This is a genomic window from Streptomyces sp. STR69 (genome assembly GCF_024519455.1).
Lineage (GTDB): Bacteria > Actinomycetota > Actinomycetes > Streptomycetales > Streptomycetaceae > Streptomyces.
On the sequence record NZ_JALJRY010000010.1, the window covers coordinates 226,032 to 283,702 of the forward strand.

The 57,671-nt window shown below is 70.2% G+C and carries 45 protein-coding genes and 3 pseudogenes (2 of these 48 cut by a window edge); 26 read left to right on the plus strand and 22 right to left on the minus strand.

Features of this window, described 5'->3' with window-relative positions:
- The 4 genes from OC490_RS20675 to OC490_RS20690 all read left to right on the plus strand — a co-directional run.
- Positions 1-783: the 3' portion of a DUF1989 domain-containing protein gene (locus OC490_RS20675; RefSeq protein ID WP_262059444.1), read on the plus strand. The gene continues 102 nt to the left of window position 1, outside the view; 783 of the gene's 885 nt are visible here — the last part of the coding sequence; the start codon falls outside the window, past its left edge; it ends in the stop codon at positions 781-783.
- A gap of 57 nt (positions 784-840) precedes the next feature.
- Positions 841-1,416 carry a sigma-70 family RNA polymerase sigma factor gene (locus tag OC490_RS20680; RefSeq protein WP_315986688.1) on the plus strand — a complete coding sequence of 192 codons (576 nt, stop codon included), beginning with the start codon at positions 841-843 and terminating at the stop codon, positions 1,414-1,416.
- Positions 1,413-2,054 (plus strand): hypothetical protein, encoded by a 642-nt coding sequence (locus OC490_RS20685; protein ID WP_262059446.1) that lies wholly within the window; start codon positions 1,413-1,415, stop codon positions 2,052-2,054. The genes OC490_RS20680 and OC490_RS20685 overlap by 4 nt, the downstream gene beginning before the upstream one ends.
- Positions 2,055-2,344: 290 nt before the next feature.
- The gene (locus tag OC490_RS20690) at positions 2,345-3,586 is read left to right on the plus strand and encodes a serine hydrolase domain-containing protein (protein ID WP_262059447.1); all 1,242 of its coding nucleotides are present in this window, start codon (positions 2,345-2,347) and stop codon (positions 3,584-3,586) included.
- An 82-nt stretch (positions 3,587-3,668) separates the two neighbouring features.
- Here OC490_RS20690 and OC490_RS20695 read toward each other — a convergent pair whose 3' ends face one another.
- Complete coding sequence (locus OC490_RS20695; RefSeq protein ID WP_262059448.1) at positions 3,669-3,842, minus strand: hypothetical protein; 174 nt, start codon at positions 3,840-3,842, stop codon at positions 3,669-3,671.
- A gap of 126 nt (positions 3,843-3,968) precedes the next feature.
- Positions 3,969-4,958, minus strand: coding sequence for an endonuclease/exonuclease/phosphatase family protein (locus OC490_RS20700; RefSeq protein ID WP_262059527.1), 990 nt, complete (start codon positions 4,956-4,958; stop codon positions 3,969-3,971).
- 168 nt (positions 4,959-5,126) lie between these two features.
- On the opposite strand from OC490_RS20700, the gene OC490_RS20705 reads away from it, so the two are divergent.
- The 4 genes from OC490_RS20705 (at position 5,127) to OC490_RS20720 (ending at position 10,569) form a co-directional block, all read left to right on the plus strand.
- Positions 5,127-5,810: a response regulator transcription factor gene (locus OC490_RS20705; protein WP_262059449.1), complete on the plus strand. Its 684-nt coding sequence runs from the start codon at positions 5,127-5,129 to the stop codon at positions 5,808-5,810.
- Positions 5,803-6,906: a sensor histidine kinase gene (locus OC490_RS20710; protein ID WP_262059450.1), complete on the plus strand. Its 1,104-nt coding sequence runs from the start codon at positions 5,803-5,805 to the stop codon at positions 6,904-6,906. Before OC490_RS20705 ends, OC490_RS20710 begins: the two co-directional genes overlap by 8 nt.
- 71 nt (positions 6,907-6,977) lie before the next feature.
- The gene (locus OC490_RS20715; RefSeq protein WP_262059451.1) at positions 6,978-10,004 is read left to right on the plus strand and encodes a hypothetical protein; all 3,027 of its coding nucleotides are present in this window, start codon (positions 6,978-6,980) and stop codon (positions 10,002-10,004) included.
- Positions 10,005-10,071: 67 nt separating this feature from the next.
- Positions 10,072-10,569 carry a hypothetical protein gene (locus OC490_RS20720; RefSeq protein WP_262059452.1) on the plus strand — a complete coding sequence of 166 codons (498 nt, stop codon included), beginning with the start codon at positions 10,072-10,074 and terminating at the stop codon, positions 10,567-10,569.
- A gap of 40 nt (positions 10,570-10,609) precedes the next feature.
- Here OC490_RS20720 and OC490_RS20725 read toward each other — a convergent pair whose 3' ends face one another.
- From OC490_RS20725 to OC490_RS20740, 4 genes are all read right to left on the minus strand, one after another.
- Entirely contained in the window at positions 10,610-13,267 is a 2,658-nt protein-coding gene (locus OC490_RS20725) for a WD40/YVTN/BNR-like repeat-containing protein (protein ID WP_262059453.1), read from the minus strand.
- Positions 13,268-13,369: 102 nt separating this feature from the next.
- Complete coding sequence (locus OC490_RS20730) at positions 13,370-14,578, minus strand: MFS transporter (RefSeq protein WP_262059454.1); 1,209 nt, start codon at positions 14,576-14,578, stop codon at positions 13,370-13,372.
- Positions 14,579-14,622: 44 nt separating this feature from the next.
- Positions 14,623-16,299: a transglycosylase domain-containing protein gene (locus OC490_RS20735; protein WP_262059455.1), complete on the minus strand. Its 1,677-nt coding sequence runs from the start codon at positions 16,297-16,299 to the stop codon at positions 14,623-14,625.
- Positions 16,296-17,417, minus strand: coding sequence for a sigma factor-like helix-turn-helix DNA-binding protein (locus OC490_RS20740; protein WP_262059456.1), 1,122 nt, complete (start codon positions 17,415-17,417; stop codon positions 16,296-16,298). Before OC490_RS20740 ends, OC490_RS20735 begins: the two co-directional genes overlap by 4 nt.
- A 136-nt stretch (positions 17,418-17,553) precedes the next feature.
- Between OC490_RS20740 and OC490_RS20745 the strand changes: the two genes are divergently transcribed.
- Positions 17,554-18,069 (plus strand): SigE family RNA polymerase sigma factor, encoded by a 516-nt coding sequence (locus OC490_RS20745; protein ID WP_262059457.1) that lies wholly within the window; start codon positions 17,554-17,556, stop codon positions 18,067-18,069.
- A complete protein-coding gene (locus OC490_RS20750) occupies positions 18,059-18,754 on the plus strand; it encodes a hypothetical protein (RefSeq protein WP_262059458.1) in 696 nt (231 codons plus the stop codon). The genes OC490_RS20745 and OC490_RS20750 overlap by 11 nt, the downstream gene beginning before the upstream one ends.
- Positions 18,755-18,806: 52 nt before the next feature.
- Here OC490_RS20750 and OC490_RS20755 read toward each other — a convergent pair whose 3' ends face one another.
- Positions 18,807-19,658: an alpha/beta fold hydrolase gene (locus tag OC490_RS20755; protein ID WP_262059459.1), complete on the minus strand. Its 852-nt coding sequence runs from the start codon at positions 19,656-19,658 to the stop codon at positions 18,807-18,809.
- 194 nt (positions 19,659-19,852) lie between these two features.
- Here OC490_RS20755 and OC490_RS20760 point away from each other — a divergent pair, with 194 nt between their 5' ends.
- A complete protein-coding gene (locus tag OC490_RS20760; protein WP_262059460.1) occupies positions 19,853-20,440 on the plus strand; it encodes a hypothetical protein in 588 nt (195 codons plus the stop codon).
- Here the strand turns inward: OC490_RS20760 and OC490_RS20765 are convergent.
- The 3 genes from OC490_RS20765 to OC490_RS20775 form a co-directional block, all read right to left on the minus strand.
- On the minus strand, positions 20,428-21,405 hold the full coding sequence (locus OC490_RS20765; RefSeq protein WP_262059461.1) for a TolB family protein: 978 nt from the start codon (positions 21,403-21,405) through the stop codon (positions 20,428-20,430). The genes OC490_RS20760 and OC490_RS20765 overlap by 13 nt on opposite strands.
- A 238-nt stretch (positions 21,406-21,643) precedes the next feature.
- Positions 21,644-22,423, minus strand: coding sequence for an SDR family NAD(P)-dependent oxidoreductase (locus OC490_RS20770; RefSeq protein WP_262059462.1), 780 nt, complete (start codon positions 22,421-22,423; stop codon positions 21,644-21,646).
- A 200-nt stretch (positions 22,424-22,623) separates the two neighbouring features.
- Complete coding sequence (locus OC490_RS20775; RefSeq protein WP_262059463.1) at positions 22,624-23,661, minus strand: Rieske (2Fe-2S) protein; 1,038 nt, start codon at positions 23,659-23,661, stop codon at positions 22,624-22,626.
- Between the two features lie 253 nt (positions 23,662-23,914).
- On the opposite strand from OC490_RS20775, the gene OC490_RS20780 reads away from it, so the two are divergent.
- From OC490_RS20780 to OC490_RS20790, 3 genes and pseudogenes are all read left to right on the plus strand, one after another.
- Positions 23,915-24,574, plus strand: a complete 660-nt coding sequence (locus OC490_RS20780) for an MSMEG_1061 family FMN-dependent PPOX-type flavoprotein (RefSeq protein WP_262059464.1) — start codon at positions 23,915-23,917, stop codon at positions 24,572-24,574.
- A gap of 206 nt (positions 24,575-24,780) precedes the next feature.
- Positions 24,781-25,161, plus strand: a pseudogene (locus OC490_RS20785) (ATP-binding cassette domain-containing protein); the annotation flags it as partial.
- Between the two features lie 28 nt (positions 25,162-25,189).
- Positions 25,190-25,717, plus strand: a pseudogene (locus OC490_RS20790) (aldo/keto reductase); the annotation flags it as partial.
- Between the two features lie 18 nt (positions 25,718-25,735).
- Here OC490_RS20790 and OC490_RS20795 read toward each other — a convergent pair.
- Together OC490_RS20795 and OC490_RS20800 are read right to left on the minus strand one after the other, a co-directional pair.
- Entirely contained in the window at positions 25,736-27,484 is a 1,749-nt protein-coding gene (locus OC490_RS20795) for a DUF4132 domain-containing protein (RefSeq protein WP_262059465.1), read from the minus strand.
- A gap of 201 nt (positions 27,485-27,685) precedes the next feature.
- Positions 27,686-27,795, minus strand: a pseudogene (locus OC490_RS20800) (IS5/IS1182 family transposase); the annotation flags it as partial.
- A gap of 270 nt (positions 27,796-28,065) precedes the next feature.
- Between OC490_RS20800 and OC490_RS20805 the strand changes: the two are divergent.
- Complete coding sequence (locus OC490_RS20805; protein ID WP_262059466.1) at positions 28,066-28,653, plus strand: GNAT family N-acetyltransferase; 588 nt, start codon at positions 28,066-28,068, stop codon at positions 28,651-28,653.
- A 152-nt stretch (positions 28,654-28,805) separates the two neighbouring features.
- Here the strand turns inward: OC490_RS20805 and OC490_RS20810 are convergent, their stop codons facing one another.
- The 7 genes from OC490_RS20810 to OC490_RS20840 all read right to left on the minus strand — a co-directional run bounded on the left by OC490_RS20810 (position 28,806) and on the right by OC490_RS20840 (position 36,115).
- Complete coding sequence (locus OC490_RS20810; RefSeq protein WP_262059467.1) at positions 28,806-30,338, minus strand: hypothetical protein; 1,533 nt, start codon at positions 30,336-30,338, stop codon at positions 28,806-28,808.
- 169 nt (positions 30,339-30,507) lie between these two features.
- The gene (locus OC490_RS20815) at positions 30,508-31,497 is read right to left on the minus strand and encodes a hypothetical protein (protein WP_262059468.1); all 990 of its coding nucleotides are present in this window, start codon (positions 31,495-31,497) and stop codon (positions 30,508-30,510) included.
- A 22-nt stretch (positions 31,498-31,519) separates the two neighbouring features.
- Positions 31,520-32,812, minus strand: a complete 1,293-nt coding sequence (locus tag OC490_RS20820; RefSeq protein ID WP_262059469.1) for a hypothetical protein — start codon at positions 32,810-32,812, stop codon at positions 31,520-31,522.
- Positions 32,809-33,171: a hypothetical protein gene (locus OC490_RS20825; RefSeq protein ID WP_262059470.1), complete on the minus strand. Its 363-nt coding sequence runs from the start codon at positions 33,169-33,171 to the stop codon at positions 32,809-32,811. The genes OC490_RS20820 and OC490_RS20825 overlap by 4 nt, the downstream gene beginning before the upstream one ends.
- A gap of 1,470 nt (positions 33,172-34,641) precedes the next feature.
- The gene (locus OC490_RS20830; protein WP_262059471.1) at positions 34,642-35,133 is read right to left on the minus strand and encodes a DUF4188 domain-containing protein; all 492 of its coding nucleotides are present in this window, start codon (positions 35,131-35,133) and stop codon (positions 34,642-34,644) included.
- A 34-nt stretch (positions 35,134-35,167) separates the two neighbouring features.
- Positions 35,168-35,377 carry a 2TM domain-containing protein gene (locus tag OC490_RS20835; RefSeq protein WP_262059472.1) on the minus strand — a complete coding sequence of 70 codons (210 nt, stop codon included), beginning with the start codon at positions 35,375-35,377 and terminating at the stop codon, positions 35,168-35,170.
- A gap of 15 nt (positions 35,378-35,392) precedes the next feature.
- The gene (locus tag OC490_RS20840; RefSeq protein ID WP_262059473.1) at positions 35,393-36,115 is read right to left on the minus strand and encodes an alpha/beta fold hydrolase; all 723 of its coding nucleotides are present in this window, start codon (positions 36,113-36,115) and stop codon (positions 35,393-35,395) included.
- A gap of 182 nt (positions 36,116-36,297) precedes the next feature.
- Here OC490_RS20840 and OC490_RS20845 point away from each other — a divergent pair, with 182 nt between their 5' ends.
- The 8 genes from OC490_RS20845 (at position 36,298) to OC490_RS20885 (ending at position 50,889) form a co-directional block, all read left to right on the plus strand.
- A complete protein-coding gene (locus tag OC490_RS20845; protein ID WP_315986689.1) occupies positions 36,298-38,865 on the plus strand; it encodes an FAD-dependent oxidoreductase in 2,568 nt (855 codons plus the stop codon).
- A gap of 196 nt (positions 38,866-39,061) precedes the next feature.
- A complete protein-coding gene (locus tag OC490_RS20855) occupies positions 39,062-42,226 on the plus strand; it encodes an ATP-binding protein (RefSeq protein ID WP_262059474.1) in 3,165 nt (1,054 codons plus the stop codon).
- A complete protein-coding gene (locus OC490_RS20860; RefSeq protein WP_262059475.1) occupies positions 42,223-43,419 on the plus strand; it encodes a PLP-dependent aminotransferase family protein in 1,197 nt (398 codons plus the stop codon). Before OC490_RS20855 ends, OC490_RS20860 begins: the two co-directional genes overlap by 4 nt.
- Positions 43,420-43,471: 52 nt before the next feature.
- Positions 43,472-44,827 (plus strand): MFS transporter, encoded by a 1,356-nt coding sequence (locus tag OC490_RS20865; RefSeq protein WP_410098777.1) that lies wholly within the window; start codon positions 43,472-43,474, stop codon positions 44,825-44,827.
- 125 nt (positions 44,828-44,952) lie between these two features.
- The gene (locus OC490_RS20870; protein ID WP_262059477.1) at positions 44,953-45,750 is read left to right on the plus strand and encodes an alpha/beta fold hydrolase; all 798 of its coding nucleotides are present in this window, start codon (positions 44,953-44,955) and stop codon (positions 45,748-45,750) included.
- Between the two features lie 35 nt (positions 45,751-45,785).
- Positions 45,786-47,969: an MMPL family transporter gene (locus OC490_RS20875; protein WP_262059478.1), complete on the plus strand. Its 2,184-nt coding sequence runs from the start codon at positions 45,786-45,788 to the stop codon at positions 47,967-47,969.
- A gap of 116 nt (positions 47,970-48,085) precedes the next feature.
- Positions 48,086-49,243, plus strand: coding sequence for an MFS transporter (locus OC490_RS20880; protein ID WP_262059479.1), 1,158 nt, complete (start codon positions 48,086-48,088; stop codon positions 49,241-49,243).
- Positions 49,244-49,266: 23 nt separating this feature from the next.
- Positions 49,267-50,889, plus strand: a complete 1,623-nt coding sequence (locus OC490_RS20885) for an FAD-dependent oxidoreductase (RefSeq protein WP_262059480.1) — start codon at positions 49,267-49,269, stop codon at positions 50,887-50,889.
- A 139-nt stretch (positions 50,890-51,028) separates the two neighbouring features.
- On the opposite strand, the gene OC490_RS20890 is transcribed toward OC490_RS20885, so the two are convergent.
- The 3 genes from OC490_RS20890 to OC490_RS20900 form a co-directional block, all read right to left on the minus strand.
- Positions 51,029-52,147 carry a LacI family DNA-binding transcriptional regulator gene (locus OC490_RS20890; RefSeq protein ID WP_262059481.1) on the minus strand — a complete coding sequence of 373 codons (1,119 nt, stop codon included), beginning with the start codon at positions 52,145-52,147 and terminating at the stop codon, positions 51,029-51,031.
- A 153-nt stretch (positions 52,148-52,300) separates the two neighbouring features.
- A complete protein-coding gene (locus OC490_RS20895; protein ID WP_262059482.1) occupies positions 52,301-54,769 on the minus strand; it encodes a glycoside hydrolase family 2 TIM barrel-domain containing protein in 2,469 nt (822 codons plus the stop codon).
- A 547-nt stretch (positions 54,770-55,316) separates the two neighbouring features.
- Positions 55,317-56,018 carry a TetR/AcrR family transcriptional regulator gene (locus tag OC490_RS20900; protein ID WP_262059483.1) on the minus strand — a complete coding sequence of 234 codons (702 nt, stop codon included), beginning with the start codon at positions 56,016-56,018 and terminating at the stop codon, positions 55,317-55,319.
- 166 nt (positions 56,019-56,184) lie between these two features.
- Between OC490_RS20900 and OC490_RS20905 the strand changes: the two genes are divergently transcribed.
- The 3 genes from OC490_RS20905 to OC490_RS20915 all read left to right on the plus strand — a co-directional run.
- A complete protein-coding gene (locus OC490_RS20905) occupies positions 56,185-56,886 on the plus strand; it encodes an SDR family NAD(P)-dependent oxidoreductase (RefSeq protein ID WP_262059484.1) in 702 nt (233 codons plus the stop codon).
- A 467-nt stretch (positions 56,887-57,353) separates the two neighbouring features.
- Positions 57,354-57,668 (plus strand): hypothetical protein, encoded by a 315-nt coding sequence (locus OC490_RS20910; protein ID WP_262059485.1) that lies wholly within the window; start codon positions 57,354-57,356, stop codon positions 57,666-57,668.
- On the plus strand, positions 57,665-57,671 hold part of the coding region annotated (locus tag OC490_RS20915; protein WP_262059486.1) for an SDR family NAD(P)-dependent oxidoreductase (this coding region is incomplete at its 3' end). The annotated region continues 267 nt past the right edge of the window; 7 of 274 annotated nt are visible. The genes OC490_RS20910 and OC490_RS20915, both read left to right, overlap by 4 nt.

Sequence of the window (57,671 nt, forward strand, 5' to 3'; positions counted from 1 at the left end):
GCCTTCTACGACCGTTTCGCCGGGGTGCGTCACGAACTCGTGGACTCCTTCGAGATCCCGATCCGCTCCGGCCGCGCCTGGACCGTCCCGCAGGGACACCTGTGCCGGATCGTCACCGTCGAGGGCCCCCAGGTCGGCGACCTCAACGTGTGGAACCTGCACGACCCGCGCGAACGCATGTGGGCCGCCCGCACCCGCCAGTTGCAGCGCGCGCACATCTCCACCTACGACCGGATCTGGTCCACCCTGCCGTTCCTGCGCCCCCTGCTCACCGTCACCGCCGACACCCTCGCGGACTACGGGGTGGACGGCGACGGCGGACGCGTCCACGATCTGCTGGGCACCCGGTGCGACCCGTACGTCAACCGGATGCTCACCGGTGAGGACTTCGACTTCCACTGCCACTCGAACCTGGTCCGGGCCGTCCTGCCGTACGGGCTCACCGAGTTCGACGTGCACGACGTGCTCAACGTGTTCCAGTGCACCGGCCTGAACGACGCCGACCAGTACTTCATGAAGGACTGCCCGGCCCGCGTGGGCGACCACTTCGAGTTCTTCGCCGAGACCGACCTGCTGTGCGCGCTGTCGACCTGCCCCGGCGGCGATCTGTCCGTCCCCCTCTGGGGCCCGGACGCCCGCGACCCCCTGGACGTCTGCCGCCCGCTCGGCATCGAGGTGTACCGGCCCGACGCCGCGCTCCTGGCCGGCTGGACCCCGCCGGCCAGGGCCGCCTACGGCAATCTGCACGGGATGCGGCGCCCCGAGTTCCGTGCGGGGGAATGATCCGGTCCGGCGGTGAAAGGAACCGGCCGGAGCCGGACAGGACAGGTCGTGGAATCCATGACGGAACAGGAGACGCGCCGGATGCGGCGGGCGCGTTTCGAAGGGCTGGCCCAGGTGGTGGTCGAACCGCTGCACCGGTATCTGCTGCGGCGGGCGAGCACCGAGACGGCCGAGGACGTCCTCTCGGAGACGCTGCTGGTGCTGTGGCGCCGTATCGACGACGTCCCCGGGCTCGGCGACGATTCCGTGTCCACGCCGGACCCCGACGACGTACTGCCCTGGTGCTACGGGGTGGCTCGGGGTTGCCTGGCGAACGCCCGCCGGGCCGACGCGCGCAGGCTCCGTCTGGTGGAGCGGCTGATCAGGACCCAGCGGCGGGCTCCCGAGGAAGCCGCCGAGCACGGCGAGCTGCATGCCGCGCTCGCCTCCCTCGGGGCGGCGGACCGTGAGGTGGTGCGGCTGTGGGCGTGGGAGGGGCTGGCGCCGCGGCAGATCGCGGAGGCGACCGGGTCGACTCCCAACGCGGTGAGCATCCGGCTCCACCGGGCGAAGGCGAGACTCGCCGCCCAACTGGGGCGAAAGAATGACGGACGGCCCGGACACAAGAGCGATGAAGGAAGGAGCGGTCAGTGAACGACGACGAGTTGCTGGCCCGGCTGAAGGCCGCGGACCCGGCACTGACCAGTAGTGCTCCGCCGCCCGACATCGATCAGCTTGTGGAGGCCACGTTGAACACCGTCACACCTACGGCCACAGCCCCTGTCAGCGCCGGTGCGCCCGCGGTACGGCCCCGCCGGCACCTCCTCGGACTCGCGGCGGCCGTCGGGCTCCTCTTGCTCGGCGGCGGCATCGGGGTCGGGGTGATGGCGAACGGCGGCGGCGGCGGTGGTACGGCGAACGCGGGTGGCAACCAGGCGAAGCACAGCGGCAGTTCGGCCCCCGCCGGGGCCCTGAGGCTCACCGCCGAGGGCGGCTCCGCCAAGTGCGTGGCGCCCACCCCCGACACCCTGCGCGGATACCCGACGCTCTTCCTCGGCACGGTCACGTCCGTCAAGGGCACCGTGGTCACCTTCCGCGTCGACCACTGGCTGAAGGGCGGCACCGCCCGCACGGTCGTCCTCGACAGCGACACCAGCCGGCCGGAGGCGCTCACGTTCTCGAACGGCGACCGCTACATCGTGGCCGCCAAGGACGGCGTAGTCCCCGTGTGCGGCGCGAACGGCGTCACGGCCGACGACATCGCCAAGTTCCGCCAGGCGTACGGGAAATGACCCCCGGCCCCGGCTACCGCAGCGCGCTCGCGCGCCGGTGGCCGGGGTCACCGGGTCCCGGTCGCTCAGCCCGCGACCGGGCGAACCGGGCCTTGAGGGCGGGGCCGGGGAGGGGTGGGCGGGGGTGCGGACCCGCCCCGGCCCCCGTCGGCGGGCGGGTGCCCTTCGGTGTGACGAACGTCCGTCCGATCGAGTGGACTCCTGGGGACGCGCAACGCAGGAGGACCCTCCGCCGGACTCCGGATGGTGGCGTGGCCACCTCAACCCCCAACCGGAAGAAGCGCCCCGGCATGCGACGTACTCCTTCCCGACGTCTGATGGCAGCCGCGCTGCTGGCGGCGTCCGTACTGACTTCCACGGCGGCGGCATCCGCCGTGACCACGGCAACTCACACCTCGGCGGTCCACCTCAGGGGTGCCGACCGGGACGACTGCCCGGCGGGCCCGGGCGGCCTCGGTCGTACGACGACCGCCCGGCTGGACAAGGCCGTCGCCGACGTCCGCCGCCAGGCCGGCATCCCCGGTGTCGCCGTCGGGCTGTGGATGCCGGGCAAGGGCTGCTACATCCGCGCGACCGGCGTCGCCGACAAGGCCACGCGGCAGCCGATGCGCACCGACTTCTACTCCCGGATCGGGAGCGAGACCAAGACCTTCACGGTCACCGCGCTGCTCCAGCTCGTCGACGACGGGCGGATCCGCCTCGACGACCCGATCGCACGCTACGTCCACGGCGTACCGAACGGCCGCCGTATCACCCTGCGCCACCTGGCCGAGATGCGCAGCGGCCTGTTCCCGTACAGCTCCGACCCCGGGTTCGTGCACGACCTGCTGAGCGACCCGACCCGCTCGTTCACCCCGCCGGAGCTGCTGGCGTACGGCTTCAAGCACCGCAACACCTCCGCACCGGGCGAGGTGTTCGTCTACAACAACAGCAACCTGGTCCTCCTCGGCCTGGTGATCGAGAAGGTCACCGGTCACCACGTCGCCGACGTCATCGACCGGCGGGTGCTCCGCCCGGCGCACCTCGACCACACGCTGTTCCCCGACGGCCCGAACGTCCGCGAGTTCCCCGAGCCGCACGCGCACGGCTACACCAACCAGACGCTGAGCGGCGAGGTCGTCGACTCCACGGACTGGAACCCGAGTTGGGCCTGGTCGGCCGGCGCGATGATCTCGAACATGCACGACCTGCACCGCTGGGCGAAGATCGTCGCCACCGGCACACTGCTCAGCCCGGAGACCCAGAAGCAGCGCCTGAAGACCCTGCCGACCGGATTCCCCGGCCTCGGCTACGGCCTCGGCATCTTCGACAGCGGCGGCTGGATCGGCCACAACGGCTCCATCCCGGGCTACGAGAGCGTGACCGTCTACCTCCCGTCGCAGCAGGCCACCCTGGTCGTGATCCTCAACACGGACATCACCTACGGCGGCCAGGAACCGTCCTCACTGGTCGCCCGGGCGGTCACCGAGATCGTCACCCCGGACCACGTCTACGACCGCCCGGTCCCGACTGGCGAGCAGTCCCTCCGCTAGCGGTCCCCTCCCCGAAAGAAGAGACGGCACAGGGACGAGGAAGCCCCCTTTCCCGTCCCTGTGCCGCCTTCACCGCACCGGCCTATTCGGCCGGCCCGCCGAGGTCCGCTTCCTCGGGCAGGATCTCCATGTCGATGTCCGGGCGGCCGAGCAGCGGGCCCAGCGCGAGGCCCCGCTCCGGCGGCCAGAACTCGGGCTTCGCACCGGGTACGGGGTCGTCGCCACCGTCCAGCCACAGCCCCTCGCCCCGCGGCACCGGCCGGCCCCCAACTGTTCATCCAACTCACCGCAGGACGCGGCTGGTCCACCGCCACCTACGAGAAGTGGCTGACCGACACCCTCACCGCGACGCTGGTTCCCTGCACGTCGGGGAGGGGAGGACTCACCAACTGATCCCGGCCGCCACCGGCAGATGGTCGCTGCCCGTGGCCGGCAGCACCCACGACCGCGTCGGCCGCACGCCACGCACCAGGATCTGGTCGATCCGTGCCACCGGGAACATCGCCGGCCAGCTGAAGCCGAAGCCGTCCCCGGCCGTGTCCTGGACCGAGCGCAGTTGTGAGGTCAGGCCGGTGAACTCGCGGTCGTCCGTGGTGCCGTTGAGGTCGCCGAGCAGCACCACGCGTTTGTCCGGCTCGGCGGCGACGGCCTTGGCGAGCGCCTTCGCGCCCCGGTCCCGGTCTCCCGTGCTGAAGCCGCTGCCGGGAAGCACGCGTACGGATCCCAGATGGGCCACGTACACCGCCAGCGGCCCCCGGTCCGTGGTCACCGTGGTGCGCAGCGCCCGGTTGTCGGCCGCTCTGGCACCGGCCGGCAGGCGGTCCGCCAGCGGCCCGACGTCCATCGCGGTGTCGACCGCCCGGGTGTCCGACAGCGGCAGCCTGCTCCACACCCCGACCGTGCCGAGCACCGCGTGGTACGGATACGCCGTCGCCAACTCCTTCTCGTACGTGGCGCTCGCCCGCGGGGTCAGTTCCTCCAGCGCCAGTACGTCCGCGCCGGAGGCGGCCAGATCGCGGGCGGTGCCGGCCGGATCGGGGTTGTCGGCGCCCACGTTGTGGCTGACCACGGTGAGGTCGCCGGCCCCGTCGGACTTGTCGCGGAGCAGTCCGCCGAAGAGGTTCAGCCACACCACGACGGGCAGCACCAGCGCGACCGTCGCGGAGGCGGAGCGGCGCCAGAGCGCGCGGGCCAGCAGCACCGGCACGAACAGACCGAACCACGGCAGGAAGGTCTCCACCAGGCTGCCGAGCCCCCCGATCAGGTTCGGGATCCACGAGTGCAGCAGCATGAGCAGCCCGAGCACCGACGCGAGCCCGGCCGCCACCGGGGCCCGCTTCCAGGGCCCCGGCCGGCCGACGAGGTGGATCATCCGGCGGACGCGGGTGTGCCGGGTGGGCGTACGCCGGGTGCCGAGCCCCGCAGCCGCCCCGGTGCCGGTGGCTCGATTCATGCCGTCAGCCAAAGCCGCCCCGTGTTGCCGCCGCGTATGAGCTTTTCGATACGTCACCGATATGCGCCGGCTCGTAGCCTCGATTGCATGCGTGTGCTGATAGTCGAGGACGAGCCCTATCTGGCCGAGGCCGTCCGCGACGGCCTGCGCCTGGAGGCGATTGCGGCCGACATCGCGGGCGACGGCGACACCGCCCTGGAACTGCTGGACATCAACGCCTACGACATCGCCGTCCTCGACCGTGACATCCCCGGCCCCTCCGGCGACGAGGTCGCCCGCCGTATCGTCGCCTCCGGCAGCGGCGTCCCGATCCTCATGCTCACCGCCGCCGACCGCATCGACGACAAGGCGTCCGGCTTCGAACTCGGCGCCGACGACTACCTCACGAAACCCTTCGAGCTCCGCGAACTCGTGCTCAGAATCAGGGCACTTGACCGCAGGCGTGCCCACAACAGGCCGCCCGTGCGGGAGATCGCGGGGCTGCGCCTCGACCCCTTCCGCCGGGAGGTGTTCCGCGAGGGACGACATGTCGCGCTCACCCGCAAGCAGTTCGCCGTGCTGGAGGTCCTCGTCGCCGCCGGGGGCGGAGTCGTCAGCGCCGAGGACCTGCTGGAACGGGCCTGGGACGAGAACGCCAACCCCTTCACCAACGCCGTCCGCATCACCGTCTCGGCGCTGCGCAAACGGCTCGGCGAACCCTGGCTGATCGCCACGGTGCCGGGCGTCGGCTACCGCATCGACACAGCACCCGACGGAGGCCCCCGTGGATAGGCGCCCCGGTCTGAGCGTCCGCGTCAAACTCACCCTCAGCTACGCCGGGTTCCTCATGGTCGCCGGTGTGCTGCTGCTCGCCGCCGTGTGGGTGTTCCTGAACCGGGTGCCGCATGTCGGGCTCCTCCTCATGCCCGGCTACCAGTACGCCGTCGCGCGCGCCTTCGCCCCGATCGCGGCCGTCTCGCTGGCGTGTCTGCTGGTGTTCGGGCTCGTCGGAGGCTGGTTCCTCGCCGGCCGGATGCTCGCCCCGCTGACCCGCATCACGAGCGCCACCCGGCTGGCCGCGACCGGATCGCTCTCGCACCGGATCCAACTGCCGGGCAGCAACGACGAGTTCCGCGAACTCGCCGACTCCTTCGACACGATGCTCGCGCGGCTCGAAGCACATGTCGCCGGTCAGCGGAGGTTCGCGGCCAACGCCTCGCACGAGCTGCGCACCCCGCTGGCCATCTCGAAGACACTCCTCGACGTGGCCCGCACCGACCCGGACTGCGACACCGGCGAGGTCATCGACCGCCTGCACGCCGTCAACACCCGGGCGATCGACCTCATCGAGGCCCTGCTGCTGCTCAGCCGGGCCGACCAGCGGGCCTTCACCCGGGAACACGTCGACCTGTCCCTGCTGGCGGAGGAGGCCACCGAGACGCTGCTCCCGCTCGCGGAGAAGCACGGCGTCACCGTCGAGACCGGCGGCGACATCACCCCCACGACCGGATCGCCGACGCTGCTCCTGCAGCTGACCACGAACCTCGTGCACAACGCGATCGTCCACAACCTGCCCGAACAGGGCACCGTGCGGGTGACCACCGAGGTCCGCCCGGGGACGGTGGCGCTCACCGTCGAGAACACCGGCGAGAGACTCACCCCGCAGCTGGTCCCGACGCTCACCGAACCGTTCCAGCGCGGCACCGAGCGCGTCCACACCGATCAGGCGGGCGTCGGCCTCGGCCTGGCCATCGTCAAGACCATCACCCACGCGCACGACGGCACCCTCACCCTCACCCCCCGCCCCACCGGCGGACTCCGGATCACCGTGGAACTCCCCGGGCCGCTCCGCCGGCTGCAACGGGATCCCGCCGTCGGCCGGATCTGATCTCCGTGTGACAATCCCCGCCTGAATGTTCGAAGACATTCGATATGGGTTCGAAGAGAGATCGGGCTGCCATGCCTTCCCACAGACGCCGCTTCCTCGCTGTCCCGGTAGCGGCCCTCACGGCCCTCGCCGTGGCCCAGGCCGTCACCACCGTCCCGGCCGTCGCCGCACCCGCGACCGGGTCCGCGACCGACGTGTCGACCACCCTGCCCGCGCGGACGACCTCCGTGCCCGCCGCCACCGACATCTCCGGCTCCGGCCAGACGGTCGTCTGGAGCCAGACGACCACGGCCGACACGGCGGCGCACGGCTGGCTGGCCGTCGCCGGAGGCACCCCGCAGGACCTCGGCCGGCTCGCGGACACCGCCGACACGGTGACCGTCCACGCGGTGTCCGTACAGGACGGCGTCGTGGCCGTGGCCACCTCCACCAACCCGAACGGCGATCCCGCCGACCACGTCACCCTGCGCCACCTCGGCTCCGGCACCGAGGACGTCCTCCCGGTCGCCTACGACAGTTCGGGCGCCGCCGGCGCCGAGCGCTACCGCGGTCAGGCCGGCGACGGCATCCTCGTCCAGCAGAGCTACCAGGACGACGCCTCCGCCTACCTGGTCCGCCTGCTGCTGCGCACCCCCGGCGCCACGGACCGCACCCTCCTCTCCGGCGACGAGCAGTACGAGATCCTCGACTCGGACGCCGACGGCGCCCTGGTGGAGCGGCGGACGGCGCCCGGCTGGGGCTACGAGATCGTCTACGTCGACTTCGCCACCGGCGCGACGGTCACCGTGGCCGAGCCCGACACCGGCGAACTGCCCCAGGCCCTGGAGTTCACCCCCGCCCACTTCGGTGTCGTCGACGGCGCGACCCTGACCGAGTGGCGGCGCTCGGCGCCCGGCGACGCCCCGACCACCGTCAACCTGCCGGTCGCAGGCGCCCGTTGGATCAGCGACGACACCCTCGCCTGGTACCAGCGCAACGACTCCGACGCCTCGAACGAACTGTTCGCGATCCCCCGGGACGGATCCACCGCGGCCAAGGACCTCGGCGGCACCTTCCGTGACGTGGAGGTCGGCGACGACGGCAGGATGCGTACCTCGCTGTACCGCCCCGACGTCGACGCCGCGATCCAGACCCTCACCGACGGCCGGATCTCCACCACCGCGGGCGACGCCACGACCATCCCCGCCGGACCCGCCCGGCTGGACGCGCTGGCCCTGTCCGGCGGCACGCTCTACACCGCCGACGACTCGTCCCGCCTCGACGGAGTCGTGCTCCGCTCGGACCTGACGGTCGGCTCGTCCGGGGCCTCGGCGAGCACGCCGTCGCGGGTGCTGGCGTACTCCGGCGGCCCGGTGCACCAGACGCTGGCCGCGGCCGGCGGACGGATCCTGGTCGAGCAGACGGACGCCGCCGGCGCGGGCCAGTTCCAGGTCTACGAGAACGGCACGCAGGTCGGCACACCGCTGGACAACGCGAACGGCTCGGCGATCACGGTCGCGGACTTCGACGGCACCCACGCGCTGCTCTCGGACCGGACCACCGTGAACAACGGCACCCTGCTCCTCTACACCTTCGCCACCGGCAACTCCCAGCGCGTGCCCGCCGGTTCGGCCCTCTCCGGCGGTGCCGTCTACTCCGCGGAGCGCAACGGCACCACGACCACCTGGTCGATCCACCGCTCCGACCTCACGACCGGCGCGGTCACCACCGTCGCCACCGTCAACTGCCTTCCCGGCGGCCTCCAGGTGCGCGGTTCCCGCATCCTGCTGACCACCTGCGGAGCGGCCACCACCACCGGTCTGCTGCTCACGGTGGGAAGTTCGGCCACCACCACGGTGGACGCCTCCGTCCGCACCCCGATCCTCGGCACGGACGTCCTCTACACGTTCACCAAGGCCGCGGGCAGCACCGCCGTCACCCTCGACGCCCAGTCCCTGACCGGCACGGACACCGCGGCACACGCCCTCTTCACGCTCCCCGGCCGGGCCAACACCGCCGCCGCCGAGCGCTGGACGGTCGACCGTGACGCACCCTGGGCGGCCTGGATGGACGACTCCGGCGTCACCCACGTGACCTGGGCGGGCGTCCCCACCGCGGCCAAGGCGGCGACCACACCGGCCGGCTTCAGCCCCAACGGCGACGGTTCGTCCGACAGTTGGACCCCGACCTGGACCTACGACCGTCCGGTGAGCTGGACGCTCACCCTCAAGTCCGGCTCCACACAGGTCCGTTCACTCACCGGCACCAGCTCCTCCGGCAAGGTCGCCCCGTCGTGGAACGGCACCACGCAGACCGGTACGGCGGCCGGTGAGGGCGCGTACACCTGGACGCTGACCGCGACCGACACGGTCACCGGCCGCCCGGCGGCCGACGCCACCGGCAGGGTCACCCTGCGCCGGACCGTCCCCGCCGCCACCGTCACCGCGCCGGCCGTCGCGAGCAGCGCGGGAACCACCGCGTCCGTACCGGTCACCTGGTCGGCGAAGACGGCGGGCGTGAAGTCGTACGACATCGCCTGGCGGGTCACCACCCGCAACAGCGCGGGTGCCTGGACGCTCGGTCCGCTCCAGACCTGGCGGACCGCCACCACGGCCACCTCGGCGGTCTTCGGCAAGTCGAACAGCCCCATCAAGCCCGTGCCCGGAGTCACCTACCGCTTCTACGTCCGCGCCCACGACGACGCCGGCCAGACCGGCGCGTGGAGCAAGACGGCGACGACCGGCATCCCGCTCGACGACCGGGCCACGGCCCTGCACTACACGGGCACGTGGAAGTCGGCGTCGGCGACCGCCAGTTGGGCGGGCACCGTCCGCGCCTCCGCCACCAAGGGCGCGTACGTCTCCTTCACGGCGAACGGCACGCAGCTCCGCGTGGTGGCGACCAAGAAGTCCAACGGAGGCCGCTTCGCGGTCGTCGTGGACGGCAAGACGGTCGGCACGGTCAACACCTACGCCGCGAAGACCGCCTACCGCCAAGTCGTCTTCACCCGCACCCTCGGCACCACGGTCAAGTCCCACAAGGTGCAGCTCCGGGTCCTCGCCGGCAGCACCTCGGCCCGGTCGACGGTCACCCTGGACGCCGTACTGACCACCCTCTGACCCGCCCGGAACGGTCCGCGAGGGGGCATGCTGGTGGTCCTGTACGCGCGGGCCGGGAGGTGCCGGGATGCGGTGGTGGGCCGGAGTGTGGACGGTCGCCGTGGCGGTCGTCCTGGCGGGGTGTCACGCGTCGGCGGGCGGTGGGCCGGTGGGCGGGGCGTCGCAGAGCGGCGCGAGTCCCACCGGAGGACGTCCGTCGGCGACCGGTTCCTCCGCTTCGGCGGGGAACTGTGCCGCCGGGCGTACGGAGGTCGTCGTCGGTCCCGGTGACGCGGTCGCGCGGCGGCTCTGTGTGCGGCCCGGGACCGTGGTGTCGCTCGTGCTGAGGCCGCGCGTGGACGACAAGCGGTGGACGGCGGTGCGGAGTTCCGCGCCGGTGTTCGTCCTCGTGTCCGGCTGGCGGGTGGATTCGGACGGTACGGCCCGTGCCTCGCTGCGCTGTGCGGGGACCCGGGCCGGTGCGGCCGAGGTCACCGCGTCGGCGAAGGCGCCGGACGTGGCGGGCGCGGCACGGACCGCCTTCACGCTGCACGTGAGTGTGGTGCCGTACACGACGCAGGGGTGACCCCGGTGGTCCGGGGTCACCCCTGTCGGCCGTCTCCGGGTCAGTGGAGGTCGTGCACGCCGATCGTGTAGATGCCGCGGCCGTGCGTGGCCGCGTACAGCGTCCTGCCGTCCGGGCTCAGCTTCAACTGGAGTACGGCGACCGCCGGGAGGTTCCCGACGCGCTTCCAGGTGGTACGGCCCGGCGCGCGGTAGACGACGCCGAGGTCGGTGGCGACGGCGAGGCCGCCGTTCGATGTGACGACCGCGGAGTTGGTCGGCACGTCGGGGAGGTTCTTCGAGATGTCCTTCCAGGTGGTGCCGCCGTCGGTGGACTCGAAGACGTGGCCCACACCGGCGCCGGGGCCCTCGGTCCAGTGCCGGGAGAAGCCGTTGACCGCGAGGTAGACGTGGTCTGCGTTCTTCGGGTCGACGGCGAAGCCGGCGAGGTAGCGGTTGGGCACGGTGCCGTCCGCGCCCGTGCTCGGCAGGGTGATGTCGTGCCAGCCGGTGCCGTCCGCGTTGCCGACGGAGATGCCGCGGGCGAAGCCCTGGTTGTTGCAGGGGCCGCACCAGGCCGCGTACACCTTGCCGCCCGAGGCCGCGACGGCGGTCGCGGTACGCCCGGCGCCGAGGTCGTAGACGCTGGTCCACTCGTCGCCGCTGCGGATGGCGTAACCGTGGGTCTGCACCCAGATGTGCCGGCCGCCCGCGATCCAGGTCGAGCTGTTCTTCATGTCGGCCGTGATCGGGGCGATGAAGCGGGCCTCGCCGGTGGCGTTGTCGGCGGGGGCCACGTTGTACGACGTGATCTTGCTCGGGTCGGTGACCCAACTGCCGTCGTTCACCGCGCAGTTCTGGGTCACCTGGATGGCGAGGTAGACGTACTCCTCCGCCATGTTGCATCCGTTGGCCGGGTCGGTGAGGGTGTCACCGCCGTCGCCGCCGAAGTTGGATCCCATGACGGTGTCGTTGCTGCGCAGGATCGACTGGCCGTTGTCCTGGAGGCCGCCGGTGACGGAGACGCCGCCGTAGGTCAGGTCCTTGCCGACGCCCACCGAGTAGTACTGGAGGGTGTCGATGGTGCCGTCGTTGAGCGAGGTCCAGTCGGTGGCGTGACCGGAGGAGTCCTGGGCGCCGTTGAGCGGGCGTTTGTAGACACCGCCGTCGTTGCCGACGTAGACGAAGCTCTTGCCGTGGTAGCTGCCGATCGCGACGCCGTGCTGGTCGGAGTGGGTGGTCGGGCTGCAGTCGCCCGTCTGTTTGGTGGGGTCGATGCTCCAGCAGGGGAAGCCGAAGTTCCAGTACGGGCCGACGGTCGACCAGTTGGTGCCGCCGTCCTTCGTCTCGTAGACCTCCTCCAGGCCCGCGTAGACGTGCTCCGCGTTCGCCGGGTCGACGGTCAGGAACTGGTTGTACCAAGCTTGTACGCCGGGCATGTAGCCGCTGGAGGTGAGCGCCGAACCGTCGGCCGCCAGGCCCTTGTAGTCGGCGATCTTCGTCCAGGGGCCGGTCGGGGAACCGGACTTGGAGACGTAGATGCCCTCAAGACCGCTGTCCGGGTTGGTGTTCAGCTGCTCCGGGGACTGGTCGATGGCGTAGTAGCGGGAGCCGTCGGCGGAGCGGGCGAAGGTGACGTTGCCGACGTTGTCCGCGTCGGCGGGCAGGTCGCCCAGGCCGCTGGTGATCCGGGTCCAGGTGCCGTTCACCTTGGTGTAGAAGCCGTTGTAGTCGTCACCGCTGCGCCAGCCGACCGCGAGGACCACCTTGGAGGGGTTCTTCGGGTCGATCGCGATGTCGTTGGCGATGTTCTTGTACGCGGCCGAGGGGTCGCTCGCGAGTGAACCGCCGGGCAGATAGGCCGGGTTGGGTGCGAACTCCAGCTTCCAGGCGCCCTTCAGCGTCTTCGTGGAGTGGCTCCACACGCCCTCGCTGGTGGCCGCCCACACCTTGCCGCCGCCGAAGCGCAGTTCGTGGACGGTGGTGGATTCCAGCTCGTCGCCGCCGACCCGGCTGCGGGTCGAGAACGTGCCGTGGCGGGGGTTGGACAGGACGTAGACGCCGCTGCCGAGGTACGCGTCCGCGTTGGTCGTCGCCTCGCCGGTGCCCAGCCACAGCCGCCCGGCGCCGTCCAGCGCGAGCGCGCCGGTGGACTGCGCGGGCAGCTTGTCGCTGATGGGCTGCCAACGGCCGCCTCCGGTACGGGAGCGCCAGACACCGCCGCCGGCGCTGCCCGCGTACACGTATCCGTCGTCGTCGGCGGCCATCGCGGCCATCCGGCCGGTGACATTGCCCGAGCCGCCGCTGGAGTTGGAGTCGTAGTCGCGGTAGCGGGGGTCGTCGGAGTTGTACGGCAGGTTCGTGATGTTGCGCCAACTGCCGCCGGTACTGGGCAGGTTGGTCAGACTCGTCCAGGCGGCGCCGTACGCGCCCGGTGCGACGATGCCGGGTGAGGTGCGGGCCTCGGCGTACTGGTCCGCACCCTCGGCTATCTCGTCGGCCTCGTTGCCGTCGTCACCGCCGTCGTCGTCGGCCTTGGCTTTGGGGCTGACCGCACCCACCGACTGCCCGCGTTCGGCGGCCAGTTGAGCCAGTGCGCGGACCCCGAAGGGGGTGCCGCCCGAGCCGGGCGCGGCGCCGGCGGGTATCGCCACGAGTGCGGCGGATGCAGTGATTGCACAGAGCGTGAACCAACGTCTCTTGCGGGTCGGTTGTGACACCAGGTCCTCCCGAGCGGGCACGGATACAGCCGTCGGGGACGACCCGATCACCGACGGCAGGAGGAGTCCGGCATTTGGACCACTCTTGACCAGAACCTGTCACTAGCGATGGCTGGAAGCGGACCTGGCCACGATCGGCAGCACACCCGCGAGGACCGGCGCGATGGCACCGGAGATCAGCAGCGGGAGGTGGCCGTCGGCGCCCCAGGCGAGCCCGGCCCACACGCCCGCGAGCAGGACGGCGGCGCCGGTGGCGCCCTGGTAGAGACCCTGTGCGCTGCCCTGCTGGCGGTCGGGGACGAGCGTGGAGATCCAGGCCTTGCCGACGCCGTCGGTGCAGGCCGCGAACCCGCCGTAGAGCGGCAGTACGACGAACACCGCCCAGGGGCTGTGGATCAGGCCGAGGCCCAGGTAGCCGACCGCGAAGAAGACCAGCCCGGCGGCGAAGACCAGCGGGCGGGGGAGCCGGTCGGACAGGGCTCCGGCGGGGTAGGACAGGGCGGCGTAGACGAGGTTGTAGACCGCGTAGGCGCCCACCACCCCGGCCGTCGACAGGCCCAGGTCGTGGGCGCGCAACAGCAGGAGCGCGTCGGGGAAGTTGACGAGGTTGAAGACGAGCAGCACGGCGAGGACCCGCCAGTACGGGCGCGGCAGGGACCGCCAGGGGGTACGGGCGGTGGGCGTACGGGACGTGCCCGCTGCTGCGGTGCGGGGGTCGCGGACGGCGGCGACCAGCGCGACCGAGGCGACCGCCGGGATCACGGCGATCCAGAACAGCGGGCGCAACCGGTGGTCGAGCGCCTCGTACAGGACCAGCCCGACGAGCGGGCCGACGACCGCGCCGGCGGTGTCGGCGGCCCGGTGCAGCCCGAACACCTTGCCGCGCTGTCCGGCCGGAACACCCTCGACGAGCAGGGCGTCGCGCGGCGCCCCGCGCATGCCCTTGCCGAGCCGGTCGGTGACCCTGGCGACGAGGACCAGCGGCCACGCGGTCGCCAGCGCGATGAGCAGCTTGCCGACCGCGGCCAGGCCGTACCCCGCACCGATCAGCGGACGCCGGGCGAACCGGTCCGCCAGCCGTCCGGCGGCCACCTTGGTGAGCGAGGCGGCACCCTCGGCCGCTCCCTCGATCGCCCCGACCGCGGCGGGCGGCGCGCCCAGCACCACGGTCAGGAAGATCGGCAGGATCGGGTAGAGGAGTTCGCTGGCCGCGTCCTGGAGGAAGGACACCCCGCACAGCACCTTCACGTTGCGGGTCAGCCACGTGGGGCGCTCGGGGTTCGAGGGGACCTTGGTGGCCGGCTCGGTCACAGATGCAGTATCCACGCCATCGGCTCCGGCGGAAGAGGCCCGGACTATCCCGTCCCCGTCGTGGCCAACTGCCAGATCTGTGCCGTGGTCTCCGTCGCGGACTGTGCCGGCGGCGGGTCGTTCGGCAGTTGGGCCGGGGCGGTCGTGTTCTTCTTCTCGCCGGGGCGGTCGGCGAACAGGGCCAGGGTCAGGGCGAGCCGGGGGTCCAGGCGGGTGGACCACACGGTGCGGCGGGTGATCCCGCCGCCCGCGCCCGCCGTGAAGAGGGTCTGTGGGGCGCGCTGCGCCGTGGGGACCGCGGGGAGCGCGTCGGCGTACATCTTGGACATCTGCGCGTTCACCATGAACGCGGCCTTCTCGTCCAGCGCGCGCCGGGTGTCGGGGTGCGCGGTGTACACCTGCCGTCCGTCCCGGGTGATCTTCGTGACCGTGTACGGGGCCGCGTACACCCCGTCCGCCGCCACGGTCGCGTACGCCGAGGCCAGCTTCAGCGGGGTGGGTGCCGCGGTCTTCGGCAGCGCGGTCAGCGGGGCGCCGAGCGGGACCTTGCCGAAGGGATCCAGTGCCGTTCCCGCCTCCACCGCGCCGCCGACCGCGTCGTTGAACGGCTGCCGGGCGTAGTCCGACCCCCCGTACAGCAGCCGTACCGCTCCGTCGCCGGGCACGATCGCCACGACGGCGGCGTGCAGTGTGATGCCCTTGGCGTCGGCCCCGCCCTTGCCGGTCCTGCCGTCCTTGAGGTCCTTCACCGCCTCGGTGGTGGCGTCCTGGAGGGCCAGGTCGAAGGTGGTGTGCACGGTGTAGCCGCCGCGTGCCAACTGGTCCTCGGTGATTCCCAGTCGATCGGCGGCCTCCTGCGCCGCCACGTCGATCATGTACTGCCGCTGCCCCTCGGTCGCCCCCGGCGGATAGAAACGGAACGCGGGGAACGCGGCCTCGGCGCGCTGCTTCGCCGTGATGCTGCCGCTCGCCGCCATCGCGTCGAGCACCCACTCCCAGCGGGCCCTGAGCGTCGCCGTCACCTTGGGATCGGAGCCCGCCTTCTCGTAGTACGAGGGGATGTTGACGATCGCCGCCAGCGCGGCGCCCTGGGAGACGGTCAGGCTGCGGGTGTCCACGCCGAAGTAGTTGCGCGCGGCGGCCTCGACGCCGGCCGAACCCCGGCCGAAATACACGGTGTTGAGGTAGCCCGCCAGGATCTCGTCCTTGGAGCGGGTGCGGTCGAGCTTGATCGCGATCAGTGCCTCGCGGGCCTTGCGCGACAGCGACTGCTCCGGGCTCAGCAGCGCGTTCTTGACGTACTGCTGGGTGATGGTGGAGCCGCCCTGCCGTTCGCCGCCGGTCAGCGAGGCCAGTACCGCGCGGGCGACGGCGCGCGGCGACACCCCGTCGTCCGTGCGGAAGGTGCGGTTCTCGGCCGCGATCACGGCGTCCTGGACATACCTCGGGACCTGCGACAGCGGCACCTCCTGGCGGTCGACGGGACCGCGCCGGCCCAGATAGGAGCCCTTGTCGTCGACGAAGACCGTGCTCTGGGTGACGGTCTCGGGGTGCGGTGCGGGGATGCCCGTCAGTCGGTAGGCGACGACCGCGGCCGTGCACAGCGCCACGACCAGCACGAGGAAGGCGATGATCAGCCGCCGCAGCAGACGGCCCCGGGTACGGCGGAGCCGCAGCCGGAGCGGGATGCGCAGCCTGGTGGACCTGGTTGGCCGCTTCACCAGTCGCCCCCGCCCCGCGCGACGACCTTGCCGGCCGCGTCGTACACCGTGACGGTCGGACCGCCGTCGCCGTAACTCGCCTTCAACTGCGTCGCCGACAGCGATGCTCGCGTGTACCAGACGCCCCAGCCCGGGCTCCCCGCCAGGGTGAGGACCGTGCCGGTCATCCTGCTGTCGTCGACGGTGACCTCGACGCGCACCGGGTCGGCGGACAGGCCTCGGTACAGGCCGGACAGGAAGTACGAGCTGTTCAGCCAGTCGGGCTGCACGGAGGCGGTCGGCTTCGCGCTGTCGGCGGCCACTTTCTGGCCGCCCGCGTAGCTGTCGTCGGTCAACCCGCGGAACTGGTTGGGCCGTTGCGGCGTCGACCAGTGCTTGCCGTCGCTCGTCAGCCAGACCTGCACTCCCGGTACGGCGTCCACCCGCTCGCCGGGTGCGACGATCCGTATCGGGCTCCGCGCCACGTCGACCGCCCCGGCGGCCGACCCGTCCGCGCTGCCGCCGCCCACGATCCGGCCGGCGACGAAGACCCCCGCAGGGACGAGCAGCAGCGCGCCGAGCGCCGCGCCCGCGACCCTACGGCGGAGCCGCAACGCCCGGCCCCGCCGCTCGACGTCATCGAGCGCAACGCCGAACGGGACGGCCCCGACGCCGACTTGGGCAGTCCGGGCGACCTCGGCGGCCTCCGCGAGCAGCCCCCGCAGCCGCTGCGCGTCACCCCCGCACACCGCCAGCCCCCGCCGGGCCCGGCTGCCCACCGCACCGGCCGACCAGCCGAGCAGCTGGGCGACCTCCACCTCCCGCAGACCCTCCCGGTGCAGCAGCACGAGCACCGCCCGCTGCCGCGCGGACGTGTCCTTCAACACACCGTCGGGCAGGGCCCGTTGGCGGCGCGCCCCGCGCAGGAACTCCTTCACCAGGGACCGCAGCACATAGAAGTCCACGTCGTCCCGCGGTATCCGGCGCCACCGCGCACACACCCCCACCAGCGTTCTCCGCACCGGCTCGGCAGCCTCCCGGGGGTCTCCGGTGGCGCCGGAGAGCAGGTGCGCGGTGGCGACCAGCCGGGGCAGCTGCGCGTGCGCGTACGCGGTGAAGTCGTCGTGGGGGTCGGGCACTTCGGTGGTCCTCCGATACGGCTGTCTCTGATACGACTGTGAGGGAAGTGGATCCTGGGACGCGTGTTCGTCGTCTTCCCTGTACGCACGGTGCGGCGGCCAGGTTGCACGGGAATTCCAAGACTCCGGTGAGGTCATGACCGAGGACGAGTTCGACGCCTTCTACGCCGCCGCGTTCCCCCGTCTGACCGGCCAGCTCGCGGCGTTCACCGGGGATCGCGAGGAGGCGCAGGACGTGGTCCAGGAGGCGTTCGTACGGGCCTGGGACCGGCGCGGGGACTTCCTCGCGGACGAGGCACCCGAGGCGTGGATACGCACCGTCGCCATGCGGCTGGCGGTCAGCCGCTGGCGCCGGGCCAGGCGCTGGCTGGAGCTGGTGCGCCGCACTCCACCGCCCGAGTCCACGCCCGGACCCGGCCCCGATCACACGGCACTTGTCGCCGCGCTGCGCCAACTGCCCACGGCACAACGGATGGTGATCGTCCTGCACCATCTGTGCGATGTGAGCGTCGAGCAGATAGCCTCCGAGACGGGTGCGCCCGTGGGGACGGTCAAGGCCAGGCTGTACCGGGGAAGGGCGGCGCTGGCGAAGCAGCTGGCTCCGGACGGGACGGACGGACCGGTTCGGAAGGAGAGCGGCCGTGTCGGATGAACTCTCCGTCGTGCTGCGTGAGTTGGCCGCTGAACAGGAGTCCCGTCCGGTCCTCACCGGTGCCCAGGTCCGCGGCCGTGCGGTGCGCCGGGCGCGCCGCCGGACGGCCGGCATGCTGGGCGCGGGTGCGGTGGCCCTCGCCCTGGTGGGCTTCGCGCTGACCCAGGACCTCACGGGGAAGGAGCACGGCCGACAGCTCCCCGGTGCCGCCGTGCCCGCCGTCCCGTCGCCGTCGCAGTCGGTGCCCCCGTCGCCGTCCGCCGCCTCCGCCGCAGTGTCGACCCCCGTCTCCGTGGTGCCCGCCACCGGCACGCTCGACCTCGCCAAGCGCGCCCTGCTCGTCGGCGGCCGGGTCATGCCGCTGACCTCGGACTCCGCCAACAGCCCCGTATTCGTAGGGCCGTTGACCGTGTACGGGAAGCACGGCACCAAGGTCCTGACCGTCACCGACTCGACCGCCGGAGTCGGCCTGTACACGGAGGTCACGCTCGCCGTCGAACTGCGTGACGCCGACAACAAGCCGGTCTACGTCGGCGTCACCCGCTCCTACAAGGGGAAGAGCCTCGGCAAGCAGGGCACCGGCGGCACCGGCGCCTGGATCGGCCTGGACGGCGCCGACGCCAAGTGGTTCTACCAGGACGCGAAGATCGGCAGCGTTTTCTCGATCACCGGCGGTTCAGCCTGAAGCCCCGGTCCGTGGAGACGGACCGGGGCGTTCTTCATTCTTTTCGTGCGCGTCAGCTGGTCGCCTTGGCGGCGTCCTCGATGAGACCGGCGACGATCTTGGGGTGGCTGAGCATCACGACGTGGGAGGAACTGGGCACTTCGACGACCTTGCGGGCGTTCGCACGGCTGTACATCCAGCGCTCGCAGGCCGGCGGGATCGCCTTGTCCCGGCCGGCGACCAGCCCCCACACCGGGATCGTCTTCCAGGCCGCGGCCGTGGTCGGGAAGGTGAAGGAGTCGGCGTCGAACGGCCGTTGCGTGGCCTGGAGGACCTTGAAGTCGGCGGTGGAGATGTCGGCCGCGAAGGCCGCCTGGCCGTCCTTGCTCAGGTACAGGTCGATGCCGGTCGTGCCGTCGGCCTTCGTGTACGGCACCGGGACGCTCACCGGTTCGACCTCGCTGCCCGGGAACTTGGTGATGAGCTCGCCCTGCGTCTCGCCGACCTCGGGCACGAACGCGGCGACGTAGACCAGCGCCCTGACGTTGCTCTTCCCGGCGGCGGCGTTCGTGATGACCGTTCCGCCCATGGAGTGCGCGACCAGTACGACGGGGCCGCTGATGGAGTCCAGCAGGCTCGCGATGTACGGGGCGTCGGTCGGGATGCCCCGCAGCGGGTTCGACCCGGAGACCGTGGTGTAGCCCTTGTGCTGCAACTCCTTGATGGTGGCGTTCCAGCAGGACGAGTCGGCGTATCCGCCGTGCACGAGGACGATCGTGGGCTTCACTTCGGACCTCTCCTTGCTCGTACCGGCCGGGGCGGTCGCCGCGGCGGCCGTTCCTGCACCACCGGCGACCAGCGCGGCCGACCCGGCCACTGCCGCTCCGGCGGCCAGTACCTGGCGGCGGGAAACTTCGGTACTCATGGGACTCCTCGGGCGGCTGGATCGGTGGGGCACGTCAGGGACCCTAGGAGGAGTGGTTGCGCGGCGGCATCTGCAGAATGACCTAGTTTCCGGGGCGGTGGCCGGGCGGGCACCGGGCCGGTGAATCTCTGACCGGCCGTCGCGGTGGGCGCTCGGGTGGCCGACCATGAGGTGTGCGATTCGATTCCGTTCCCATGCCGGCCACCGTCGGGGCCAGGCCTCGTGACAGCCGTGGCTATCCCGTGCCCGCCATCACTCCGTGGGAGGGCGACGAACCGCAGTTCGCGCTCACCGACTACGGACGCAGCGCGGAGTGCGCGCGGCGGCGGCTGTGCTCCGTCTGCGACACCCTGATGCCCAAGGGGCCGGTGTGGCGGGTGGTCGGCGCCGCGGAGAGTGCGGCGATCCGTGCGGCGCTCGATGCCGGGCGGCCGTACCGCAACATGGCGGCGACACTGGAGGCTCCGGGGCACCGCGCGTGCATGCTCTACGCCTCGATGGTCCGCCCGTACCTGGCGCGTCCCAACGCGCGGCGGGGCCTGACGGCGGAAAGCCCGGACGACATGACCGCTCATGTCGTCCGGGGCGCCGTCCGTGGGGACATGGGTGCCGTGGTGGGGTTCGGCGACTACGAGTTCGCCGTCACCAAGACCCAGGTCCTGTTCCGTTTTCTCGATGTGGTCGAGTACCTGCCGCACGACACGGCCGACCAGCACCTGCCCGAGCTGCGGGCCGAACTCGCGCGCTCCGGCGGGCGGTTGGGCGGTGGTCAGCCGCGGTAGGCGGGCAGGCCGGTGTGGGTGGAGACCTTGACGGGCCTGCCGAAGCCGTGGGCGCCCTTGGTGATGGTGTACGTACCGGTCGGGGCGCGGAAGGCGACGGTCTTGCCGTTGGGGGACCAGGTGGGCTCGGTGTAGTCGGTGGTGGCGGTGGGGGTGACGTCCTTGACGGCGTTCGTGGAGCTGCCGAGATCCTCGACGAAGAGGTGGTCGTGGCCGTGGACGGAACGGACGAAGACGACCTCCTCGTTGTCCGGGGAGAGCGCGGGCTCGGAACCCTTGGCCAGCGCGCCGCCCTGCTGCCGCAGGTAGTCGTCGCGGATGTAGACCTCGCCGGTGTGGGTGTTCTCGTAGACGGCCGAGCCGTACTTTCCGCCGACGTTCGGCCAGGTGTTGTTGGTCTGGGGGACGGCGCCGTCTCCCGCGTAGCCGTTGAGGCTGATCTTGGCCGGCCTGCCGTGGTCGCTGGTGGCCTTGACGCCCTCCAGGACGGTGCTGCCGTGGATCTTCGCCGAGAAGACGATGTTGTTCTTCGCGGGGATCTGGTTCGTCCGGTCGGCGGCGGTCACCTGCCAGGTGGGGTGGGACCAGGTCTGCCCGCCCGGGTTGGCGGCGACGGTGACGCGGTGGGTGCCGTCGGGGTCGGAGACGACGAGGTTGCCGTGTCCGTCGATGAAGGCGGCCTTGCTGCCGTTCGGGTTCCAGGCCAGGTCACGGACCGTGGTGCCGAAGTCGATCGACCTGCCGTTGACGATCACGTGGCGGGTGCCGTTGCTGAGGGTCAGCCCCCTGGGCACGGTGAGCGTGTGGGTGGACGCGGCTGCGGCGACCATCGCGGCGCTGCCCTTGGCTCCGCCGGAGGAAGGGGCGGCCAGTGCGGCGGCGGCCGTACCGCACAGGGCGAGCAGGGCGGCGGCACCCGCGGTGACGATGGTTGCGCCGGCGCGCCGACGGTTACGAGCGGACATCGAGGTTCCCCCAGTGATGTGAGTGACGCTGCAACGAGAGATGCGCGGGAACCGCCGGCCGTCCCCGGAACCTGAACCGGCCCGCTCGGCTTGCTGCCCTTCGCGACAAGACGGATTGTTCCGGCGGCGGGTGACGGGGCTGTGCGTCGGCTGTCACAGGTGTGCAATAGCGCGGCGGCTTCGGTGCTCGCGCCGGGGAGCCGACTCGTACGTCAACTGCTCGGGCCCGCCTGCGTATTCACCACGTGGGGATGAAGCCTCCGTCGACGGTGATGTCGGCGCCGGTCACGTTCGCCGTCCGGTCCGCGGCCAGCAGCAGGACCACGTCGGCGATCTCGGCGGGCCGGGAGAAGCGGCCGGTCACCGTGGTCCGCGCGGCGTTGTCGATGACGTCCTGGGGTTTCATGCCGGTCGCCTCGGAGACCGTCGCGGCGACCCCGCCCTCCCCCAGCCAGAGATCGGTCTCGACCGGCCCCGGGCTGACGGTGTTGACCCGGATCCCCTTCGGGCCGACCTCCTTGGACAGGGCCTTGGAGAAGCCCGCGAGGGCCGCCTTCGCGGCGCTGTAGTCGATGACCGCCGGGTCGGGGAGCGCCGCGTTGACCGAGCCGATGTTCACGATCGAGCCCCGCCCCCGGGCGAGCATCACCGGCAGGGCGCTGCGGGTCGTACGGACGGCCGCCATCAGGTTGAGGTTCAGGGTGGCGAGCCACTCCTCGTCGGTGACCGAGAGGAACCCTCCGGTGCGGGGCGGAGCCGATCCCACGTTGTTCACGAGGATGTCGATCCGGTCGCCCGCCGCCTCGACGAGCCGCGCGGGCCCCGACGCCTCACCCAGGTCGACCGGTACGACCCGCACGCTCCCCGTGGCCGCCAACTCCTCCAGCCCGGCCGAGGAGTGCCGGGCCCCGGCATGGACCGTGACCCCCTCCGCGACCAGCGCCCGCACGACCGCCAGCCCGATTCCCCTGCTGGCGCCGGTGACCACGGCCACCTGTCCGTTCAGTCCGAGATCCATCGTGAGTCCTCCTGTCCCTGCCGCACCCCACACCTGCCGGTCGGCCGGTGTGCCTGACGGCGTCGAGCACGATCGGGACCACCGTGGCCGCGTGCCACACCGTCACCACGCGCGACGAGCCGACGGTCCCGACACGAGCATGCGCCCGCCACGCGCGAACCGCTGGCCTGTCGGGGCGATGGCCAGGTCTTTGACCGGGATCAGATCCCGCGACGGGCGGGCGGCGGCGCGGGGGCGGGCGCGGGTGCGGAGCGGGACGGATAGAACTGCGCGTACCAGCGGCGCAGCGCCTTGATGCCCTGTTCGTGGGGCAGCAGGACCGGGTGCGGTCGGTGGATCTTGTGGTCCCAGATCCGGAGTTCCTCGCGCACCTCGCCCAGGGCCTGCGTCCCGAAGACGAGCTTGAGCACGGGCGTCAGGAACGCGAAGCGGGCCGGTTTGCGGATGTAGTAGAGCATCCGCATCTCACTCGTGCGTTCGTCGACGGGGGTCGTGAGGGCGACGGCGGTCACCGACAGGGCGGGGCCGTGGGTGCGGACCACCATGACGCCCGGTCCGTACATGAACGCGTCGAAGCTGTTGTCGATGTCCCGGCCGAGGACGCGCCGGCGGATCCGGCCGCGGGCTTCGGCGAAGGGGCCGTTCGACCGCCAGTCCTGGACGAGGGGTTCGCTCTGGCCGTGCAGGAAGTGGAAGTGGGACTCGTCGACGATGTTCTCGCGCATCTCCTGGATGTGGATGCGCGCGCGGCAGACGTCGTCGATCGGCTCGGCGAACCGCCCGGACGCCGCCTCCGGTATCTCCGGCACCTCCCATGACGGTTCGCCGGGCCCGCAGTGGACCAGGACAAGCCCGCTGTGCTCACGGACCGGAAAGCCGCCGAGGGACACCTTCGGCGTCCGGCGCGCGAACGGGGCCGCCACGCACTGCCCGTCCGGCCCGAACCGCCAGCCGTGGAACGGACATTCCACCGAGCCGTCCACGACCTTGCCGCCCGCGCCGAGGTGGGCGCCGTAGTGCGGGCAGTGCGCGTCCCGTACGGCCGCCCGACCGTCCGCTCCGCGAAAGGCGATGAGGGCCCGCCCGAAGTAGTGCAGGCTGACCACTCTGCCCGGCCGGAGCTCGTCGCTGCGGAGCACGGTGTACCAGCCGTACGGCACGGTCGGCATCGGGTAGTCGTCGGCTCGTGGATCGCGGGGCAGGGCAGCGAGCTTGTCGTGGCGCCGACGAAGAGGCATGACCGGATGCTAGCGAGGGCTCGGTGGATTCGGGGCGGGGGTCTGCACACTCGCCATGGTCCAACTCTCTTGGGCTGCCTGGGAGTTGGGGCGCGGCACGTTTCCGACCCCGCCCCGGGGCCGGGCGGCTTCCCGCTCGCCCCTCCCCGGCCCGACGGAGGAACCGGGGACTCTGCCCGCGAAGGACCGCAACGGCCGCCCACACACTCACCGCCAAGGATCAATCGCAGGTCGGCCCTTTAGGGTCGGAGGCATGACGACACCTCTTGCCGGTAGTGCCTTCGACCTGCTCCGTCTCGACGCCGTGTCCGACCAGGACGTGCTGCGCCGGGTCTACGACCTCCCCGGTGAAGCCGCCGTGCGGAAACAGATGACCGAACTCACCGAGCAGACACGGCGGTTGATCGGCTGCTCGTCGCTGGTGCTGGTCGCCAGCGCGGACGCCGAGGGCAAGTGCGACGTCTCCCCGCGCGGCGGTCCCGCCGGGTTCGTCACCGTCCTGGACGCACGGACGGTGGCGATACCGGACGCGACCGGCAACAAGCGTCTGGACACCCTGCAGAACGTCGTCGCCACCGGACGGGCCGGGCTGCTGTTCGTCATCCCGGGGCGCACCACGACACTGCGGGTGAACGGCCGGGCCTGCGTCTCCACCCGCCCGGAGCTGCTGTCGCAGCTGACCGCCGTGGGCAAGCCGCCCGCCAGCGCGCTGGTGGTGGGCATCGACGAGGTCTACCCGCACTGCCCCAAGTCACTGCTCCGCAGCGGGGCCTGGAAGCCGGAGCAGTGGTTGCCGGCGGACGCCCAGCCTGCCTCGGCCGAGGTGACGCTCGCCCAACTGCGGATGCCGGAACTGACGATCGCCGACATCGAGCAGAGTGAGGCGGACGCGCTGAAGTACCGGTACGAGTGACGGGCCGACCCGTGATTTCCGCAACGCGGCAGCGTGTATTCCTTCCGCGTCCGACATCCGGCAGAGCCCTCCGCCGGTGTACCGCGGTACCAGTGTCCAGCGGTCATTGTGGCCTCCGGGTCCACGGGTCGCGCCGTAGCCGCTCCTAGCCTCGGAAACAGTGACCCGGCCGGACGCCGGGCCGGAGGCAAGCGGGGAGTGGCGCCGTGGTCGAAGTTCGTGGGCTGACCAAGCGGTACGAGGACAGGACGGCGGTGGACGGCCTGAGTTTCACCGCGCCGCCGGGGCAGGTGACCGGGTTCCTGGGGCCGAACGGGGCGGGCAAGTCCACCACCATGCGGATGATCGTGGGCCTGGACGCGCCGACCAGCGGCACGGCCCTGGTCAACGGCAAGCCTTACGCCCAACATCGCGCGCCCTTGCAGGAGTTGGGGGTGCTGCTGGAGGCGAGGGCCGTACATCCGGGGCGCTCCGCGTTCCACCACCTCATGGCGTTGGCGTACACCCATGGCGTGCCGAAGCGGCGGGTGGAGGAGGTCATCGACCTCGCCGGTGTGGTTCACCAGGTTCGCGGCCAGTCCGGAGCTGACCTGGTTGTTGTCGACGTAGACGGTGCCCTTCGGCGACGTCTACGGCCAGTGGCGCGCGATGGAGGCCCTCAACCGCGAGGGCCTGGCCAGGTCGATCGGCGTCGCCAACTTCTACCCCGACCGCCTGCTCGACCTGATCGTCAGCAACGTGACCGTGCCCGCCGTCAACCAGATCGAGACCCACCCGTTCTTCCAACGCGCCGACTACCAGGCCCTGATGAGCGAACACGGCGTACGGACCCAGTCCTGGGGCGGCTTCGCCGAAGGCAGGAACGGCCTGTTCACCAACCCACTGCTGACCGAGATCGGCAAGGAACACGGCAAGTCGGTCGCGCAGGTCGTACTGCGCTGGCTCACCCAGCGCGAGGTCATCGCGATCCCCAAGTCCGTGAGCGCCGAGCGCATGGCGGAGAACATCGACGTCTACGACTTCGAGCTCACCGACGAGCAGTTGGCGCGGATCGCCACCCTGGACACAGGCAGCTCACTCTTCTTCGACCACCACGACCCGGAGACCGTCACCTGGCTGGCCGGGCGCCGTCTCGACGCGTGAGCGCGGTGCGGACGGGCGTCAGGACGATTGCGGTGGCCTGGTGTCCCCCACCGGGCGGCGGGACGCACCCCGTCGTACGGGCACCTGGCGAATGGGCTGTGTCAGGCCGCCGAGTTCCAGATGGACCTGCCAGGCGCGGGTCTGTGCCCGGTCGGCGTGGACCGGGTTCCAGAGACGTACCGTGTCGGTGGCCGTGACCTCGTGCGTCCGACCCCGGATGTCCCGCAACAGCCACCGGCCGCCGGGGCCGCGCACGGGCAGCCCGGTGAAGGTGCCGTCGGCGGTGTCCGCCTCCCAGACCAGGGCCTGGCAGAGGGGCCCGGCGACGTCGTGGTCGAGCCAGCGCGCGCCGAACCGTTCACCGGTCAACGCGGTTCCGGTGGCGAGGAGTTCGGCGAGGACGCCACGCTCGCGATCGGCCTGCGCGGCGAGAAGCGGGAGCCGCAGCCGCAAAGCGGTCAGCTCCAGGACGTATCTCCCGTTGAAGTGCCGCATCCCGTACGACGTCACCGGCTGTCCCCGGTCGGTGCGGACCTCCACGCCGACGGAACCGTCCGGGCGTACGGCCAGGTGGGCCGTGTGATGGTCGAGGGCCACCTCGCGGGCTCCTTCGGACAGGAACTCGTCGGCGATCGAGTCCAGCGCGGCGCGGGCCGCGGTGGCCGCCTCGGGCGGCAGTCCTGACAGGGCCCTGCGGTGCCGCCCCAGCCCGGGCATGCCGGCCGCGGCGCTCAGGGCGGTGACACCCGCCCGCGCCGGGAGGATGTCCCGGTCCGGAAGGCCCGGAAGCCGCCGGTCGAGGCCGCGGCCCAGTGCCTGTGCGGCCACCAGCCCGATGAGGGCCGGGTCTCCGGCGAGGCAGGCCGCCCAGGCGGCGCCGGCCATGAGCTTCGCGTCGTCGAGGACGGACGTCTGCCTGCCGAGTGCCGATTCGATCATGCCGTTGGGGTAGTTCGTGTTGATGCGCAGCAGGGCGCTCACGACCTCGGGGGCGACCGGAAGCAGTTCCAGCCGCTCACGGACCTGGCCGAGCCAGGACTGGGCCGGACGGAAGCCGTCGATGGTGAGGAGCAGCGCGAGCAGGTCCAGCACACCGGGTTCGAAGACCAGCGTGCCCAGTTCGGCCAATGCCCGGTTGTTCCAGTTGTCCCGGTCGGGCAGGACCTGCGGCAGACGCTTGGGGACCTCGCGGTCGTACGGCAGGTCCAGCAGGTCGGCGGCCTCCTCGACGGAGAGATGCCAACGGCACTGCCCCTGGCGCTCGCCGGAAGGGGCCAAGAAGTGGTGGCCACGGGCGCGCAGCACGATGGTGCGCAGCTGAGGCCGGTAGCGGGCCCGCTCGGACGGCTCCTGTTCCCGCACGGCGGCGAGCGGCAACCCCAGGCACCGGCACACCTGGTGGAACCCGTAGGGGACGCGATTGGGGATGTGATCGGGGCTGTGATCGAACTCCGGCAGGGCGAGAGCGAGCAGTTTCTCGGCCTCCTCGGGGGACCAGCCGCACGGGTGCCGTGTCAGCGCGGCCTCCATACAGATGTCGCCCCGGGTGTCGTGCGGGTTGCTCAGCAGCGCCAGCCCCAGCCGTCGGCGGTCCCGGGGTTCGAGAGAGTCGACGAGATGGTGGCTGTGGCTCCACTGGGAGGGGTCGGCCGGGGCCAGGACGATGCCGCGCCGGATCTCCTCGTCCGGCTTCGGATGCCGTCCGAGGTCACGGTGGCGCGCCCGGGCCGCGGCTCTCCTGAGCTCAGCGGGCAGCGGCGGCACCACGGCGTCGTTCCGGGCCCGATGGGGAAACGACCGGTCTCCCGCCCACGATGACCACATAGGCCCCACCTCCGTGCCGGTGCCTTTCCCCGCCCGGCGCCGAAATATCCTCGTCTGCTGCCCGTCCTCGTGACCAACTTCCTTGAGCAGCAAGCTGGTTGAGGTGAGGAACACGCCGTCGGCTCAGTGGCCGGCGTCGGCGCCGGCGAGTTGGGGGAGGGTGTCGTGCCTGCGCAGGTACGACGGTCCGGCCAGGGCGCGCCGGTGCGGTGGGAGCTTTCAGGGGCGGTCGCCCTCGCGGGGGCGATGAGCATCGTGACCCAACAGCTGCACGGCTTCGGGCTTGATAAGACATCCCAATGGCAGAGTTGTGCACTCTTTATCACCCTCAGCATTAGGCATCCGCGCATATCGACTTGCCCCTGGTTGCTTGTGCTGCCTGTCTCGGCGAACTTGCACACTCTCCTGCGAACGGTGCCAACCCGGCAGAGGACGTAATACTCTGGGACGCGGCTCTGCTGGTCCGCTAGATAATTTCTCTACCCCTGGCCCAAACGACTTCGAGACCGTTGAGGGAATGCGAAATGAATCCGGTAACACTGACGACCGAGAACCTGATATTGGGGCAGATGCAACTGACCGACCTGGATGCCATCGTTGCGGCCTGGTCGGACCCGGAGATCAGGCGCTGGACCACTGTTCCCGTGCCCGGAACTCGCGAGCAGGCGCGAGACTTCGTGCTGAGCACGTGCGAGGGCGGCTGGGAAGCCGACCATCAGTACATCTTCGGGGTACGCACAAAGAATTCCGTTGATCTGGTGGGCTGTTCCGGAATCTTTGGGGTCAGCACGGTCGGGCGAAGCGAGTCCATGGCATATATCGGTTGCTGGACTGTAAAGGAACAACGCGGCAAGGGCTACACGACTGAAGCCGTCCGTGAGCTGTGCAGATGGGCTTTCAGCGAACTGGACATGGTTCGTATCGAGGGCGTGGGGGAAGTCGGAAACCATGCCTCCATGGCAATGGTACTGAAGGCTGGATTTCAACTTGAGGGCACTTTACGTGGCCGCATGAAACAGGATGGAACCCAGCGTGATGCGTGGCTTGCTTCTCTCCTGCCGCACGATCTCGGACTGCTGTCCGCCATTCCCTACCTCACACCTGAGGACTGACCGGCTGCTCGATTCGAGTCCTCGCCTTGAGGAGAAGCCGGCTTGAAGCACTCATCCCTGCGGTGACAACACTCGGGAATCAAATCGGGGGCAGGTGCGGTCGTCCGTGCCGCCACCGTCGCGACGGTGGCGGCACGGTCAGTCCTCAGTCCTCAGCCCACGGCGTACGCGTTGTACACCGTGGTCGTCGAGCTGTCGCCGTGGGTGTCGGTGACGGTCGAGCGCAGGCCGACGCGGCCGGAGGCCGGGTTGTGGACGGTGGTGGTCCACTTGCCGCCGGTCAGCTTCGCGGTGATGGCGTGCCAGGTGGAGCCGTTGTCGGTGGTGTACCAGGCACGTACGGACTTCACGCTGTCCGACAGCCGGCCGATCGTGCTGTCGCCCGTGCCGTTGCGCTGCATGCCCAGGCCGACGGTCGTGGTCGACCCGGCAGCCGCCTGGTTCCTGGAGTTCAGTGCCTCGGGCGAGAACCGGGTGATGTAGGCACGGATCTGCTGGTTCTTGCCGGCGTCGGCGTAGAAGTGCAGGGAGAGGCTGGAGGAGGTCGACAGCGAGCCGGCCGGCAGATGGTCGCGGTGACCGGTTTCGGTGATCGTGTACCAGCCCGATCCCGGGATCCGCGGCTGCGCGCCGAGCTCCTGCGAGGGGCTGTACTTGTGCGAGTAGAGCGTCCTGCCCGCGTGCGTCAGCTTCACGGTGCCGGAGGCCAGGCCCCCGCCCGCCGTGAGCGTGGGGTCGGCGAACGGGTTGTCGTTCCCGAAGTACAGCTGGTGGTACCAGGTGTACGGCAGCTGCCCGCCGGGCCCCCAGACCGCGTGGCCGAGGGCCAGCGTGGCGGTCTTGCCGGCCGCGTACTTGTGGGACCCGCCGTAGATGAAGTCGTTGCCCTGCTGGCCCACCGTCCACTGGCCGGCCGGGACGTGGACGCCGAAGGAGTTGGGCAGGTCGCGCTCGACGTCGAGGATGTCCATGGACGACGAGCAGTCGTAGCCGCCCGCCGGCTCCCCGTTGAACGAGAACCGCGCCTGTCCGCTGTCGGGACCGGAACGCGCGTACACCTTCAGGGTGGTCAGCCCCGACTTCCTCAGTGTCGCGGACACCCCGGACGGCACACCGCGGCTGTGCGTGGCCGAGGCCAGCCAGAAGTCGCCGCCGGTCGTCGACCGAGGTGTGTACGTGGTGCCGTAGGCCAGTTCGTACGCCTTGCTGCTGTTCGGGATGACGTACAGGTCGCCCGGCGCGGCCGACGTGCTCATGGTCGCCGGGCTGTTGTCGGTGGCGCAGACGGCCGCGCTGACCGTGCGGTCGTATCCGCTGCCCGGGGCGGGACTGATCGAGACCTTGACCGCACGGCCCTTCCGGGCGTCGAACGTGGTCGTCGTGGCCCCGGAGACCTTCACACTGTGGCCGCCGACGATGCCGTCCTCGCTGTTGCCGCCGGTGAAGGAGGTGGCGAGCTCGTAACTGCCGTTGGGCAGCGACGTCTTCTTGTTGCCGTCGATGTAGCGGAAGTCGTTCGTCCTCGTGTTGTAGACCGCCACTTGGGCGTAGACCGGCTTGCCGCTCCGGTCCAACGTCCTGACGGTGAGTGAGCCATTGGCTGCGGCCGACGCCGTGGAAGCGCCGGCCAGGAGAAGCGGCACGAGCATGGTGACGACACTCGCGGCTGCCGTGGTTCGCCGCATCAAACCCCCCATAGGTGCGCGACATGGACACGACACCGTAGCGTGCGGGGTACCCGGCACCGTCACCGGCCCCCACTGATCCTTCACCGGCCTCCACCCCGATGCGGCCGTGCCGAAGAACGCAGGGCGCTGGTTCGGTGCGGTGCCGACGGCTACCCCGCCCTCAGGTTCACACGCGGTGGAAGACGTCGAGCGGGCCGTAAGCGGCCGGCTTGCTGTTGGCCAGCTCAGGGTGGCTGCCGACGTGGTCCCGGAGGATGCCGATGGTGTCGGGCCACACGGTGAAGTGTGCTCCGTTGCCCGTGAGGATGCGGTCCCAGTCCTGGGAAGCCGAAACGCCGGTCCGGTCGATGACGAAACCGCGGCACTCGGTCGCGTCCTGGTCGAGCGTGCGCACCAGTGCCGCTACGGCCTCCTCGCGGTCGGGTGCCGGGACGTCGGTGAGGCGCAGTGTGATGCTCTGCGTCGTCTCGTCCGTGCGTCGCACGATGCCGGTCAGGGACTGGTCGTAGCCCTTCCAGCAGGTGAACTCGGCTTTCGAGTAGCGGTCGTCGGCCAGGGCGGCGGCGAGGGCTGTGCCATCACCGATCAGGGGTTCGCGGTTTCCCGTAGGCGTCTCGCGGAATCCGAAGAGGGCGTTTGTCAGCGGGTGCACGGCGGAGAGTCCCGCGATCTCCAGATGGGCGAGGAGCTGACGGGCGCTCGTGCTGTTCAGCTTCGGCACGTACCAGGTGAAGAAGCCCGTCGCCTTGGACGGGGTCGTGGCGGGGGCGCTGTCCGGGAACTCCTCCTGGAAAATCCGCCTGGCTTGTTCGTCGGGTACGTCAGGGACCGTGTAGTCGTTGGCCCGGATGTGGTCCAGGAACTCCTGCGGGAGGGCGGCGTGGTGACGGCGCACGTAGTGCACGAGGTCGACGGGCCAGAGCCAGGTACCGTCCGTGATCAGGGATCCGGAGCCGGCGATCCACCCTTCGCCGGTGAGGGCGTCGTGCTCGGAGCCCATCGTGGTGTAGATCTCCGGGGCCGATTCCAGGTAGGCGAGGATGCGGTCCTCGTCCCAGGGCCCACTGTCCTGTACGGCATCCAGCAGGGACGGCGCGTCATCTCGGACGGTGGCCTGGCCGCCGATCTCCCGATAGAAGCCCGCTCGCTTGATCATCTTCACTCCTGTGAGCCTGCCGCTAATGGGCCATGGGCAGGTAGGTGCGCCAGTAGCCATTGTTGCCGATGGTGGGGGTCTGGTTGAGGCCGAGTTGGGGGGACGTGCCCACCTTGCTCGTGGGTGCGGTCACGGGCACGCCGAGCTCGTTGGCGACGGACTGGGCGAGGGGCAGCTCGGGAGGTCTCGCGTCGGCGCCGGAGTAGCAGGAGATGAGGCGTACCGGTTCGCCGTGGTAGTTGGGATTGCTGCGGATGGCATCCGCGATGTGGTTGGGGTGCACTTCGAAGTCCGTCAGGGTTTTCCCCGCCGCGTTGACCCGGCCGGGAACGAACACCCCCTCGTCCGTGCCGTGCACGACCACGTCGTGCACACCGGGGACCCGGGCGACCCGTTGCAGGTTGTTCAGGGTCCGCTCGTCGTAGCCCACCGTGGTGGTGTTCTTGCCGAAGTAGACCGGGTCGCCCGAGACCAACTCGTAGTCGCCGGCCCGCGCCGGTGCTGCGGGGAGCTTCGAGTCGGGGGACTGGATCAGCTTCCAGGTACGGGACTTGCCCATCTCGTCGAGGGCCGCGCTGTTCAACCGGAAGCCGTTGAACAGGCCCTCCATGCCGCCGCTCTCGGCGACGATCCGGGCCGTGCTCCCGCCTGCTCCGAAGACGCCGCCGAACTCCATGCCGTAGAGGGCGGAGTCGCTCACCTCGTCGAGGTTGAGGCCCTTGCTCTCGCCGGTGGCGATCGCGACGGGCTGGGTCACCGCCAGGTCGACGGTGATCGATTCGAGTCCGCCGATGGCGGCCGTGGCGAGTGTGGTGCCGGCGATGGTGGCGATCTCGGTGGAGACGGTCACGCCGAGGGTGGCGGACAGTTCCAGGATCGAGGCGGTGGCGGCGGCAGCGGCGCCTTCGGAGATGCCGAAAGTGAAGACCGCGAGGGCGGTGCCGGCGACGATGGTGGCGCCGACGATCTCCAGCTCGTGTTCCAGATGCTTGACGGCCTTGTGGACGACATCGGCGTACTGGTCGAGGGCCTTGGCCATGTCACGGGCGCCGTCGATCATGTCCTGGAGCCAGCCGTGGCCGTCGTAGTAGTAGCGGCGCCAGAACGGGTCGTCGAAGGCGGATATCGCCTCGCCCTTGTTGTGCTCGATGATGCCCCGGGCCGACTTGTTCGCGGCGGCCGTGACCTCTTCGAGGTCGTCGGCAAAGTCCCGCCACGCCTTGGCCGCGTCCCGCAGACCGTCCTCGTCGGCATCCGGCCACCACATGCCGGTCATGTCCTGGACGATCTTCTTGACCTTGTCGGTCGCGCTCACTGCGCGGTTCCGTCGCCGTCGTGCGGAGCGGGCTGGATCTTGCCGAACATCGAGCGGACGAGCAGTTCGTTGTCGACATGGCCGTCCGCCATGTCGGTCATGGCCGCCTCGATGCTGGCCAGGCCGAGCGCCAGGATCCCGGCGGCTTCTTCCATCTTCGTCACGTGCGGGCCGTACTGCTCGTGGAACTTCTGGCCCTGCTCGTCGTCGCCCCACGGTGAACCGGCTGCCGTCAGGCCGGTCTTGAGCTTGGTCAGCGCCTTGGCCAGGTCGGAGCTGTGCGTGTGGAAATGCGGAGCTGTCGCCTTCAGGTCGGCGATCTTGATGTCGAGTATCTCGCCGTCGCTTTTGTCGCCCATGGCGTCGTCTGTTCCCCCTGAGTCGGCTGACTGGCCCGAAGACGCTAGTTCACCGAGCAGGTTTGCTGTCGCGATCTTGATCAAAGGGCGGCAAAGTCCTGATCAAGGTGATCAAAAGGTGAGGGCTGCGCGGCCCGTATTTACTGACTCGCTTCCGTCGGTGCGACGGCGCAGCTGTGTGTCCGCCGTCGATGTCGACGGTGACGCGGCGGGCGAGCCGGGCTTCTGAACGGTGCTGCAGGCCCCAATTCACCAGTTGTCCTTCGCCAATGAAGTCGGTCCGGCGGGGTGGTGCTGTGCTGGGGGGAGGGGGACTGGATTGAGTGGCAAAGCCCGGCGTTGGTGAACGACGACAGCTCGCTCGGGCCTGTTTCCGTCGGCGTCGGCCGCGATGGTGCGGGCCCTGCCGGCGCCGACTGAGGGACCGCTTGCCGTCGCCAGAGCTTGGGCGGGCGCCCCAGTGGGACGGCGAGATCGCTGTCGTCCTCCGTGACGTTTTCGCAAGCGGGGCCGTCACGGGATGATCATCTGGGCTCTGATGCACCTGTTCCCGGTGACGCATCATGTGGAGTGTGTGGCGATCCTTGAGCCGGTGGCCAAGGTGTCCTGACCTGCGGTTTTGTGCGTGCGCATTATGTGCGGTGTGGGCGTTACGGGCGATATCTTGACGCCGAAATGACGCTCGTGACGCTCGTTCTGATGGGGTGTCAGGCGTGTTGTGTCGCTGGTCAGGTGCACTGATTCTTAGTCCGGTCAGCCAGGAATCCTGACGCCCCCTGGTAGAGCCGAAAAACCGCCTCTGACCTGTATGTTCTCTTGATCATGCTCAGGCTGATGTCTTTGCGGTGACCGAACACCACTTCGTCGATCTAGCAAACGTGCAGGTCAAGTGGGGTCTGACTCTTCGAGGTCGGGCTCCTGGATTTTTACCGCGCTGGACAGGTGCTGGATTTCCTGACCTCTCGTCACCTGTCACCACCCCTGCTCATCGCTACCGTGCTGGGAAGGATGGGAGCGCCCGTGCTGGCGTGTGCACTGTCCAGGGCCTGGCGGCGGCAGGAAGTATGCGGGCGAAAGACCTCGCCACGCCTTCTTCGCTATCTGGACCAGCCCGGGTTTTGCATGACGGCCGTGATGGCGTGAACAGACGGAGCCGCAAGCGGCGGGGTTTCCAGAACCGTGCTTCACCGGCATCCGGTGGCAGTCGGCCGACGACCGGACCCGTGAGCGGGCTTCGGACTGTTGCCGCTGGACGTTGAGCAGTGCCTTCTCGACCGAGGCGGCAGGGGGGCGCGGAGGCGCAGGACAGTTCGCACCCGGCGCGGAGCGGATTTGGCCTCCCGCTTTCACGAGCGGCACCGTGCAGCACTTCATCGGAGACGCGAGAAGCGCTCGTGATCTGCGACAACAGGAGGGCGGTGCGGTGCCGTTCGTGGAAGTGCGAGGTCGGATTTGCGTGAGCGCGGGCAGCTACCTTTCTGCCGACCGTAGACGCTGGGCCGCTGTGTCGCCGCGCCGGGCCACCGGTACGACACCTGTCGCGGCGGCGAGGCCGTACGCGGGCATGTCGACGTACACCGATTCGTAGGAGCCTGCCGGGACGATGAACGTCTCGTGCCAGATGCCGACGTTCCCCTTTCCGGCGCGTGCGCGTCGGTTGAACTCGGTCCACGCGGGTCGGTGCTCCTTGTCGCGCTGATGGGCATACTCGAGGAGCCGGTCCTTGTCGGTCCAGTACTGGACGACGTAGAAGTCTCGGAGGCTGCCGTAGAGCACCTTGTAACCGAGAAGCCCGCTGCCCTTTTCCTGTGACAGCTCGCGCAGCATGCGCGGCATCGACATGAATGCCGGCAGCCAACTGGTGAATGCTCGCAGCCGGTTGATCCGCAGCCCGATGTGGAAGACTACGACGTCGCCTTCGGCGGCGGCGGTGTTGCGGCCCGGAACCACTTTCTCGGACATGATCCTCCTCTGGTCCTCCTTGCGACGGTTCAGGTCAATGACGGGCGAGTGATGGGGACTTCGACCGGATCACCCAGTAGTGGATCACCAGTCCGATGCCCCAGCCCAGAATCGACCACAAGGGCCAGAAGAAGTGGTCGCGGGTGAATATCCCCCACAGCACCACCTGGGCCACATTGGCGACGACGTACCAGAAGAGGTGGATCCGCAGGCCCCACCTCATGGCCTTTTCGCTCTTATGCATGGTCCCTCCCAGGGATCATCGGGTGGATGTCTGCTCCTGCACGGCTGTCTCGATGAGGCCCACCGCCGCACCCGGCCGGGAGACGAACACCATGTGCGAAGCGCCCTCGGCCAGCTGGGTCTTGGCGCCGGAGCGCTGGGCCATGAACTCCTGCGTCGCCGGTGGGATGATCCTGTCCGCGCCGCTGATCAGGTTGTAGCTCGGGATCGTGTGCCATGCCTGCGGACCGGTGGCGGGTTCGCCCAGGGCGGCGCCGGTGGCCGGGCGTTGCGTGATGGAGTAGAGGGTGGCTTCCTCTGCCGGCACGTCGGCCGCGAAGTGGGGATGAAAGACCTTCGGGTCGATGTAGAGGTCGACCTGGCCGTCGGGCAGCGCCACAGGTTTGAGGGATTCGCCCACGGTGCTGCCCGGGAACTTCTCCACCAGTGCTTGCGCGCTCTCGCCCGTCTCCGGCACGAACGCCGCCAGGTAGACCAGTGCCTTCACGTTCGTGTTTCCCTCGGCGGCAGCGGAGATGACCGCACCGCCGTACGAGTGCCCGACCAGCACGATCGGTCCCTCGACGCTGTCCAGCAGTGCCCTGACCTGAGCCGCGTCAAAGGCGAGTCCTCGCAGTGGATTCGGCGCGGAGGCCACTGAATGGCCGTCTGCGACAAGGCGCTTGGCGACGGCGTTGAAGCCGCTGCTGTCGGCAAAGGCTCCGTGTACGAGCACGATCGTCGGTTTCCCGTTCACCATGAACCAACTCTCCTTCGGATGACGGCCACTTCACGCTCGACGCAAAGCTATGGCGGCGTACTGGAGGGGAATTGAACGGGACCGGTGCTTGGTTCCAAGTGGTCTTCACTGGTCATTCAGTCGACGTCAAGCCGGCTCGGCCAATCTGAGCCCCCTCGCAGGACGGATGACTGGGGGTGCCGATGGTGTCGGACGAGGAAGCCGATGTGGTGGTGATCGGGTCGGGTATGGGGGGTCTCGCGGCGGCGCGCACGATCGCGCAGTTCGGCGGGAAGCGTGTGCTCGTCCTCGAACAGCACTACACGCTCGGCGGGATGACGCACGAGTTCTCCCGCGCCGGGCGATACCGGTTCGGTACCGGGCTGCATTACATGAGCGCGAGCGCCGGTCCGTTCCTCGGGTTCATGACGGACGGACGGGTGCAGCTCTCGCCCTTGCCTGAGGAGTACGACGCACTGCACTTCCCGGGGTTCGACTTCGCCGTTCCCGCTACGAAGGAACGGTTCAGTGAGCGTTTGAAGGAGCGGTTTCCTGCCGAGTCCGACGCGATCGACCGGTTCTTCCGGACCACGCGCTGGGCCATGGTCGGGCTGACCGCGCGCAATGTCCTGGCATCGTTCCCCGCCGGCGTACGGAAAGCGGGTGCGCCCGTCGTCGAGTGGCTCTTCCCGTCGACGTTCCGATCGTTGCGGGACCAGGTTTCCCGCAGCTTCCGCGATCCACGCCTGCGGGCCGTTCTGGCCGCGCGCTGGGGGCTGTACGGCACTCCGCCGACGTCGAGCGCGTTCGGCTGCCACGCGGCGGTCCCGCTGACCTTCTTCATGGAGGGCACCACACATCCCGTGGGCGGCCCTCAGGAGCTCAACCGGGTCGTTCTGGAGATCCTTCAGCGGTACGGCGTGGTGCTGCGCTCCCGGCAGCGGGTCCACGAGGTCGTCGTCGAGGACGGCAAGGTGACCGGTGTCGACGTCGAGGACACCGCCGCCGGCCGGCGCTACCGGGTGCGGACGGACACCGTCGTCTCGGCGGCCGGGGTGCGCAACACGTACGCGCTGATCGGCAGGAGCCACGAACTGGCCGATCTGCCGGAGGAACGGTCGGCGGTCATGCTGTTTCTGGGACTGGACCGGTCTCCGGCCGAGTTCGGGCTGCGCGGCGAGAACCACTGGTTCATGCCGGATCTCGACGAGCACGACGGCGTTCATCGCCCTCCGGGGGAGGGCACGCTGTACGTCTCGTTCGCCTCGCTCAACAACCCGGCCGCCCGCTTCCACACGGTGGAGTTGCTGGAACTCGTCGATCCGAAGGTGGTCGACCAGTGGCGTGGGACGCCCGAGGACGAACGGCCGGACAGCTACCGGAAGTTCAAGGAAGAGCTGACCGGCCGGTTGATCGCCCGCGTGGAGGAACGCTGGCCCGGCTTCCGGGAGACCGTCGCCTTCGCCGAACTGGCGACACCGCTGTCGTTCGAGACCTATCAGCACAGTGTGCGGGGATCCTTCTACGGGCTCGCGGCGACTCCCCAGCGGCTGCGCTCGGCTCGGGCGGGATGCCGTACGCCGGTCAAGGGTCTTTTCGTGGCCGGGCAGGACGCCTGGGGGTCCGGCGTGGTGGGGGCGCTGGCGGGCGGGCTGATGGCGGCGAACGCCGTCCTGAAACCGCGGCAGCTCGGGACGATGTGGCGGGCCATCGCCACCGGCGGGGCGGTCAGGGATTCGGCCACGCCCTGGGAGGGGTATCTGCGCGTGGCCGGAATCGAGGTGCTGACCCCGACGGTCCGAAAGATCCGCTTCGAACCCCTGGCCGGCGACACGATGGCGTTCTCGTTCACCGCCGGGCAGTACGTGAAGGTCGAACTGCCCGTTGCCGTCGAGCCGATCGAACGGTCGTACTCGATCTGCAGCAGTCCGCGAGAGAGCGGCTTCGTCGAGATCGCCGTGAAGCACGAGCCGGACGGGCTGGGCTCCGGATTCCTGCACGAGGAACTGGAGCCCGGGCAGGCGTTGCGGGTGAGCGGCCCGCACGGCGAGTTCACCTGGGAGCCGGGCACCGGGGCGGACCCGCTCCTGCTCATCGCCGGGGGCGTCGGCATCACCCCGCTGATGAGCGTGCTGCTCGCGGCCGCCGACGCCGGTCACAGGGGACGGATCGTCCTGCTGGCGAGCCACCGGACCGAGAACGAGGTGGTGTTCGGGCCGGAGATCGAAGCGCTGCGGTCCCGGCTGCCGGGGCTGGAGGCGTCGGTCTTCACCACCGACCGGACAGGGCGGATCGGTCCCGATGCGCTGCGGCCCCACGCCCGCCCGACGACGCGCGTGCACCTGTGCGGGCCGGCGCCCATGATGCAGGACCTGATCGGCCGCCTGACAGAACTGGGAGTGCCGCGAGAGGCCATCCACACCGAGGCGTTCGTGTCGGGCCGGAGCAGGGAGACTCGCCGGGAGAAGGCGCACGCCATCGCCGTCGCTGCCGCGGCGGCCGGTGTCACCGAGTTCATGATCGGCACGGATGGCAGCGCCCCGACGTTCCCGTGCAGCCCCGGGCAGTCGGTCCTCGACGCCGCCAACGCCGTCGGTGTCGCCCTGCCCCAGTCGTGCGGCGAAGGCGCCTGCGGTACGTGCCGGGTGCGGGTACTCTCCGGTGCTTGTGAGACCGACGACCGGGGGATGTTCTCCGCCGACGAGTTGGCGGCGGGCTGGCGGCTGGCCTGCCAGACACTGCCCACCGAGGACCTGGTGATCGGCTCGTAGGACGGTGGTACGTGGCGCATTGCTCGTCGGGAGGAGCGCGCCGCGATTGCGGCTGTCGCCTCTGGTGGTTTCCGGTTGTTTGCTTTGTATTTCCAGTCAGCAATTCCTGGTAATCGCTTTGCCTGTCATGGGACTTGAGCCACCATGGACGGCGGATGGAGGCGAAGGTCGACCGAGGCTGGGAACGGGAATAGGAATGATTTCCTCCGCTGCGTCTCTGCGGCTGCAGATTCTCGGTCCGTTGCGTATCTGGCGGGACGGCGTCGAACTGGACCCCGGCCCTCCGCAGCAGTCGTACCTGCTCGCGATCCTGCTCGCCCGCGCGGGCGAGCCGATCAGCACGAGCGAGTTGGTCGACCTGATCTGGGCCGAGGACGTCCCGGCGTCGGCTGTGAACATTCTCCAGAAGTACGTCGGCGCGTTGCGGCGGCTCTTCGAGCCTTCGCTGCCCGTTCGCGAAGCCGGCTCGTTCCTCCACCGGCGTGGCAATTCCTACCTTTTCGTCGTCGGCCCCGCCGTGCTGGACCTCGTCGCGTTCCGAGAACTCGTCGGTGCCGCCAAGGCCGCGCTGACTCGGCACGATCATGAGGTGGCTCTCGATCACTACGTCGGAGCGCTCGAGCTCTGGCACGGCTCGGCGGGCGACGGTATCGCCGACGGGACGATGGCCACGACGGTCTTCGCCGCACTCGACAACGAGTTCTTCGACGCGTGCACGGCGGCGGCGGAGTTTGCCGTGTCGATGGGCCGACCGGAGCGGATACTCGCGGCCTTGCGACTGGCCGCATCGATGGCACCGTTCAACGAACCCGTGCTCGCCGGTCTCGTCGGCGTTCTCGGCGCCACCGGACGCCAGGCGGAGGCGCTGTCGGTGTATGGGCAGGTCCGCGACCGGCTCGCCGAGGAACTCGGCATCGACCCGGGCCCGGCGCTGGAGGACGCGCAACGGCGGGTTTTCACGCAGCCCCCGGCGGTGCCGCGTGTGTGGGAGGCGGACGAGGAGGTCGGACGGGCCACGGCGGCCACCTTGTTCGGCCGGACCGAGGAACTCGCCACGCTGCGGCGCATCGTGGAGCGCGCACTCGCCGGCGACACCGCGATCGGCGTTGTCGAAGGCGAACCCGGCGCGGGCAAGACCCGGCTGCTGGAGGAGGCTGCTGCTGTGGCGGGCCGGCTGGGGGCACTCACCGTCTGGGGCTCCTGCCTGGAGGGTGACGGGACACCGGCGATGTGGCCATGGGAGCAGGCACTGAGCCAGGTCGTGCGCAGTCTGCCCGCTCCGGCGGGTGAACAGTGGCTCACCGGCGGGCTGGGAAGCCTCCTCGCGACGCGGGACGACGCAAGCCGGGAGTTGCCCGACGGCAACGCCCAGTTCCGGCTGTTCGAACAGGTCGTCGCCCTCGTCGGACAAGCCTCGGCGCGGCGGCCGACACTCCTGATACTCGATGACCTCCAGTGGGCCGACGCCACCTCGCTGCAGTTGCTGCAGCACCTGGCGGGGCGGCTGCCCCAGGGCACGGCGATCATCGGCGCGCTACGTGACCGCGCACCCGCACTCGGCCCCGGCCTCTCCCGGGTGCTGGCCGCCGCCAGCCGGCGCCCCGGTCACCGCAGGTTCCGGCTCGGCCCCCTCGGTCCGGGCGACGTGGCCGAACTCATCCGTCACGAGGCCGGCCAGGATCCCGGCGACGCCGTCGCCCGCGCCATCCACGCCCGTACCTCCGGCAATCCGTTCTTCGTCCGTGAACTGTCCCGGCTCCTCAGCGGGGCCGGCGTGATCGGCGACGGCGACACCTCCGCATCGCCCGGAGTCCCGTCCACCGTCCATGACGTCGTCCGCGACCGGATGGCCGGGCTCGACGACCGCGCCCGCGACCTGCTGCACGTGGCCGCGCTCATCGGCCGCGACGTCGACCTCAGGCTGCTGTCCCGCGCCACCGGCGTGGACGTCGCGGACTGTCTCCATCGCCTGGAACCGCTGCGAACTCTCGGGCTGCTCGAACCCGGGCCCCAGGACCCGTCCTCGCTCCGCTTCGCACACGACCTGGTGCGCGAGTCGGTCTCCGAGACCGCGACGAAACAGCAGGTCACCCGACTGCATCTGCGCGTCGCGGACGCGCTCGAACAGATCCACGCCGACGACGAGCACGTCGCCGAACGCCTCGCCTACCACCTGTGGGCCGCCGGCCCCCTCGCCGAGCCCGATCGCACCGCGGAGGCGCTGATCCGCGCCGGGCGCCGCGCGGCGGCCAAACTCGCCTTCGAGTCCGCCAGTCGACAACTGCGCTCCGCTGTGCAGGTCACCCGTGCTTCAGGACTCATGGAGCTGGAGTTCTCCGCCCTCACGCTGCTCGCCATCGTCGTCAGACGGCAGTCGGGGTACGACACCTCGATATTCGATCTGCTGGGGCGGGCCGAATACCTGGCCCGCACCCTCGGCCGGGAGGAGGAGGCCGCAGATTTCCTCTTCATCCGTCTGATGGGCGCCTACACCTCCATCGAGAAGGGCCGTGGGCAGTTGGCCCGCCGCATGCACGAGCTCGGTCAGGCGTCCTCCGCTCCCGCCGTCCGACGCTACGGCCGGCAGGCATGGGGCCTGCATCAGTGGGACATCGGCAACATCGGCGAGGCGTACCGGTCCTTCAGCAAAGAAGATGTCACCGCCGACGGCATCGTCGCCCCGGACGAAGAGACACCGCTCCGGCGGGACGGCAGCATTCCCGGGGAAGGACCTGGCTGGCGGGCAGTCATGACCGCGCTGCACGGTGATGTCGACACGGCTCTGGCTTTCGTCGACACCTGGGACACCCCGGGGGATCCGTACGCGGCCTCGGTCTGGGTCTACTACACGACCATGATCGCTTCCATGGCCGGGGACGCGGAAACGGCACGGCGAGCCGGCGAGCGGTGGGTCGCCGCCGGCCTTGCCCGCCTCAGCGCCCACATCGACCACTACATCCGGCAGTTCTGGTGCTGGGCACGCGCCCTCACCGGCGAGGATCCGTCAGGCGCCGCGGCCGAGGCCGAGGAACTCCTGGCAGCCCACCTGCTCGATCCACCGCAATGGGGCATCGCCTACCACTACGCGCTGATCGCCGAGATGTGGCTGGCCGCCGGACTGCCCGATCGGGCCGACGCCGCTCTCGATCGAGCCGACCAGGCAATGTGGGACTACGGCCAGCGTTACGCCGAAGGGCTGCTCCTGCTGCTGAAGGCGCGCCTGCTGCAGGCCCGCGGTGCACCCCTCACCGCTGTCCGGGCCGCCGCCGAACGCGCCCGCACGCACTCCACCGCGTGTGAGGCGCACCTGTTCGCGCGCCGCGCCGAACAACTCCTTTCAGGGCCTGGAGGCAGTACATGACCGCAGGTCCTGAGGAACAGAACGGGCTGACATCCCTGGCCCGCGGGCTCTCGGCGCCGAAGGGCTTCGTCGACGCCAGCCTGGCCGCCCCCGCCCCCGGAACCATTCGACTGCTGGGTGGCATCCCCGCGCCCGAGGCTTTGCCGGTCGAGGCGATCGGCCGGGCATCGGCTCACCTGTGGCAGGCCACCGACGCCGCGGTCGCGTCCCTGCAGTACGCGCCGGCGCGCGGATCGGCCGCGCTGTGCGACTGGATCGCGAAGCGGGAGGGCGTCGACCCGAGCCGGATCGTGGTGACGAACGGTGGCATGCACGGCCTCGCACTGGCGGTGCTGACCGTGGTCGAGCGGGGCGCCACCGTCGCGGTGGACGATCCGGTGTTCCCGGGCTTCCTGTGGGCCCTGGAGGTGTCGACGACGCGGATCCTGCCGGTACCGGTCGTGGCCGACGGTTTCGATGTCGAACACCTCGCCCGACGGCTCGCCACCGGCGCCCGGATCGCCGCCGCCTACACCGTGCCGGACTTCCACAACCCCGCCCAGGTAAGTCTCTCGGCGCCGAAGCGGCAGGCACTGATCGACCTCGCCGAGCGGTACGGCTTCTACGTGATCATCGACGATCCGTACCGCGAACTGCGCTTCGGCGGCCAGGACCAGGGTGTCGCGGTCTTCCACCAGTCGGATCGGGCGATCCACGTCAACACCTTCACCAAGACCCTCGGCCCCGGCTGGCGCGTGGGCTGGCTGGTACTGCCGGACCACCTGGTGGAACCGGTGATTCGGCTGCGCAACCGCCTCGACGTCCACACGTCCTCGGTGACCCAGGCGGTCATCGAACGGCTGCTCACCGACGACGCCCATCTCTTCGACCGGATCGTGCGCGGCGCCACCGCGCTGTACCGGGAGCGCGCCGGCGCGCTGATCGACGCCCTGAGGGAACAACTCCCGGGCGCCTTCGACATCGTGGCCCCCGAAGGCGGGCTGTTCCTCTGGCCGCGGCTCACCGACGACGCCGTGGACCCCGCGGCGCTGTTCCGGCGGGCGGCCGCCCACGGCGTGCTCTACCAGCCGGGCGAGTTCTTCGCGGCGGACCCCCGGCGGCCGTCCTCGACCCGGCATGTGCGGTTCGCCTACAGCGACCGCACCCCGGAAGAGCTCCGGGAGGCCGTACGCCGGCTGGTCCTGGCCTTTTGAGGACACACGCGAGCAACGCAGTCCCCTGTGCTGGATTCCCTGGAGGCGGCTCATGACCGACGTTCGGCTCCCCCTGCGCGCACTCGTCCCGTTCGCCGCCGGTTCGGTCGGCATGGGCATCTGGGTCACCGTGCCGGGCGTCTTCCTGCTGTACTTCCTGACGGACGTCCTGGGCGTGCCGCCGCAGACGGCCGGCCTCGCGCTGCTGCTGCCGAATGTCGCCGACATCGTGGTGCACCCGTGGGTGGGCCGGATCTCCGACGCCGGCCTGGCCGGCCGCGGCCACCGCCGACAGCTGATGCTGGTCGGCTGTGTGGTGATGCTCGCCTTCGTGGCCATGTTCGCCGTGCCGTCGGACCTGCACGGGACCTCCGCAGCGATATGGGTCTCGGCTGCGCTGGTCGCCGGCAACCTGCTCTATTCGTGCTACCAGGTCCCCTACCTCGCCACACCGGCCGACCTGGGCATCGGCTACCACGAGCGGACCCGGCTCATGGGCTACCGCAATGTCGTGATCACTGTGAGCGTCCTGCTGGCCGGCGTGGCCGCGCCGGTGGTCGCCGGCGACGATCCGGGCGTCGGCGACTACACGAAAATGGCCCTGCTGCTCGGCGCGGTCATGCTCGCGGCGATGCTGTTCGGCATCACCGGCGTCGCCCGCCTCAACCGGGCCGCGCCGGGCACTCCGGCCGAGCCGGGGCACCGGGGCGGGCTGCTGGTGGCCATGCGCGACCGGCAGTTCCGGGCGCTGATCGCGTCTTATCTGACCGTCGCGATCACGATGAACCTGGTACTGGCCGCCATGCCGTACTTCGCCGAGTACGAGCTGGGCCGCTCCTCACTTACGACCCTGCTCATCGCGGCGTTCATGGCGCCGGCGGTCCTGACCACGCCCCTGTGGGTACTGGTGGCCCGGCGTCTCGGCAAGCAGCGCAGCCTGCTCGTCGCCCAGGCCGCGTTCGTGGCCGGCTCCCTGGTGCTGGCCCTGGGCGCCGCGGCCGGCCTGCCCTTGCTGATCACGGCCGTGGCGGTGCTGGGCGTCGCGTTCGCCGCGATGCAGCTGATGCCGCTGTCGATGGTGCCCGACGTCATCGCCGCCGCCGGGCCGGCCGGTACCGCCAGCGCGGGCAGCTACACCGGCGTGTGGACCGCCGCCGAGGCCACTGGCGGCGCACTGGGGCCGTACATGTACTCGGCCTGCCTGGCCGCGGGCGGGTTCGTGGCCAGTACCGCGGGCGAGCACACCACGCAGTCCTCCGGTGCGCTGGCGGCTGTTCGCTACGGCTTCACCTTGGTGCCGGCCGTGCTCATGACGATCGCCATCGTGCTGCAACGCCGGTACACCTTGGACAAGCGCGCCCACACCGCAACGCCGCGTGCCGTCGCCCAGGAGAAAGCGGTGGGGTGACGGAACCGCCAGTGAAGCGGCCCCTGGAGAGTGCCCGGATTTCCGTTCAGTTCTCGTCAAGTGACCGGTTCTACGCTGACCCGCGATCACCACCGAGCACACCGGATATCGAAGGGCATACATCCATGACGACAACTCGCCGGGGACTGTTGGCCGGATCCGCCGCGGTCGTAGTGGGCGCCGCGCTCGACGCGCCCGCCGCGCAGGCACACACCGGAAGCGGCAGCGGCCACAAGCCCACCGTGGTACTCGTGCACGGCGCGTTCGCCGACGCCTCCGGCTGGAACGCGGTCGCCTCCCGGCTCATCCGCGACGGCTACCCGGTCATTGCACCGCCCAACCCACTGCGCAGCGTGGCCTCCGACTCCGCCTATCTGGCCGGCATCCTCGCGACCCTCAGCGGCCCGCTCGTCCTCGTCGCGCACTCCTACGGCGGGATCGTCGTCACCAACGCCGCGACCGGCAACCCGAACGTGAAGGCGCTGGTCTACGTCAACGCCTTCGTGCCCGATCAAGGGGAGACGCTGCTGGGCCTGCAGACCAAGTACCCGGGAAGCAGGCTCAGTGAGGCGGCGCTGGACTTCCGTCCCTACGGAGAGGGCCTCGTCGACGGATACATCAAGAAGGAGCTCTTCCACGACGTGTTCGCCGGCGACCTGCAGAGGGCGACCACCGAGCTGATGTGGGCCGGCCAGCGGCCGGCCGACACGCGCACCCTCGGGGAGCCGTCCGGCGCCCCGGCCTGGAAGAGCATTCCGTCCTGGTACCTCGTGGGCCGCGACGACCAGGTGCTGCCCCCGGCGGCCCAGCGGTTCATGGCGCGCCGGGCCGGCGCACGCACCTTCGAGGCCGACACCTCCCACGTTGCGATGATCGCGCAGCCCGCGACGACGGCCGCCCTCATCAAGCGCGCCGCGCGCTGACACCACGAAGCCGACGAAGCCAGGAGGGGGCAGCGATGTTCGAGCGGCTGGGACGGACGATGGTCCGTCGGCGGTGGTGGGTGATCGGTCTTGCCGTGGCCTTCCTGGCGTTCGGCGGCATCTGGGGAACGCGGGTCTTCGGCTCGCTGACCACCGGGGGGTTCGACGACCCGGCCGGCCAGAGCTCGCGCGCGGTCGCACGTGCCGAGGCGACGCTGGGCCGTACCGGCAACGACGTGGTGGTCCTGTACACCAGCCCCGGCAGGACAGTTGACGACCCGGCGTTCCGGCGAGCCGTCACGGAGACGCTCCAAGCGCTCCCGCACGACGTGGTGACCCGGACCGTCACCTACTGGAGCACCGGCAGCCCGGCCCTGGTCAGCCACGACCGGCATGCCACCTACGCGGTGCTGACCCTGGCCGGCGACGACGAGGCGCGGCGCGGCGAAGCACTGGACGTGATCGAGGACGAACTGGCCGCGCCGGGCCTGCGGACCCAGGTCGGCGGCGCCACCACGGTCGACCGCGACATCCGCGAGCGGGTCGCGGCGGACATCGCCTTGGCCGAGACGATCTCCATACCGGTGCTGCTTGTGCTCCTGGTCGTTGTCTTCGGCAGCGTGGCCGCGGCGAGCCTGCCGCTCGCGATCGGCGCTCTGGCCATCCTCGGAGCGTTCACCGCGTTGCGTGGGATGACGTATCTGACCGACGTCTCGGTCTTCTCGGTCAACGTGGTGACGATTCTCGGGCTGGGCCTGGCGATCGACTACGGCCTGTTCATGGTCGGACGGTTCCGGGAGGAGATCGCCCGCGGACTCGGAGTCGAGGACGCCGTCGCCCGCACGATGGCCACCGCCGGTCGTACGGTCGCGGTCTCCGGCGTCACCGTCGCCGTCTCGTTGGCCGGACTGCTGATCTTCCCGATGGCCTTCCTCCGCTCGATGGGCCTCGGTGGTCTGTCCGCGGTCGTGGTGGCGATGGTGGCGGCACTGACCGTGCTGCCCGCCCTGCTCGCCGTCCTGGGCCCCCGGGTCGAGGCACTCTCGGTGCGGCGCCTGATCCGTCGCCCGCCGCCGGCTCTCCCGCGGGACGAGGTCGCGCACGGGTTCTGGTACCGCCTCGCGCACAGCATCATGCGGCGCCCGGTCGTCTATGCGACCGGGGTGCTCGCGGTCCTGCTGTTGGCCGCCGCGCCGTTCCTGCGCGTCGAGTTCGGCGGTATCGACCCGAGGGTGCTGCCGACGGGCACCGAGAGCCGGGTGGTCTCGGAAACCGTCGACCGGGACTTCGTCCGGAACAGCCAGGTGCCCATCGAGGCGATCGTGACCTCGCCGGACCGGGCAGGTCTGGAGCGCTACGTCGACGCGGTCCAGACCGTCGACGGAGTCTCCGGAGCCGAGGTCACGGGTCGGTCCGGTGACGTCGCCCGGGTCACGATCATGTACTCGGGCGACCCCATATCGCCCGATTCGCGCGATCTCGTGAGCCGGATCCGGGCCGTACCGGCACCGCCGGGTGGTGAGGCGCTGGTGGGTGGCCAGACCGCGCAGCTGACGGACCAACTCGACGCCGTGGGCGATCTGTTGCCCTGGATGGCGCTGATCATCGGTGGTGCCGGCTTCGTCCTGCTGTTCCTCGCCTTCGGCTCCGTCGTGCTGCCGATCAAGGCGATCGTGATGAACATCCTGTCACTCGGCGCCTCGTTCGGCGCACTGGTCCTGATCTTCCAGGACGGCCATCTGTCCGGCCTGCTGGACTTCACCTCCACCGGGACCCTGGAGGCGACCCAGCCGATCCTGGTCCTCGCGGTGGTGTTCGGGCTGTCGATGGACTACGAGGTCTTCCTGATGTCCCGGATCCGCGAGGAGTACGACCGGACCGGCGACAACACTGCGGCGGTCGCGGTCGGGCTGCAGCGCAGCGGGCGGATCATCACCAGCGCCGCGGTGCTCATCCTGGTCGTGATCGGGCTGTTCTCCATCTCCGGAATCACGTTCATCAAGCTGATCGGGGTGGCGATGCTCATCGCCGTCCTGGTGGACGCGACGATCGTCCGGGCGCTGCTGGTACCGGCCACCATGCGCCTGCTCGGAGACGCGAACTGGTGGGCGCCGGGGCCCCTGCGGCGCTTCTACGCCCGCCACGGCCTCCGGGAAGGCGACGACCCGCCCTCCGTGCCCGATCTCCGTCCCGCACCGGCCCGTACGCCGTCCAACTGACCCTCCTGCCGAGGAAGAGACGAGGCGAGACGATGCATCAGCGCGCGTACGACGGCCAGTGCACTGCCGAGGAGACGCGGCACACGACCGCGAAGTCGCCCATCAGGAATCCGAAAATGACGTTGTTCGCACTGGCGTTGGGTACCTTCGCGATCGGCGCCGGCGAGTTCGGCAGCAACGGCATCATCCAGCTGTTCGCGTCCGACCTGGGTGTGTCCGTTCCGGTCGCGACCTACGCGATCACCGCGTACGCGTTCGGGGTGATGATCGGCTCTCCGGCGATCACCCTGCTCGCCGCCAGGGTCAACCGGCGCACTTTGCTGCTCGGCCTGATCGGGCTGTTCCTGGCCGGCAACGGGCTTTCCGCCCTGGCGCCGAACATCGTGCTGTTCGTCGTCTTCCGGTTCGTCGCGGGCAGCGTGCAAGGGGCGTTCTTCGGCGCCGGGGCCGTCGTCGCCGCGTACGTGTACGGGCCGGGCAAGGGCGGCAAGGCGTTCGCCACCGTGATGGGAGGACTCACCGTCGCCACCATCGCCGGGTCGCCGCTCGGCACCTTCATCGGCCAGCACGCCGGCTGGCGCGTCATGTACGGGACCGTGGTCGCCGTCGGCCTGGCCGCCGGGGCCGCCCTGATGGCCTGGCTGCCGCGCACCGATGACCTGCGCGGCAGCTCCCTCACCGGCGAACTGGGCGCCCTCCGGCGGCGGGGCGTCTGGCTGATGGTCACCGTCGCGGCGCTCGGCATCTCCAGCATCTTCGCCGTCTACACGTTCATCGGCCCGTTCGTCACCGACGCGGCGCTGCGGGACGCCTCGCTCATCCCGATCGCGCTCGCCGTCTTCGGCCTGGGCATGGCGGTCGGCAACCACGTCGGCGGACGGGTCGCCGACCGGTACGAGAACCGCGGTCTGGTCTTGGGCTACGGCGGTGCTCTGGTGTTCCTGGTGCTGATCGGTGTGTCAGGCGGCAACCTGGTGGTTCTGCTGCCCTGCCTGTTCGGTGTCGGCGCGACCATGATGTTCGCCATCCCCACCATCCAGGTCCGGTTGACCGCCTTCGCACCGGACGCACCGACCTTGATGGGAACGCTCAACCTGGCCGCCCTCAACCTGGCCAACTGTCTCGGCGCGATCGGCGGCGCGGTCGCCCTCGACGCCGGCTGGGGGACCCTGTCCACCGTCTGGGCCGGCTTCGTCCTCACCACCGCCGGCCTGCTCCTGTACGTCATGACCGTCGCCCGGGTGAGGCCGGAGCCCGTTCTCGTTCGCGCCTGAACAGCCCGACTCGGAGGAACCACGTGAACGACGGTGCGGCGCAGCGCGGTCCGGTCCTGGACGACGAGCAATTCCGCCGACTCGCCGAGTACGGCGAGGTGGAGCAAGCCGAGCCCAGCCGGGATCTGTACACGTCCGGCGACGACACCTACGACTTCTTCCTGCTCCGGTCGGCGACCGTGGACATCGTCCGGGACGCGACCACGATCGAGCCGGAGCGTCTGATCTACCGGGGCGGCCCCGGAGACTTCCTCGGCGAGCTGAACCTGCTGACCGGTCAGCACGTCTACCTGACCGCTCGGGTGGTGTCCGCCGGGACGGTCGTCCGCATCCGGGCGGCGATGCTGCGCCGGGCCCTGGCCGAACAGGTCGACATCGCCGACACCCTGATCGAGGCGTTCCGGGAACGGCGCGAGGTGATCCGGGGGGCGGCCGGCAACGCCCTGGAGCTGGTCGGGCGGCCGGACGCCGCGCAGACGCTGGAACTACGCACCTATGTGACGCAGATGCTCCTGCCGAACTCCTGGCTGGACGCGGCCTCGCACCCCGGACGCTCGCTGATGAGCCTGGCGGGGCTCGGCGAGGACGACCTCCCGGCCGCGATGGTCAACGGTTCGCTGCTGAGGCGCGCGACACCCAGCGCCGTTGCCGAGGCGCTCGGTCTCACCTATCGAGCCGACGGACGTCCGGTCGACCTCGTCGTGGTGGGCGCCGGCCCGGCGGGACTGGCTGCCGCCGTGTACGGGGCGTCCGAGGGCCTCGTCACCGTACTGCTGGACCGCGCCGGACTCGGCGGCCAGGCCGCCAAGAGCGCCCGCATCGAGAACTACCTGGGCTTCCCGCACGGAGTCAGCGGCGAAAGCCTGACCCGTCTGGCGATGGTCCAGGCACTCAAGTTCGGCGTACGGATCCACTCACCCTGTGCGGTGGCCGGCCTGGACCACTCCGATGAGCGACGGCCGGCCGTCCTGCTGGAGGACGGCACACGCATTCGGTGCCGCGCGGTGATCGCCGCGACCGGGGCGCACTACCGGCACCTCGGCCTGCCGCAGTGGACGACTTTCGAGAAGTCCGGTTGCGTCCGGTACGCCGCGACCGAGCTGGACGTCCGAGGCTATGAAGACCAGCCGGTGACGGTCGTCGGGGGCGCCAACTCGGCCGGGCAGGCCGCCCTTTCCCTCGCCGCCCGTGGCGCGGCAGTGAATCTGATCGTCCGCGGCGCCGACCTGGGCGCCCGGATGTCGTCCTACCTGACCGACCGGATCCGGGCGCATGCGCGGATACGGGTCCACACCAGCAGTACGATCTGCGAACTGGCAGGAGATGACATCCTCGCGTCGATCGTGGCCGAGAGGTCCGACGGGCGGCGGGACCGGCTGGCCTGCCGTGCCCTGTTCTGCTTCATCGGTGCCGACCCGGTGTCGGGCTGGCTGGACGGAGTGGCCAAGGACCACAACGGCTTCGTCCTCACGGACAGCCGCCTGCCCGCCCCGTCGTTCGGCACAGCCCTGCCGTTCCAGACCAGCGCACCCCGCGTCTTCGCGGTCGGTGACCTCCGTGCGGGCTCGACGAAAAGAGTGGCCACCGCAGTCGGCGACGGCGCCGGCGCAGTCTCCTCCGTCCACGCGGCGCTCGCCGGGGACTGACGCGTCGATCGGCTCGTGGACACCAACGGGCTCGTCAACGGAGCAGCGCACGTCGGCCGTGACGCTCATTTGACGCTCTGACGACTCGCCCGGGGAGCTCAAAAAGGTCCTATGACCTGGCACTTTTCCTGGCCTCGCTCTATGTGACGTGTTTCCGATGACACAACGGGTGGAACTCGTCGGGGAGTTGGGGCTGCCGTGCCGTCCGGGAGGCGAAGGCTGCTTCGTATGGCGCGTCGGAATCCGCCTGTGTCGACTCGCGGGCGATCACCACAGTGTCGGCCGTGCTGTCTCGTGAGGGAAGCGGGCGGCCGTCGGCCTCGTGGAGGGCGAAGGCGGCGAAGTGGCGGCCGAGGCTGACGATGTCGATCCGTACGGTGGAGATCGAGGGGATGAACATGGCAGCCAGCGGCGTGTCGTCGTGGCCGATCACCGCGAGCTCGTCGGGGACGGACACACCCGCCCGGACCGCCGCGCCCACCACGGCCGCCGCGCTGTCGTCGTTGTAGGCGGCGACACCGGTGATGCCCTCGGCGCGCCAACGGCGGACCGCCTCGCGGGCGGAGCCGTCCCGGTGGTCCACCGGGCGGATGTCGATCGGATCGAGGCCGAGCCGGGCGGCGGTCTGCCGGGCTGTGTGCACGCGGCTGTCGAGCAGGGACGTGTGGGGGTCGGCGGGGGCGGCAAAGGCGATCCGGCGGTGGCCCTGTTCGTAAAGGTGCTCGATCTGCAGGGCTGTTCCCGTGGTGAGGGCGGGCCAGTCGTCCAGCGTCATCGGCCGCTCGGGGGCGGGGACGATCCTGGTGACCCCGCAGGCCCGCATCGAGGCCAGCTCGTCGGCGTCGAAGGAGCTGAATCCGAGGACGACGTCCGGGGTGAGCAGTTCCCACAGGGGACGCGCCCGGCCTGCGGCGTAGCGCGTACAGGTGACCAGGGAATAGCCTGCCTCGTCCAGCGCGAGCGCGGCCTCGTCGAGGTGCTGTTGCATGGTGAGACCGGCCGCCCAGTCCGGCAGGACGAACAGGATCACCTTGCTGCTGCCGCGCCGCAGCGTCTGTGCCGCGCGGTGCGGGCGGTAACCCATGCGAGCCGCCTCGGAGAGCACCCGTCGACGGGTGCTCTCCGGGATCGTCTGCCCCGGGGTGTCGTTCAGAACGAACCCCACGGTCGCCCGCGAGAGCCCCAGGGACTGAGCCACGTCCGCCGCCGTGACCCGCTTCCGTCCCGTCGCACCCACAGTGCCTCTCTTCTCACTCACGAGTCGCCTGTCGCGCGCCCTGTTTCCTCGTCAAGGGTACTTGCACGTGCTATCCAGGGGTGATCACAGTGGCTGAGGACGAGGGTCTTCCCGGGGCTCCTGAGGAGGCCGGCGCCCGCGCCGAGCGAGACGACGGGGGCGGAAGTTCGTCCGCTACTCGACGGTGACCAGGACTTCGACCGGGTCGCACTCGGGTGCCGAGGCGAGGAGGCGGATCTTGCCGGGGCCGGTCGGGCGGAGGACGGCCAGGGCGCGGCCCTCGTAGGTACGGCGTTCCGTGGCGTCGAAGCGTTCCTCGGAGACCGGATCGGCGCTGCCGAAGCCCAACAGGACGCCCGCGCCGGAGACTTCGAGGCGCACCGGGCGGTCGGCTCCGGTGTGGAGGGTGCCGTCCGGGTCGGTCAGGGTGAGGGAGACGTACGCGAGGTCGCCGCCGTCCGCCGCGACGACCGGGCGGTCGGCCTCGGCGCGCAGCCCTACCGGGCCGGTCGCGGTGCGCAAGGTGTGGCGGCCGGTCTCGGAGCCGTCGCGGTAGGCGATCGCGAGGAGTTCGCCGGGCTCGTACGACGTGTCGAACTCGGTGCGGAAGCGCTGGTCCTCGCCCACCGGTCGCCGCCCCAACGAGTCCCCGTTGGCGAGGAGTTCGACCTCGTCGGCGTCGCCGTAGACCTCGATCGTGACCGGTTCGCCCTCGAAGCCCGGCCAGGTCCAGGTGGCGACGGTGTCGCTCCACGCCCACGGCGTTCCCGCCCACGACCTGCCGTGGTGCTCGGGCCGCCGGACCGCGATGTAGGGCTGGGTGCGCAGGCCGAAGACGATCTCGCGGTAGTAGGAGGCGGGGCGGCGGTGGCCGGTGATGTCGAGATCGCCGCAGCCCGCGACCAGGTAGGGGTAGGGCGCGGTGTGCGAGGGGCGCCCGGCGCCCGGGGTGAGGTACTGCGGGCGGCCGATGCCGACCTCGCCGAGGTAGTCCCAGCCGGTCCAGGTGAAGTCCCCGATGACGTGGCCGTGTTGCTCGACCAGACGCCAGTTGCCGTCGATGCGGGTGGGGAAGGTCTCGGTGCCGAGGATGATCCGGTTGGGGAACAGGTCGCGGTCCAGGGCGTAGCGGGCCTCGGCGTAGTTCATGCCGGCGACGTCGAGCACGGCGAAGGACTCGGTCGTCTTCTCGGTGACGAGGCCGGAGGCGCTGATCGCGTTCATCATGTCTCCCGCGTCGGCCATGAGGGTGTTGATGCCCTTGTCCTCACCCTCACCCTCGTCCTCGCCTGCCTCGGCCGCCTTCGCCTGTGACTGCCGCAGTTTCCCGAGTTCGGACAGGACGGCGAGCATGCCGTTGACGGCGTTGGTGACATAGCGTGTGGGGTCCAACGACCGTACCTTCTCGGCGAGTTCGCGCCCTCGTACGGCGCCGGCGGGTGTGCCGGTCTCGGGGATCTCGTTGCCGATCGAGTACATGATGACGCTGGGGTGGTTGACGTCCTTGGCGACCATCGCCTCGATGTCGCGCTCCCACCACTCGGGGAAGTGCAGGCTGTAGTCGAACTCGCTCTTGCCGGACGTCCACACGTCGAAGGATTCGTCCACGACGAGCATGCCGAGGCGGTCGCACGCGTCCAACATCGCCTTGCTCATGGGGTGATGGGACATGCGGAGCGCGTTGAACCCGGCGTCCTTGAGGAGGTGGACCCGCCGCTCTTCGGCGCGGGCGAAGGTGGCGGCGCCCAGAACTCCGTTGTCGTGGTGGACACATGCGCCGCGCAGCTTGACCGTCTCGCCGTTGATCCGCAGCCCGTGCTCGGGGTCGAGGCTCAGCGACCGGATGCCGAAGGTGACGGTCTCGCTGTCCAGGTCCTTCAGGGCGACGGTGGCGGTGTACAGGGTGGGCGAGGCAGGGCTCCACGGCAACGGGGCGCGGACGTACAGGCGTTGGCGTACGGTCGCGGGTTGGCCCGGCAGGACGGTGACCTTCGAGAGGTCGCTCGCGACGACGCTCCCGCCGCTGTCGTGGATCTCGGTGACGACATCGACCGTACGGATCGCGATCGAGTCGTTCTCGACCCGCGTCGCGATCTCGACCACCGCCCGTTCCCCGTCGATGTCCGGGGTGGTGACCCGGACGCCGTCGGGCGCGATCCGCACCACCTCGCCGACGAGCATCCACGTGTCGCGGTAGATGCCCGCGCCGCTGTACCAGCGGGAGTCGCGGTGGGTGCGGGCCTCGACGCGGATCTCGTTCTCCCCGTCCTCGCCGAAGCGCAGGAAACGGTCGGCGTCGATGTGGAAGTGCGAGTAGCCGTAGGGCCGTTGCCCGGCGTAGTCCCCGTTGACGAACACGACGGCATCGCGGTAGATGCCTTCGAACTCGAACAGGATCCGCTTGCCCCGCTGCTCCTCCGGCACGAAGAACGTCTTGCGGTACTCGTACGTCCCGCCGGGGAAGTACGCGCCGGCGCCACCCTCCATCGTGACCTCGCCGCCGGGCGCGGAGCGCTCCCGCTCGATCATCGCGTCGTGCGGCAGCGTCACCGGTCTGAACGGCACCTTCGTACCGGACAGTTCGGCGAAGGGATTGACCTTGGGCCGGGTCTGCCAGCCGTCGTTGAAGGACGAGCGAATCATGTCGTCTCCGTGAGTCGCGGGGAGTTCACTGCGGTTCGGCTCCATGCCGGCGGGGCCGGTTCGGTGCGGTGGCCGTGGGGTGGATGACGGGAGGGCGGGCGAGCGCTGGGACGGCGCCGGTTACGTCGAGCCGCTCCACCTCCGGCGCCGGCAGTACGAGGAGCGCTCTGGCCACGGAGAACACGGGCACCAGCCAGAACCCGTTGGCGACCCCGGAACCGGATACGGGTGAGCGGCATGCGAGCAGCTCTCCGGACGTGTCCGACGGTCGTTTCCGCTCGTCGATCATCTGCAACTTGCACGTGCTAGTTACGCTACCAGAGGCCCGCGATCCGGCCGGAGGCTTCCGTCCCGGCGGTCTCGTCGGCGCCTCGACGCGAGCTGGGCCGACGCGTGGGGGACCACGGTGACGTCGGCCTCGACATCCCAGGGCGGCACGGGTGATCCGGCGATGCTTGCCGGCCGACTCCACCTGTGAGCCCGTGGGGCGTCTATCGCCCTCCCCTGGTTGGTGGAGGGCCGGTAGTTGGTGGCGGGGGCTGGAAGGTCAGCTGTTCGGGTCGGGCTTCCGCGCGACGGTGTCGCCTGCGGGCAGGGCGCGGAGCATGGCCCTGTAGAGGTCGTCGTGCGCGGGCGAGGCGGGAAGGGGGGCCCGGGCCGGGGCCTCGAAGGACTGGATCATCAGGGCTACGACGCGCCGCCAGGCGTCGGGAGCGGCGTCCCCGCAGGCGTTGACGACGCCGAGGTTGGCCATGTGCAGCAGCACCAGGTCCGAAGGGTCGAAGTCCTCGCGCAGTCGGCCCGTGGCCTTGGCGCGGCCGATGAGTTCCACCATGCCCTCGTACGCCTCGTTCCGGCGCTTCTCCATGGCCTTGGCGGTGGGGAAGGTCATCGTCAGGACGTCGGCGAAGCCGTTGTCGGCGGCCTGCATCGCACAGGCGGCCTTGATGTAGCCGGTGAAACCGTGCCAGGGGTCGGGGTCTTCGAGGGCGGTGGCGACCGCGTCGGCGTAGGCGTCCATGCGGTCGGAGAAGACGGCTGCGACCAGCGCTTCCTTTGTGGGGAAGTGACGGAAGACAGTGGCGATCCCGACACCTGTCTCGCGGGCCACGGAAGCCATGGAGGCGCCCAGGCCGTCGCGTCCGAACACGGTGCGCGCGGTGGCGAGGATCCGCCCCCGGTTGCGCTCGACGTCACTGCGCACAGGCTGGGCGGCGGGGGCGTCGGAGTGTCGGTCGCCGGGGTTCATGGGAGCAGTCTAGCAATCGGAAAGCCCTATCCATTTCCTGTGCTACGGTGGTTGGAGTGAACCGGAAAGGGCTATCCGGATCTTGAAACGGATAGCCCACTCCGTATCTCTCCGCCGCATCAGCGCCGCTCATGTCTTCTCGACGGCGTTCTACGAAAGGATCGCTGTGACCAGCATCGCCATTGTCGGAGCCGGCCCCCAGCTGGGCCTGGCCATCGCCCGTACCTTCGGCTCCCAGGGTTACGACGTCGCCCTGGTCTCCCGCAACCGTGCCAAGCTCGATGATCTCGTCGCCACCCTCACCGCCGAGGGCATCACCGCCGCCGCGTTTCCTGCGGACGTACTCGACCGAGACGCCCTCACCCAGGCACTCAAGGACGCCGCCGCGCAGTTCGGCGGGATCGACGTCCTGGAGTACTCCCCGGTGGGCACGTTCGGCATCACCACGCTGACCACTCCGGCTGGGACCGAACCGTCCCATGTGGAGTTCGAGCTGAACTTCCAGCTGTACGGGGCGATCGCCGCCACCAGGGCAGTACTTCCCGCGATGCGCGAGGCCGGCGCGGGCACCCTGCTCTACACCACCGGCGCCGGCTCCATCTGGCCCGACCCGCGGGTCGCCAACGTCAACGCCGCCGCGGCGGCGCTGCGCAACTGGGTGATGAACCTGCACAAGGAACTGCTCGGCACCGGCATCCAGGCAGCCCACGTCGGTATCGACTCCTCGATCGGCGTCTCCGTCATCCCTGGCGTGGAGGCGGCCCGGCCCGAGCAGATCTCACCGATGTACTGGGAGCTGCACACCACCAAGCGGGACGAGGACGAGCTCGTCTTCAAGCTCGACGACAAGAGCTTCCCGCGCGGCTGACACCGCACCAGTGCCCTCGACGAACCCTGACCGCGCCGCGGCCTGCCACGCCGCGGCGCGATCCCGGAAAAGAGGGCCTCCGTTCTGCGGGCCTCCGTTCTGACTGATGAACGTGCTCCTGTCGTTGGTGCAGAGCCTGCCGGCCGTGGCCCTCGCGGCCTCCGGTGTCCTCAAGACCCACTGGTTCCGTGAGCAGCTCAGCTCACGGTTGCCATGGGTGAGCGATGTCCCGGCCGCGGTGGTGCGCCCGATCGACCTGGCCGCGTTCACCCCATCCCTCGGGCAGCGCCTTCAACGCGGCCCTGCTCGTCCCCGAGGCCATCGTCAGCTGAGGCCGCTTTGGACCCCACACCTGCCGACCCGCCCACCACGGAGCGCTGGTCGGCGCAGCCCCATGAGACGCCGGCGCCGTATCCGCGTATCCGCGTATCCGCATTCGGCTCTTCCCTACGCGCAAGGAAACAGAAATGACCACAGCCACCGACCCGTCAGACATCGACTCGCTGCCGTTCGACCCCCACTCGGCACGTCTCGTCGAGGCGTTCAGAGACGCTCTGGTCCGCATGCGTGACGGAGAGGACCTGACCGCCGAGGACCTCGACACGGCAGCCGATCTACTGCTGACAGTGCAGGCGGCCAACGGCGACTCACTGGCAGCCGAAGTCATGCCGCTGTTCAGGCAGGTGTTCCAGAGTGCCGAAACCGGAAGCCACCGGCCGGCGTCGGCGACATCACCGAGTCACCCGACATACTCCGACCCCTTCCACAAAGGATGGCTGTGACCA

Bases quoted from the DNA above. Each gene is read 5' to 3' on its own strand.
- OC490_RS20895 (WP_262059482.1), bottom strand. From the start codon at position 54,769: ATGATTCGCTCGTCCTTCAACGACGGCTGGCAGACCCGGCCCAAGGTC.
- OC490_RS20720 (WP_262059452.1), top strand. From the start codon at position 10,072: ATGCGGTGGTGGGCCGGAGTGTGGACGGTCGCCGTGGCGGTCGTCCTG.
- OC490_RS20805 (WP_262059466.1), top strand. From the start codon at position 28,066: ATGAATCCGGTAACACTGACGACCGAGAACCTGATATTGGGGCAGATG.
- OC490_RS20700 (WP_262059527.1), bottom strand. From the start codon at position 4,958: ATGATCCACCTCGTCGGCCGGCCGGGGCCCTGGAAGCGGGCCCCGGTG.
- OC490_RS20900 (WP_262059483.1), bottom strand. From the start codon at position 56,018: ATGAACCCCGGCGACCGACACTCCGACGCCCCCGCCGCCCAGCCTGTG.
- OC490_RS20780 (WP_262059464.1), top strand. From the start codon at position 23,915: ATGACGACACCTCTTGCCGGTAGTGCCTTCGACCTGCTCCGTCTCGAC.
- OC490_RS20865 (WP_410098777.1), top strand. From the start codon at position 43,472: ATGACCGACGTTCGGCTCCCCCTGCGCGCACTCGTCCCGTTCGCCGCC.
- OC490_RS20875 (WP_262059478.1), top strand. From the start codon at position 45,786: ATGTTCGAGCGGCTGGGACGGACGATGGTCCGTCGGCGGTGGTGGGTG.
- OC490_RS20835 (WP_262059472.1), bottom strand. From the start codon at position 35,377: ATGCATAAGAGCGAAAAGGCCATGAGGTGGGGCCTGCGGATCCACCTC.
- OC490_RS20845 (WP_315986689.1), top strand. From the start codon at position 36,298: ATGGTGTCGGACGAGGAAGCCGATGTGGTGGTGATCGGGTCGGGTATG.
- OC490_RS20745 (WP_262059457.1), top strand. From the start codon at position 17,554: ATGACCGAGGACGAGTTCGACGCCTTCTACGCCGCCGCGTTCCCCCGT.
- OC490_RS20880 (WP_262059479.1), top strand. From the start codon at position 48,086: ATGACGTTGTTCGCACTGGCGTTGGGTACCTTCGCGATCGGCGCCGGC.
- OC490_RS20775 (WP_262059463.1), bottom strand. From the start codon at position 23,661: ATGCCTCTTCGTCGGCGCCACGACAAGCTCGCTGCCCTGCCCCGCGAT.
- OC490_RS20910 (WP_262059485.1), top strand. From the start codon at position 57,354: ATGACCACAGCCACCGACCCGTCAGACATCGACTCGCTGCCGTTCGAC.
- OC490_RS20855 (WP_262059474.1), top strand. From the start codon at position 39,062: ATGATTTCCTCCGCTGCGTCTCTGCGGCTGCAGATTCTCGGTCCGTTG.
- OC490_RS20810 (WP_262059467.1), bottom strand. From the start codon at position 30,338: ATGCGGCGAACCACGGCAGCCGCGAGTGTCGTCACCATGCTCGTGCCG.
- OC490_RS20830 (WP_262059471.1), bottom strand. From the start codon at position 35,133: ATGTCCGAGAAAGTGGTTCCGGGCCGCAACACCGCCGCCGCCGAAGGC.
- OC490_RS20765 (WP_262059461.1), bottom strand. From the start codon at position 21,405: ATGTCCGCTCGTAACCGTCGGCGCGCCGGCGCAACCATCGTCACCGCG.
- OC490_RS20870 (WP_262059477.1), top strand. From the start codon at position 44,953: ATGACGACAACTCGCCGGGGACTGTTGGCCGGATCCGCCGCGGTCGTA.
- OC490_RS20860 (WP_262059475.1), top strand. From the start codon at position 42,223: ATGACCGCAGGTCCTGAGGAACAGAACGGGCTGACATCCCTGGCCCGC.
- OC490_RS20815 (WP_262059468.1), bottom strand. From the start codon at position 31,497: ATGATCAAGCGAGCGGGCTTCTATCGGGAGATCGGCGGCCAGGCCACC.
- OC490_RS20840 (WP_262059473.1), bottom strand. From the start codon at position 36,115: ATGGTGAACGGGAAACCGACGATCGTGCTCGTACACGGAGCCTTTGCC.
- OC490_RS20715 (WP_262059451.1), top strand. From the start codon at position 6,978: ATGCCTTCCCACAGACGCCGCTTCCTCGCTGTCCCGGTAGCGGCCCTC.
- OC490_RS20705 (WP_262059449.1), top strand. From the start codon at position 5,127: ATGCGTGTGCTGATAGTCGAGGACGAGCCCTATCTGGCCGAGGCCGTC.
- OC490_RS20680 (WP_315986688.1), top strand. From the start codon at position 841: ATGACGGAACAGGAGACGCGCCGGATGCGGCGGGCGCGTTTCGAAGGG.
- OC490_RS20690 (WP_262059447.1), top strand. From the start codon at position 2,345: ATGCGACGTACTCCTTCCCGACGTCTGATGGCAGCCGCGCTGCTGGCG.
- OC490_RS20770 (WP_262059462.1), bottom strand. From the start codon at position 22,423: ATGGATCTCGGACTGAACGGACAGGTGGCCGTGGTCACCGGCGCCAGC.
- OC490_RS20755 (WP_262059459.1), bottom strand. From the start codon at position 19,658: ATGAGTACCGAAGTTTCCCGCCGCCAGGTACTGGCCGCCGGAGCGGCA.
- OC490_RS20760 (WP_262059460.1), top strand. From the start codon at position 19,853: ATGCCGGCCACCGTCGGGGCCAGGCCTCGTGACAGCCGTGGCTATCCC.
- OC490_RS20825 (WP_262059470.1), bottom strand. From the start codon at position 33,171: ATGGGCGACAAAAGCGACGGCGAGATACTCGACATCAAGATCGCCGAC.